The sequence below is a fragment of the Anabaena sp. WFMT genome (assembly GCF_051781005.1).
Taxonomy (GTDB): domain Bacteria; phylum Cyanobacteriota; class Cyanobacteriia; order Cyanobacteriales; family Nostocaceae; genus Anabaena.
In genome coordinates this window covers 57,672-107,459 of sequence record NZ_JBPWOA010000031.1, presented here as the reverse complement: position 1 = coordinate 107,459, position 49,788 = coordinate 57,672, and the positions used below count along the sequence as shown (strand labels likewise).

The following is a 49,788-nucleotide window of genomic DNA, read 5'->3' as shown; positions in this document are numbered from 1 at the left end:
CCAGTTGTGTATTGGGTATTCCCAGTTGTATTGATGAATAATTGCTGTTCTCAATTACAGTGATTGGAAATTAATTTAAAATTATGGAAAAGTCACCTATACTGTAGGTGGCTTTTTCGCTACTATCCAAACAGTAATATTTCGAGGTTAAATGTGTGGAAAACTGGCAAGCTATCTTCAGTGTAATCATATTTATTACCGTCATTGTTTTAATAATGATGGAATGGGTACATCTTACTATTGCTGCTTTATTGGGAGCATTATTACTCGTTTTTAGTAACATCATGACTTTGCCAGAAGCTGTTGCTTATATTGGTAAAAGTCATGGAACATTAGGTTTATTTTTCGGTGTAATGGTCTTAGTAAGAGCATTTGAACCGACTAATATTTTTAGTTATATAGCTACACAAATAGTCATTCTTGCTCAAGGAAGTGGCAAGAAATTACTATTAGGTATAGTGGCATTAGTAACACCAATTTGTGCAGTTTTACCTAATGCCACTACAGTGATGTTATTAGCGCCTTTAATTCCGCCAATGGCACAAGAAATAGGAGTCAATTTTGTGCCTTTATTAATTTTGATGGTGTTTGTTGCTAATAGTGCAGGGTTATTAACCTTAGTTGGAGATCCTGCTACTTTTATTGTTGGTGATGCTGTAAATATTAGCTTTCTAGATTATTTATGGAACTTGAGCTTAGGAGGTGTGATTGCTGTTGTCACTGTGATTTGCACACTACCATTTTTATTTAGAAAAATTTGGAATACAAGACTAGATGATTTAGCTGAACTACCACATCCTCAAATCAATCATCCGAGAATTTTAATGGTGGGTGGAGTGATTGTAGGTTTTGTATTGCTATTTTTTGTAATTGGTGAATCTTTACCAATACCTATTTCACCTGCGGCTGTAGCTTTGTTAGGTGCTGCTTTAGCTTTATTGTTATCTCACCATAGTCGCATTGATACTGTTAACAACATATTGCGAGATGTAGATTGGAGTACCTTAATCTTTTTTATGAGTACTTTTGTGCTAATTGGGGGGCTCGATAAAACAGGTGTTCTCAAAGGTTTATCAGGAATATTGGCGATAGTCTTGGGGAAAAATATTCTCCTCGGTTCGCTAGTGTTGTTATTTTTGGTGGGGGTATTATCTAGCGTTATTCCTAATATTCCTCTAGTTGTGGCGATGGTTCCTTTGCTGAAACAATATATCGTCAATGTGGGATTAGCACCAGCAGAAATTTTAGCCTCAGACTATCAAGGACAGTTTCCTCCAGAAGTTTTACCACTATTTTATGCCATGATGTTTGGTGCAACTTTGGGAGGTAATGGTACTCTTGTTGGTGCATCTTCTAATATTGTTGCTGCTGGGATTTCTGAACAGCATGGTAGAAGAATTTCCTTTAAGACTTTTCTGCATTACGGTATTCCTGTGATGTTGCTGCAACTTGTGACTTCAGCGTTGTATATATTGGTGCGTTTTTTACTTTGAGTTGTGCAAATTATAAAATGTCCCAGGGTATGCTCAACTAAATTTGGTATAATGTGGACTTGACAAATGAAATGACAACTAGAATCTAGATAAATTATTAAACAGAAAACGTGGATAAAAAAAGTACAAAACTTGATTAATCCACGTTTATAACTATCTATTTCTCAGTTAGTAATTACCTGCCTAAAAACCGACTAGCTAACTTCATAGCATCAGCAATATCAACGTCTCCATCACCGTCAGCATCTAGGAATTTATTCAGTAATGGATTTCCGCCAGATTGCAAGAAACTCAGCACTAAAGGCACTAATGTAGGTAGTAATTGTTGAATCATTCCCGCATCTAAACCTGTGCGCTGGGCTGCAATCTCTGCAACTTGTTGTTGAATAGTTGGAGAAAATAGCGTATTGACGGCTTGGGAATCTGGAGAAGTACCTGCAAATTGATTCACCAAGTTTTGGACAGCTTCGGTTCCCTCTGTGGCTTGCTTTTCTTGCAAAGAGGAATGCACCTGTTTACCGACTACTGTTAAAATTGATTGGATGCTGGAAGTATCTGCACCAGTAGTATTACTCACCTGCTGAATAGTACTAGCAATTTTTACTAATTGGCCTAAACCACCTTGTTGATTGGAATTAGTAACTGAGCCTAGAATTTGATCAAAAAGTCCCATTCAGTTTTTTCTCCACTTGTGATATTTTACAGATTTCATACTTACATAAAGCAAATTTAGTGGTAATTAAGGTTGATTAAGTGGTAAAGCGATGACAAACTCTGTACCTTGATCTACCTCAGAATTACAACTAATTTTACCTCTATGTTTTTCTACCACAATTTGATAAGTAATTGCTAAACCTAAACCTGTACCAATACCTCGCGGTTTGGTGGTAAAAAAAGTTTCAAATATCTTCTGTTTATTTTCTGGCGTAATTCCTCGACCATTATCTGCAATTCTGACCATTACCCAATCATTATGCAGGCATTCTGTAATAATGGTGATTTCAGGTGAAAATTGTGGGTTGCTATGAGATTTTTCTTCTAACGCATCAATAGCATTACTCAAAAGATTCATAAATACTTGATAGAGTAAACCCATATACCCAGGAATTTGGGGAATCTCTCCATAGGAGCGAATAACGCTAATACTATGTTTGAGACGATTATTTAAAATCAATAATGTACTATCAATACAAGGGTGTAAATCTACTAAGTTAATTGCATCTTCATCTAAACGAGAGAAGTTTTTTAAGCTGCGGACAATTTCTCGCGTGCGTTCAGTTCCAAGTGTCATGGAGTTAAACACTTTCGGCAAATCAGTTTCTAGAAACTCAAAATCAATCTCTTCAGCTACGGCTTGCACTTGAATAGGTGGATTAGGAATTGTATCTTTGTAGGTTTTCAGTAGTACTAATAAATCCTCAATATACCTTTGTGCGTAGACTAAATTACCAGAAATAAAATTGACTGGATTATTGATTTCATGGGCAACACCTGCTAACATTCGCCCTAAACTTGACATTTTTTCACTTTGAATAAGTTTTGTTTGTGCTTCTGATTTTTGGATTTCTAAAAGGTGTTGTACTTGTTGAATGAGTAAGTTTAAGGCGTTAGCTAAAGTGCCAATTTCATCTTTTGTGGTTACAGGTGCTTGTAATTCAAAATCAGCTTCTTGGGTAACTCTGCGAGCGACATCTGTGACTGCATTAATGGGACTAGCAATGATTTTACTAGTATATACAGCGAAGGTAATAGCGATCGCAACTGATAGCGCCATACTCACAATAATAATCTGAGCTTGCAGTCTGGTAGCTTCTCTATAGGCTAAATCAGCTTCTTTTTGGCGATTTTGAACCGTTTCGGCAAATTCTGCTAATTCATGGGCATATTTATAAAATTTCTGTGTAGCCTGACTTTGATTAAATTGCCAGATTAATTGCTGTGCTTTTGATAAATCCTCTGGATTGGAACTCAGCAGGGTAACTTGCTCAATTAACTGTTTGAGGTTTTGAAAATATGCTTTGATGTCGCCATCATACTTTCTGAGCAAATTCTGCAAATCATCTTGGGAGTTGGGTTGACTAAATTTCTCTAACTGGGAAAATAAAATTTCGGCTTCCTGAAGATGAGTCTTTAATTCAGAATTTTTTGAGCGTGAAGCTTGCGGCTGACTTAAAACAGGGATTATTTCCTGCTGATCAATCTGAATTTCCAAAAGTTTTCCTTGCAAACTACTTAACAAGCTTCCTTCCTGATTGGCCAAGAGCATCTTGTCTCCGGCGGCTTGGAAGTAGAGAGCGCCCATCACTAACCCGGCGGTTGTCCCTAAGACTGCAATTCCCAGGGAAAGGGTATATCCACTGACAATTTTTTGTCTAATACTGAGTCGATTAAAGAATTGTCGCAGCCAGTTACAGGAACTTAATTCAGAGATAGACTTCATGGTATAGCCGTTGAACTTTTCGATCAGGTAGATTTTGAGGAAAAATGAAGAATTCAGCAGCCAATCAGAAAATTTTGAATTTTAGATTTTGGGTTGACTCCACGGATAAATCCGGGGGCTTGTACCATCAAGGAATCATTGGTCACGGTGTTAAAGGAACATTTGATACAAACTGGATCTTAGTTTAGCAAAATTTGCTTCTTTGGACTCTGGAGAAAAACACTCAACCTATTAAGATCAGAAGCATCTGTCTATTCAATACCCTTTCATTTTTGCTATTCATGCCTCTGTCGCGCATAGTCACACTCATTGTTGGTCTGATTATCATTTTGGGTTTAGCCCTATGGTTAATTGATTCGCTTACACGGCTATACTGGCAGTTATCCTATTCTCCCCTATTAGGGAATCTGCTGCTGTTGCTGCTGATTCTGCTTCTGGGCGGGTTAGTTGCTGCTTTTGTCTATTATGTACTGGTGCTGCAATCTGGTGAACAGAAATCGCGCCGTAATCGTCAACGAGTTACTCCTAGTCAAATTCCGGCTGCTAAATCTGATGCGGCTTCCACTACTCTTCAAGCTGTGCGTCAACAGGTAGCCCAAATTCAAGATGAGGTGACTCGTCAAGCTTTATTGAGTCGCACTAAGGAAATTGAAACGAATTTAGCACGGGGGGAAATTCAAGTTGTGGTATTTGGGACTGGGAGTGCTGGTAAAACTTCCCTGGTGAATGCGATTATGGGGCGGATAGTAGGTCAAGTCAATGCACCGATGGGGACAACCCAAGTGGGGGAAACCTATTGTTTGCGGTTAAAGGGATTAGAACGGAAAATTTTAATTACTGACACACCGGGAATTTTAGAAGCGGGTGTAGCAGGAACGGAACGGGAACAACTTGCTAGGGCTTTGGCGACGGAAGCGGATTTGTTGTTATTTGTGGTAGATAATGATTTGAGGCGTTCTGAATATGAGCCGCTGAAAGGGTTGGCAGAGATTGGTAAGCGATCGCTCTTGGTTCTCAATAAAACTGATTTATATACAGATGACGATACAGAAGCTATCTTGACAAAGTTGCGCCAGCGGGTACGAGATTTTATTGCTAGTAATGATGTCGTAGCGATCGCAGCTAATCCCCAATCCGCACAATTAGAAACCGGCGAAACCTTCCAGCCAGAAGCAGATATTATCCCCCTATTACGACGCATGGCCGCTGTCTTACGTGCTGAAGGTGAGGATTTAGTGGCAGATAATATTCTCCTCCAATCTCTACGTTTAGGAGAAGAAGCCCGCAAACTGATTGATTCTCAACGCCGTCGTCAAGCTGATAAAATTGTGGAGCGTTTTCAATGGATTGGGGCTGGTGTGGTTTCTGTCACCCCTTTACCAGTTGTAGATTTACTGGCCACAGCCGCAGTTAACGCCCAAATGGTGGTAGAAATTGGCAGAGTTTACGGTTGTGAATTAAATATGGAACGAGGGCGAGAGTTAGCCCTATCTCTGGGAAAAACCATTGCTGGTTTAGGCATCGTCAAGGGCGCAATTGAATTACTCTCGACAGCCCTACAACTCAATGTTGCCACTTTTATGATTGGTAGAGCCATCCAAGGGGTGACAGCAGCTTATCTAACGCGCATTGCAGGTAAAAGCTTTATTGAATATTTTCGCCATGATCAAGATTGGGGTGATGGGGGAATGACGGAAGTTGTACAGCAACAGTTTCAGATCAATCGCCGCGATGAGTTTATCAAAGTTTTTATCCAAGAAGCGATCGCTAAAGTAGTCAAACCCTTAAAAGAAAGCTTTGAAGATCAAGAAGAGAATAGTAGCGAATCTCGTTAATAATAATGTAATTTCTCTGAAACCTATACAAAAAAGCTGAGGAAAAAATCTTCCCTCCGGCCTACTGTCTTCCGCCTTTTTAAGTGAATCTCTATCTTTTGAGATATACCCATCGACAATATTTCGGTTTCAATACAAATACTGTTGGTTAATTTCCTCAACCTATAAATTAGGTTGCAGCGCTTTGCTAGGGATTTAGGACACTTAATCCACTCAACGTTACCCATCACAATGTTTTTTCTCAATGTTAAGAAATATTTCGCCAATAGAGTCAACGACATCGAGAGTCATCGTTTTCAGCCTTTAGATTTACTTATAGAAACAATAGAAAACTATTAATAAAATTCCCAAATGGCTTGACACCTTGATGTATCCAATTAAGTCGGTGGATAAATAGCGATCGCAAACCGCAACCTAAAAATCACACGAGTAATTTACCACTTCTTTATTTTTTGTGAAAACGTAGCCAAACCAACCTTTTTATCCCTCTACAATCTCATTCCTTAAACTCCTAAATCCCTAATACCCCAGACCCCTGATACCCCAGACCCCTGATACCTCAGACCCCCTAAAAACAAAAAATAGTATTTTAAGCTTCATTATCATTACGTAAAAATACTAAATAAAGGAATTGGGTGTCTATGACATTAACGTGAATTTGATGTATTTTATTTCACCTCTGTTCAAACGACCCCAGAAAACAGCAAAAAGCTGTAAAAGCCTATGATGACGTTGTTAATTCATATCTGTCAAGGGTGATATACGTTTATAAACATGGATTTAATCTACTCACCTTAATTTAAAGCTACAAATAATTATTTCTCAGTATTCCGGAAACAGTTAGGAAATTCAGAAGAGGTAGGTAACAACTTATGTAAGGCTCTCTCAGTAAGGAACTTATGAGCAACCAAACCGTCAAGCAACTTCTACAAGGACGTTATCAAATTGTTCAAAGCCTTGGTTCGGGCGTATTTGGACAAACATACATCGCTGAAGATGTAGACTATCCAGAAAGGCCTAGATGCGTAGTTAAGCAGTTGAAAGTCAACGACTACCAATCTAGTGCTTACTTTGACTACCTGAGACTACGTTTTCTCACCGAAACTGAAACCCTCAAGCATTTGGGAAAACATAACCAAATTCCGCAACTTATCACCTTCTTTGAAGAAAATGAGCAGTTTTACTTAGTACAAGAATATATTGCTGGACAGCCTTTGTCTGTGGAATTAAGTCTCAATCAACAGCAGGAAATTAAATGGACTGCAATCGAAGTCATGACATTTCTTGAAGATGCTTTGGGAATTCTCGAATTTGTTCATTCTCAAGGTTTTATTCACTGTGATGTTAAACCAGAAAACTTAATCCGACGCGCTGGTGATCATAAATTAGTGCTAATTGATTTTGGCTCAATTCAGCCAATTGACTTTAGCACTGATGCAGAATTACCCATTTCCCAGATTCCTGTCACTTCATTGGGTTACATACCACCAGAGCAATTTCTGGGTCAAACACAACCCAATAGTGACATTTATGCTTTGGGTATGATTGCTCTCCAAGCTTTAACAGGATTAACACCTCTACAACTAAAAATTGACTCTACTAATAACGACATTCCCTGGCGTTGCGAAGGCACTGAAATTAATGAATATTTAGCTGTTTTTATCAGCCAAATGATTCGCTATAATTACCAAGAACGCTTTCAGTCTGCCAGCGAAGCGCTGTGGATATTGAATCACATAACATGGAAACACCAACCGCAAATAATTGCTCCCACCCAACCTCCAACTTCTTTAAAAAAACCTGTTCAAAAGAAAAAGAGCAAATCAGAACCATTATTAGCAGGAATGCGACTGGGACTAGCACTTAACTCTTTGGTAGTTGGATTAGGCGTATCGGCTCTAGTAAATAATTCACTAGTTTATTCAGAAACAGGAACTTTATCCAAAGCAATAGCAGAATATCAATCAGGGGATTTAGAAAAGGCAATTAATATTGCTAAATCAATTCCTCCCTATAGCAACGTATATCCAGAAGCTCAAGATACAATTGCCGAATGGCAAAAACAATGGCACAGTGAGACAGAAAATTATCTAGCAGCGGAACAAGCTTTAAATGATGGTAAATTATCAGATGCAATACTTAATGTTTCGCAAATTCCATATACTTCATATTGGCGTTCTAAACGAGAAAAACTAGTTGAGCAAACACAAGCTAACCTGGAAGAACAAGCACGCAACTTATTAAACCAAGCTTACGCAAAAGCTGAGAATAGAGAATTTTCCGCTGCTTTAGAATATTTGCGTCAAATTCCTCCCGAAACTTCTGCTGGTACTATAGTTCAACAAAAATTGGCTGAATATAAACAAAAGCAGCAGATAAGAGCAGGCTATTTTTTGCATACAGCTTACAAAAAAGCCTTAATAAATGACTTTGCTAGTGCGATAAAATTACTCGAAAAAGTTCCCCAAGATACTCAAGCTTATCCTCAAGCTCAAATCAAATTACAGGAGTATAATCAAAAGCTAGAAATACGGAAAGAAATTCAAAAAACCCTCAGAACTAACAGAGTTTCTGTCATCAATCAACCTACTATAATTGGACAGATAAACTCAGATACTAAAATTGCATCTTTTCTATCACCAGATGAACCACGAGAAGTCAATATTAGTACTTAATCAATATCAATAATACTTTGCTAACAATTATATGGTTTAAGAATCAACTAGATTTGAGATGATTTATTTATAAATTTGAATTAGGTAGCCGCAGAATCGGTACTATTATAGAGCGAGATTTTTCGGGTTGCAATTGAGTTTGCGCCTGTTTTCTAGCATCTATTGCTTGTTGGTAATCAGGCTTGTATTTAATAGCTTGTTCATAGGATGCGATCGCTTCTTGATATTGTTTTAAATTCAATAATGTATTCCCTCTACTATACCAACTTTCATGATGATTTTTCTGATAACGAACTGCCTTATTATATGATGCTAAGGCATCTGCATATTTTTGTAAATTATATTGTGAATTACCTAAATTGTACCATACCTTATAGTCATTTGATTTCAAGGAAATTGCTTTATTGTAAGACTCAATAGCTTCTGCATAACGTTGACTTTGATGCAATGACCATCCTAAACTATACCATGCTTGATAGTTACGAGGATTGTATTTAATGACTTCTTTAAAAGAATCAATTGCTTCAGAATATCGCCGTAAAGTAATCAAGATATTACCTCTAGAAAACCAAGCTTGATAATAACTGGGCTTGTACTGCACTAATTGACTATATGCTTTTAAAGCATCTTCATAGCGGTTTAGATTGACTAGAGAATTGCCCCAATTATATAAAGCTGCTTCATAGTCTGGTTTTAACTCTACTGCTTTTATATATGCTGTGATTGCATCATCATATTTTTTTAAACCCTGTAGCAAAAATCCTTTTTTATACCAAATCTCATAATTGTCTGGTTGCAATTCAATTGCTTGATCATAAGACTTAATTGCATTATCATATTGTTTTAAATTATTGAAAGCATCACCTTTAGCATTCCAGACGGCTGGGTAGTCTTCTTTGATTTGCAATGCTTTATCAAAAGCAAAAATTGCTTCTGAATAACGCTGTAAATTCGCCAACACAAAACCTCTACCAGTCCAAGCTTCTAAATAATTTGGCTGAAGTTGAATAGTTTTATCATAAGCTATTAGTGATTCTTGATATTTTTGTAATTCAAATAATGCCTTACCTTGACCATACCATGCTTGAAAATAATTTGGTTTAATATTTGCTGCTTTTTCATAAACTGCCAGAGCATCTTCATATCTTTGTAATTGTAAAAGTGTATTACCTTGTTTATATAATTCTGTAGCATTATTAGTATTGATTTTATTTAAAACATATATTGATGCCGTTCCTGCCAAACCCATTAATAATACGCCTAATGTCAATTTGATCAATATACCTTTTTGAAATTTTCGAGGTTTGATATGTTTGATATTATTAAGTGGAGCAGCAGGACTTAAGGCAAGTGTTCCGGAGGATGGTTTAGTTAAACCTTGCAGTGCATTTAATGCTACCGTTGCAGAAGCATAACGTTGACGAAAATCATAACAAACCATTTTATCTAAAAAGTCTGCAAATTCTGATGTGACGGTGGCATGATTTCGCCAAATAATTTCATTACTATCATCATCTTTTTCTAATTGATCCGGTGATAATCCCGTCATAGCTTGAATGGCAATAATTCCCAAAGCATAGATGTCACTACTCAATTTTGGTGTTCCTTGTGCTTGTTCTCCAGGCATATAACCGGGTGTACCAATAGCGACGGTAGATTTTGTTTTACCTGCGGGAATAATTACTTGGGTGGTAATTTCTTTAACCGCACCAAAATCAATTAAAATTAATTTGTGATCTTGTTCTCGTCTCAGGATATTGCGTGGATTAACATCACGGTGAATTACCTTTTGTTGATGCACAAAGTCTAAAATTTCTAAAATCTCTTGTAATAGCGAAATTACTTCATCTTGATTTAGGGTTTTTCCTGGTGCTAACTCTTGACTTAGGTCATGACTAACGATAAATTCCTGAACGAGATAGAATTCTGCATCTTCTTCAAAGTACGCTAGAAGTTGGGGAATGCGATCGTGAGTACCTAATTTGTACAAAACCTGTGCTTCAGTATCAAATAGTCGTCTAGCTATTTCCAGAGTGGCTGCATTAGTTGACTGGGGCTTGAGTTTTTTGACAACACACTGCGGTGAACCCGGCAAATGAGTGTCATAAGCGACATAAGTTTCGCCAAATCCTCCTCCTCCCAGGTGGCTGATAATTTGGTATCTTCCTACAAGTGTGTTTCCTAGCATCTCGGTTGCTGAGTTGAATGCAATATTACCTAATTACATCTTGCCACAGGAGGCTGGGTACTGGGGAAATGGGGAAGAACAATTAAAATTACTAATTACCAATTACCAATTACGAATTATATGATTCCCATTAGTGATAATATCTATAGTTGGAAGAAACCAATTATTACTTATTGGTTAATTGGTATTAATCTGTTTATATTTTGCTGGGAACTGAGTCTAGATATTAATGATAAATTAGGTTATTTTGTCAATAGCTGGGGGATAATTCCAGAGCAAACCCATACAGCATTTACAAATGCAATTTTTTACAATTCAGCAGCTTGGATAGTTGTATTTTGGCGATTGTTTTCTCTACCTTTCTCGCTGTTTTTGCATAGTAGTTTTAGTCAATTGTTGGGAAATCTACTTTTTTTATGGGTGTTTGGTAAAACCTTAGAAAGGATTTTGGGACAACAGAGATATTTATTGCTTTACTTAGTTGCCGGCATTTTTGCTGGGATGATCCAAATTTTCATGGAACCAAAATTAACAGTTCCAGTGATTGGTGCTAATGGTGCGATCGCATCTATTTTAGGAGCTTATATTATGAAGTTTCCTAAAACAAAAATAGATTCAATCTTACCTTTAATTATTGTGTTTATTCCTGTTGAAATACCTGCATTTTTCTATTTATTTTGGTGGTTTGTACAACAGTTATTTTACGGAATTGGTAGTTTAAATATTCCTGGGGGTGTAAATAATCTTGGTTATTGGGGACAATTTGCAGGATTAGTAACGGGTGCGGCTTTTATGCGAATGGTGGAACGACGCTGAAATAATTATCGGTGCAAAATGAATGAAATATTCATTCTGATGCCAATACAGTATAGTAGGTAAAAATCCGAAAAATCAAAGGGGTAATTAAATGAATAAAGGCGATCGCATTGGCATGATCAAAACCCTTAAAAAAAGGACGTTGATTTTTATTTATATAACCGCCCTCATTTCTTTTCCTACCCTTGGACTTTGGATTTTAGGTTTTCCAGGTATGAAAAATGAATATGCCAGAGGTTGGTCTTTAGGATTGAAAACCCTTTATCATTACCTGGTAGGCTGTGGTATCATCTTAGCTATCTATGTTGTCATTGCCAGAGGTTCCCAAAAATTTCATGTTTTGGAGCGCTTCAACATAATTGTTTTGGGTATTTTTTGGATATTCTTTAGTTATTCTGTATTTAACATTTACAGAGCGTTGCAAATAATGGGTATAGTTCCGTAAGTATTCGGTCGTCAGCTTTCACTACTGAAATACAACTTTCTGAGAACTAGATTAAAAGGATATGACTATACTCAAGTAGGAGCTTATTTTGTCACTATTTGTACTGACTCTGTTTCTACACGCCAAATTAATCGGATTAATCAGATTAAAGGAAATGTGATTTGGCAACGTAATTATCATGAACATATTATTCGTAATGAGGAAGCATTAAATAATATTCGTCAATACATTGTCAAAAATCCAATAAATTGGACAGAAGACAAGAAAAACCCCGTAAATGCTTATTAGCGATCGCTTTATTTATTGAATTTTTAATTAAAAAAACCTCCCAGATGGGAGGTACAAAAGTAGAGGAGACAATTTATAACCTACAAACGCACTACAGCACTTGCACCTCCAAAAGCTGCTGCGATACCTGAAACAACCGCTGTGGCAAATAACCACCAAGCAGCATTAGCTGCCGCTTTGCGCGTTTCCTCGGCTTGGCGCTGTGCTTGGTGTTTCACCTGTTCTAGGCGATGTTGGGCTTCGTGCTGTAGGCGTTCGGCTCGTTGTAATACATTATTCCGGGTGCGTTCAACTTGGTCAATAATTCTGTTAACATCTGCCTCTGAGATATCCTCGCGGGAACTCAAAATTGCCACTAAGGTATCCCGGTTGAAAGATGAAAGGCGATCGCGCAAAGCATCAAATCCAGCTTGAGGATCATCAAACAATTGGCGGATATCATGCTTAATTCCATCATAATTAAGCTCCGGGCGATCTAGAGAATTGAGATAATTACGAATAGTGGCAAAAACGCCCTCAATCACATCTTGGATACGTCTTTGAACTCCCCGTACCTGTTCTACAAATTGGTCGCGCACGAGGACGATATTATCGGCAATTCTGGCTGCTTCTTGATCAGTCATGTCTTCCCGAATTTTCAGCAAAGCAATAATGGTTTCCCTGTCGAAATGTGAAAGGCGATCGCTCAAACTTTCCATTCCCACTCGTGGATCATGCAACAATAAATGCAGATCCCGCTTGATCCCTTCCGGGTTCAATTCTTCCTTCCCAGTCAGCCGTAAATAGTCTTGCAGATAAGCTTGGAAAGTGTGTACTCGTTGCTGTGTCCTGATTGCAAGACGACGCGGCGCACGAACAATATTACTAATTGATGTCTGCATAGCATCAATCACCTGATTAACTTGTTCCTCACTCAAGTCTTGACGTTGACTCAACAATTGCACCAAAGTATCTCTGTCAATATGTGATAAACGACGACGCAGGGCAACCACACCCTCCCTAGGATGTTCAAACAATCTCGTCAAATCTTGCTGAATTCCTTCAGGATTCAATTCATCCTTACCAGTATTTCGCAAGTAATCTGCAATAGTGGTGGTAACAGTGTCATATTGTTCCTTCGCTTTGTGTGCCACAATTTGCGGTGTATGACGGATGCTATGCCATGATTCCTCAACTGCATTAATAGTTTGCGTAACTTGTTCCTCAGTTAAATCTTGGCGCTGACTTAACAATTGCACCAAAGTATCTCTATCAAAGCGAGATAACCGAGAACCAATTGCCGCAATTCCTGCTTGGGGGTCGTCTAACAGTCTTTTGAGGTCGGTGCGGATAGCATCAGGATTTAATTGCTCCTTACCTGTATTACGCAGATATGACTCGACATTTAGCCAGAGAGTTTCTGCTTCATGTTTTGCTTGTTCCAGCAGTCCTAAAGATTCTACCAAAACGCGATCGCGCTGCATTTCCAATTCATCCAAAATCGGATCTAATTCCCGTTCTTGAATATCATTGCGTGCTAAAAGAATTTCCCCCATTTGTTCCCGTTGCACTTGTGCCAGTCGTCGGGATAAAGTTTCATAATCTACCTCTGAATCTACAAACAGCGGTTTAAATTTTTCCTCAATCCTTTCTGGTGTCAACTCTGCTTTCGGAGTCACCAACAGATAACTTTCTACCCGTCGTTGCAAATCTTGGACAATTTCTCTTTCTTCCTGGGCTGTTACTGTTACTAGCACATTATCCCGCACAGCTACCAATTGGTCAGCAATGTGACTAATTTGTGTTTGCGTCAACAGTCCCCGCTGTTGGAGAATATTCACAAAATCCTGGCGAGATATTTTCTCTAATTCCCTACGTATCGAACCAGCGTCAGCAACTGGGTCATAGATCACATCCCGAAATTCTTGAGCAATTCTTTCCTGACTTAATTGCCAAGCATAGGTGTTACTTAAGTAGTTTTCAATATCAGCACGAATTGGACTGTAAGGTTGTTCTGTAACTTGTTTTATGACTTTTTGTTTAGCAGTACCAAAGGAGAGCAAAATTTTCTCCACATCCAAATCTGATAAATCTGCCCTCCCCAAAACTACCCCAGTCAATGCTGATATTGCCTGTTGCACCATTCCTGGCTTTTGTTCTGCTGCTTTGGAGGTATGAATTTCGGCAATTAGCTGGTCAACTTTGGTATTGAGTTCATCTGTTTTGGCTTGTCCAGGGGGAAGGGATTTGAGATAGTCCACCAACTCACCTAAGCGATCTGTGCTTGGTGCTTGCTTACTGACCACTTGCTGCCAAATTTTGTATAAAGAGTCAGCAAGGCGGTTAACCTCCCGTTTAGATAAATCAGTCCGACTGCTAACCAAATCAACAAACTGCTGACGGTCAATGTTGCGGAGGTCTGGACTATGAGCGATCGCTTTAAACTGCGGTTCGTTGAGTAATCTTTCAAATTCACCCCGAATCTTAGATATATCAATTTCTGGGGGACGTAGCCTTTCTATGTAATCTTCTATATTCTCACGAATACTGCCTGGATCGAAACCAGAGGCAGGCAATGCGATCGCACTCTCAAATTCACGACGCACAGCAGATGCAGCCGCTCCAGCCGTTGCTACCACTTGCTGATTCACAGCTTTAGCCCCCAGCGCCGCCGTAGCCGTTCCCATAATCGCCTGAAATCCAGAGGTAGCAGTATTCACCACTGAGCCAATTAAAGAACCGACAGTAGTAGTACTCACCCATACTAGTAATAAAAAGTATGCCCCCCAAATAACTAATCCTAAAATTGCTCCTAAACTCGGATCTAAAATCAACAAACTCAATTTCACAGCCAAGAAACAAGCAATTAATAAAGCTAGTGTAACTGTAACTAATGTCCAAATCCCCAAGCCCGTACCGATTTTACGAATTGTGCCACCAAAACTTTCAATTTCTTCTGATTCTGATGGATGCCCCAAATAGGAAATACCAGCAGCAACCGAAAGATTTGTGAAAACTAATTGGAAAGCAAACGCCAAAATCACCCCAGAGATTAAAGCCACAAAAAAGCGCGGTCCAGAAGTGAGAACCGATGCCTGTGCTGGGGAGACGTTAGCGGGGTTTACAGGTATTTGTGCCATCCACCATAAATGTTTGTACAGTTCCTGCATGATTTGTATTTCCTGCCTATAATTCAACTTGAAAAATTCAATATTTCGTTAGTATTTGTGTCTAAACACAACTCCTCTAGCTTTCAGAATCCGGGAAAATAGGCTATCTTGGCATCCATCTAAGGGTTGAAAACCTGATACAACTTTAGAGATAATTTGAGTCTTTTTTTATTGTAAATTTATGTTGAAAATATGGTTTTCATGAATAGAAAACTTGCTATTTTTAGTCATAGATTTTGAACTTTTGCTGAACATAAATTATGGTTTAATTACCTTGCTTTACGTTTATTTATAATTAATAGTTTTGTCAACCTCTCAAGGTGGATTTGTTTGCCTTACCAGGTTTATAATTATCTTCCACAAGTAGTGCCTCTAGTTTGTATCTATAGGCATAAAGAAACTTTGTGTGTCAAAGCTACATTAAAGTAAAGCAACCAAATTGTTTTGGATAAAAGATTCAAAACCTCAAATTCGCTTAATTTTGGAGATTTCAAATGGAAACTCGCTCTTCTACCGATATACCACCTGTTGCTAAAGCCTATAACGGTGTAGACCGTAACGCTTTTATTTTCGGCTGGAATCCCCAAGCTGAATTGTGGAATGGACGCTTGGCCATGATTGGATTTCTGGCCTACCTAGTTTGGGATTTAGTCGGCTATAGCGTTCTTCGTGACGTGCTGCACATCATGAGATATTAACCCAATTTGCTAATCATGTAGTCGAGGTTAGCAATGGTTAATTAGCAATTGGCATAATTCCTGATTAAACTCATCATCTTCCTGTTACCTGCAACCTTTAGCAAAATCCCCTTTTCCAATCAAGAACAGGAAAAGGGGGGATTTTTTATTTATGCTTGATACAAGGGATGAGACGAATCTCATGTAGAGTCAAGAAAACAAGAAATGAGAACCCGAAATTTATGGTATAAAATCTGCATTTAGAACGTCACCCAAAGAGAAAGGTGACTCTTCGGGAAATAATTCACCAGGAAGTTGATATTTTCTGATAGTATCATTTCTAGCATCTGTATAACAGTCTAGAAATACCTCATTTAAAACAGACAATCAATAAATATCAGCGATCGCTCCTCCACATTCCAAACAGCGAACTGACAAAAGCCCTCCGGGCATCCAAGAAACAGCGCTGGCGCTATCGCTCCTGACTCTACGTCAAAAATGCCTTAGCGTTCGCGAAGCGTGTGTCTTGCACTGAGCGCACCGTTCGCACAGCGTGCCGTAGGCCTAGATATCGCTGTTTACTCAACATCAGAAATGTACTTTGTTTAAAAAGTAGTTTAATATTGATAGTTAGAAATATACAGAATTATTATGGATGCATTAATTGCAGAACATCGCATCTTACTCATCCCCAAAAGCAATTTTCAGTAGTGAAACCGGCAGGCGAGAATTCTGATTTTATCGTCTAGGACTTCATAAACCAGACGATGTTCTTGATCGATCCGCCGTGACCAGCAGCCAGAGAGATCGTGTTTTAGTGCTTCAGGTTGTCCTGTGCCTTCAAATGGATTACGTTGTACTTCACGAATTAGTTTGATGATTTTTAACGCTTTTTTACGATCACTTTCGATCCACCAAGCTAAGTCCTCAAAAGCATCTGCATCAAATTCCAAGTTTCTCACAGGCTGCTTCCAAAGAAATTCCATCTTGACGTTTTCTAGCCGTAAGTAATCTCGCTTTCATGGCTGGACTGCTCAACAAATAAGCAGTTTCTCTCTCAGCCATTATTTCTTGCCAAAGGGCAATAGGAACAACTACGGAAACTGTTTGCCCTTCTGAATCACAGATGTATTGTAATGAGTTAGTCATAGTAGCCAATATAACTTACTAGATTGCTAATAATTATAACCGCAAAAGTTTTTATGAGCTATTTGCGATCGCACATCCCCAAACAGCGATCGCTCTCTATCATCCCCAAAATAGCGAACTGACAAGTCAGCGCTTGCGCTATCACACACCCTCATTTCCACCAAATGCGATCGCTCTCCCATGATCCCAAAAAGCGATCGCATTCCCACATCCTAAAAGGCGATCGCATCCTAATTATCCCCTTGTTCTCAAACAAGCGATCGCTCTCCCCACATCCCCAAAAAATTGTACTTCCATATCCATACCTTAGCCAAAATATAGCGTTTCCCAATCTAATGAAGTACAAAATCATCTGTGTTTATCTGCGTCCATCTGCGGTTAATTCTTTCTTCATGTACCTCACTTGAATGGGAATTGCTATAAGAGCCTTGATGATTTTTGGCTAAGGTATTGATCCACCTGAAGTAGTACCTACTCGCAGATTGTAAGTTAAGCCATTTTGTGGAGTTTGAGAGTCAGTGGATTTATTCCAAGAGAGAATTACAGAATTACCATTTACGGAAGCATTGAGATTTATAAGTGTCGTGAGAGATGTATTTCAAGTTGTAGTATTATTTCGGTAGATTTTTGTGACCGCAGAAGCACCACTACCGGCACCTGTAGTTAGAATATCAATATCACCGTCATTGTCATAATCACCCCATGCAGCAACACCATAATAGCCTCCAAGAGATGCTCCAATATCAGTAAAGCTACCACTATCATTCCGATAGACCTTAGTAACACCACCTAATGAAAAGTTATAACCACTCAAAAGAATATCAAGATCGCCATCATTGTCATAATCACCCCATTCTATAGAGCCTCCGTTGACACCAATGATGTTTGAGTTAATGTCGCTAAAATTACCTCCTCCATTGTTGCGATAAACTTTAGTAATCAAAGTGCTATTAGCATTTCTTCCTGATATAGCGATGTCCAGATCGCCGTCATTATCGTAGTCTCCCCAAGCCGCATCACTACGTTCAAGGTTCATTAAATAGGCATTGATATCACTAAAACCACTTATACCATTATTACGATAAATTTTTGTTATTGGAGAGAAACCACCAGTTAAAAGAATATCAAGATCGCCATCGTTATCAAAATCTCCCCATTTAGCAGTTCCTAAGTCAGCACCTTGTATAGATGCGCTTGTATCGGTAAAACTACCATTTCCATCATTACGATAAATTTTAGAAATACTACCAGAACCAGCAGTTGCTCCCATCAGCAAAATATCTAAATCCCCGTCATTATCATAGTCTCCCCATTCGCCTGAAGAACCAAACCAAACGCCTGTTAATTGTATATTAGTATCAACAAACTGATTGTTGCCATTGTTCCGATATATCTTTGCAATGATTATATTGTCAGAGGTTTTTCCGGTTAGGAGAATATCAATATCTCCATCATTATCATAGTCTCCCCATTTAGTAGAACCGCTCGTTACACCCAGTAAAGGTGATGCAATATCGGTGAAAATACCATTTCCATCATTACGGTAAATTTTAGAAATATTAGTATAGCTAGAGTCGCCAGTCCAACCTGTCAAAACAATATCAAGATCGCCATCATTGTCATAATCCCCCCAATCTACTGAACTACTAAAAACCCCTGATAAGGCAATCCCAGTATCTGTAAAAGGTGTTGTTGCTGTGTCATTATCAGCAATAGTAACTGTACTACTGTTAGCAGAACCAATTGTGTAGTTAGAACTAGAAGCTAAGGTTAAAACAAGGGTTTCATTACCTTCAACTAACGAATCATCAATAGGGTTAATATTAACTGTAGCTGTGGAAAAATTAGCCGCAAAGGTAACACTGTTGGTAATATTGTTGTAGTCAGTATCGTTGGTTGCTGTACCAGAAATTGTGTAATTAACTGTTAAAGCTGAGGATAAATTACCTGTACGAGTCAAAGTAAATTGACCAGGATTTGCAGTTTGTCCACTTGTAGTTTCTGCTGCATTTGCATCTGTAGCACTAATGGTAATAGTTGGTTTACCCAAGAGAATATTTAAAGCACTACTACCATAGTAATTTTTGATAGTAATCGAGCCATTACTTCCCAACTCTAAAATTAAGTCGCTTCCGTTCTGTGTTTGAGTTACAGAAGTGTAAGCCGATAAATCTAAGGTATCTTGACTACTTGCATTGTAAATAACATCATTACCTGTGTAGCGTTGAGGATTATATCCAGTAAATGTGTTAGCTAAATTGTTAGCATAAATCGTGTCATTACTGGTAGAGTTAACTAAATTTTCAATGCCAACATTAAAAGCGATCGCACTACCATAGGTTGTCGTATAATATTGATTGCCATTAGCAGTATATGAAGTTGCATTATAAGCACTATTTGTAGTTATAATACCTCCTTCATTCATATCAAAACGATAACCTGAAGTATTAGTCACTAAGTTAGTAAAGTCTAAAGTATCAACTCCACCGCTATCCCAAATAGTTTGTTTAGTTAAAAATGCGGTGTTAAGAGATGTTTGACCATTGACAGAAAAATTATCTATTCCACTGCTAAACTGATAGATTGTATTACTTGTATTATAACTTTTTACTCCATATAAATATTGTAATGCCTTAATATCGTAAGGCATAAAAGTTCCTGCGGAATTGCCAGTGAAGTTATAAGTCATCACTGTATTAGTTGTATTATCTTGATTAGCAGGTAAAGTAGGACTATTTTCAAAAGGATGTTCTAATCCTAATGCGTGTCCAATTTCATGAATTAATGCCATATAACCATGATTACCCCCAGGATTTTGGAATCCATTAGGATCACTACCTACAAAATCATATTGTGGGTTTAAATGTACATCACCAGCTACACTAGATAAATTATCTGTAAAAGGATAGTAAGCATAAGCATAGTTAGGGTTATTTGATAACATGAAACGTAAGCGACCGTAATTTGTAGATGTTTCTGTTACCTCTTGGAAATTAACATTAATAATGTTAGACATCCAATTTAAAATATCGCGTACATTACTTTTTGTGCCTTCACTAACTTCTTTTACTCCTGTTTCTTGTCCATAATAAATACCATTAAAAACGGAATCTTCATAAAAACTATAAGTGATGGTATTATTACCCCATGTAAAACCCCACTTGGAACTAGAAAGAATTCCATCAATTTGAGGATCACCAGATAAAGAAACACCAATTGCATTAGCACCTGTAGGATTATTACTGGAAGGAGACTCATCAAATGAAATATAATCATTATCAACAATCTTGACAGTAGCAGTTTTCGCAGTTCCCAGATTATAATTTGTACTACTGCTGAGATTAACTATAACTGTTTCATCACCTTCAACCGCAGTATCATCAATCGGAGCAACATTAATTATGGCAGTAGAAGAACCCGCCGCAAATGTAACCGTTCCACTCAAGTTATTGTAATCTGCGCCATTACTTGCAGTACCCGCCACAGAGTAATTAACCGTTAAAGATGAAGCAGTACTGCCTGTACGAGTGAGGGTAAATCTACCAGAGTTTGCAGTTTGTCCAGCTAACGTTTCAGCCGCATTTGCATCACTAGCATTAATAGAAATTGTCGGCTTCTCATTGCTTGCAATATCATTATCAGCAATGGTTACTGTGGCAGTTGTTTCAGTTCCTAGAGTGTAATTTATATTATTTGCCAAAGTGACGATAACTGTTTCATTACCCTCATATACAGCATCATCTTTGACATTTACATCAATTATCGCTGTAGCTGAACCAGTCGCAAAAGTTACACTCTTCGTTAATGTGTTGTAATCTGTACCATTAGTTGCCGTACCCGCCACTGTATAATTAACAGTTAAAGCAGCAGTTTTATTTCCTGTGCGCGTCAGAGTAAATTTACCAGGATTTGCAGTTTGTCCAATTATTGTTTCAGCCGCATTTGCATCACTAGCAATGATAGTAATTGTTGGTTTATCGTTATCTATTAAGTTAACTGTGGCAGTTTTATCAGTTCCTAACCAATAATTGGCGTTATTTGCCAAAGTGACGATAACTGTTTCATTACCCTCGTATACAGCATCATCAATGGGAGTGACATCAATTAACGCCGTAGCTGAACCAGCGGCAAAAGTCACATTTTTAGTTAATGTGTTGTAATCTATACCATTAGCTGCTGTACCTGCAACTGCATAATTGACAGTTAAAGCAGCAGTTTTATTCCCTGTGCGTGTCAGAGTAAATTTACCAGGATTTGCAGTTTGTCCAGCTACTGTTTCTGCTGCATTTGCATCACTGGCTTTAATAGTAATTGTCGGTTTATCGTTATCTATTAGGTTAACAGTAGCAGTTTTCGCTGTTCCTAAAGTGTAATTTATATTATTTGCCAAAGTGACGATAACTGTTTCATTACCCTCGTATACAGCATCATCAATGGGAGTAACATCAATTATCGCTGTAGCTGAACCAGCTTCAAAAGTCACACTCTTGGTTAATGTATCGTAATCTATATTATTGGTTGCAGTACCCGTAACGGTATAATTAACCGTGGGAGATGAACTTAAATCTCCTGTGCGTGTGAGAGTAAATCTACCAGGATTTGTGGTTTGTCCTGTTACAGTTTCTGCCGCACTTGCATCAGTAGCTTTGATAGTAATTGTTGGTTTGTCGTTATCTACTAGGTTAACTGTAGCGGTTGTTGCTGCTCCTAAAGTGTAATTAGGACTACTGCTTAATGTAACTACGACTGTTTCTTGGGCTTCCAAAAGAGGATCATTAATTACAGTTACATCAATCATGGCTGTAGATGAACCAGATGCAAAGGTGGCAGTACCATTCAATTGATTATAATCCGTCCCATTAGTTGCAGTACCTGTAACGGTATAATTAACTGTAGGAGATGAACTTAAATCCCCTGTGCGTGTAAGAGTAAATTTACCAGGATTTGCGGTTTGTCCAGTTACAGTTTCTGCCGCACTTGCATCAGTAGCTTTGATAGTAATTGTCGGTTTGTCGTTATCAGCAATGTTAACTGTAGCTATTGTGGCTGTTCCTAGTAGATAATTTGCATTACTAGCTAATGTAACTATTACTGTTTCTTGTGCTTCCAAGACAGCATCATTAATCACAGCCAAGTCAATTGTGGTTGTAGATAAACCAGCCCCAAAGGTAACAATACCAGTCAATTGATTGTAGTCTGTACCATTAGTTGCAGTTCCATTAACAGTATAATTAACTGCTAAAACTGGAGTGATATCCCCTGTGCGTTTGAGGGTAAATTTACCAGGGTTTGCAGTTTGTCCCGCTACCGTTTCAGCCGCAGTTACATCACTAGCGGTAATTGTAATTGTAGGTAGAGTTGCTTGCTCAACTGTTAAAAGTTGACCATCAACAAAAATGGTGCTTGAATCGTCTTCAGTTTTAATCTCTGCAATCTGATCTGCGTTAAGCTGTTTACCTGTAACGACTGCTGCAAATAATTGTCCCTCATCACCGGGGGTGTCTGCTACGTTTATTTGTTTGTCTAGGAAATGTCCAACTTCTTCTATGACTATATCTTTAATTAGTTCAATGCTACCACTGCTAAGTAATTTTTCGGAAAGATAAATTTTATTGGTTTCTCCAGCAAAAGCGCCTAATGTCTTTGTGGGAAATACAGATGCGTCTAGCACTTCTATCTGTGGCAATAGACTAAAGTTACCCACTAACCAATCAGAAGTAATTTCATTTAATTTCCCAGCATTGAGATTATCTCCAAAAATCGAGTGCATCTGTGACTGAAAATCAGGAGACTGTGCAAACTGCTGTAGGGTGGGGTAGATATCTTGTTGCAGGATGTTAGTAGTAGAACTTTGCCAGCCAAAAATATGATCCCATAATAGCGTTTCAGGTACTATGTTAGACCAGTCTTGTACTGCCTCAATTGTGGTTGATAGCAATGGATTAAGACTAAGGTGAGTTACCTCAAGGGGATTGGCAACTTTACCAATACCATCCAAAAAAGCGGTTTTTGCCAGTCCAGAAACAGGATGGGAGACATCCTGATTGCCTTGTAGTATTAGCTCATCCATTGCGATTTATACCTTGTAACTATTGAGCAGTCTATTTGCTATCTTCTAGGTTTTGTATAATTAAGTCTATGGTATTATTACTTAATTTGACACAAAGTTTTAATGAAGCATAGGTATTGTCTTAATGGTGTTAAATCACTATGCGATGCAAATGAAAATGGTTTAATTGAAAAATGGTAGTAACGTAAGTTGCTAGTTAGGGAAACTGTCAGATATGGCTAACGCCAAGCTACGCTAACAGGATTTCCAGGATTTAAGGATGAACAGGATGAAGTCTGGGATTTGATCACCAATTACCAATGACCCATTACCAGCCTTAATTTAGATAACTAGCAACTTGGGTTAGTAACAAATTCATTATGGTTTCAATGGAATGCAGCCTCGCATAGCAATCTTATTTGATTCGTGAAAATTTTCTAGGGACTGTCACAATAATGAAGGTAAAAGCTTGGAATCATTACCCGTGAACCCTCCTACCAGCACCTCAGCACAAACGCAAAATCGCAAAGCAGATCACATCCGCATCTGTCTAGAGGAAGATGTACAATGTCAACAAGTCACTACTGGACTAGAACGCTATCGCTTTACTCATTGTTGTCTACCGGAATGCGATCGCACTGACATTGATATCAGCACCAATTTTTTAGGAAAAAGCCTGAACGCACCTTTATTAATCTCCTCCATGACTGGGGGAACAGATCGAGCCGGCATCATTAACCGTCGTTTGGCAGAAATCGCCCAACAATATAAACTAGCAATGGGTGTGGGTTCCCAGCGTGTAGCATTGGAAAAACCCCAAGTTGCTGATACCTTCGCTATTCGCAAATATGCTCCTGATGTGCTGCTGTTTGCTAACTTGGGTGCAGTGCAGCTTAATTATCAATGTGGTGTTGATGAATGTCTGCGAATTATTGATATTTTAGAAGCAGATGCTTTGATTTTACACATTAACCCTTTGCAAGAGTTCATTCAACCCAGAGGTGATACCAATTTTCGGGGTTTGTTTGACAAAATAGCTAACTTATGCAGCAAATTGCCAGTACCTGTAATTGCCAAAGAAGTAGGAAATGGCATTTCTGCGACAATGGCAGAAAAACTGATATCTGTGGGAGTACAAGCCATTGATGTAGCTGGTGCAGGTGGTACATCTTGGGCGTTGGTAGAAAGCGAAAGAGCAGAAACGTCATTGCAGCGGCGCTTGGGGAGGACTTTTGCTGATTGGGGGATACCGACAGCAGAGTGTATTACCAGCATTCGCGCTCAGTTTCCGCAAATCCCCTTAATTGCTTCTGGGGGTTTACGTCATGGCTTAGATGTTGCCAAAGCGATCGCTCTCGGTGCAGATATCGCTGGTTTAGCAATGCCCTTCCTACAAGCAGCAGATGTATCAGAAACAGCACTGCAAGACTTAGCAGAAGTATTAATTGCCGAAATCACCACCGTATTATTCTGTACTGGTAATAGAACTTTGTATCAGTTAAAGCAATCCAACAGTTTGCACAGCATACAATAAAGTAAACAGGTTGTCTTTCCTTAGTCATTGGTTTTTTTTACTAATGACTAAAGACCAATAACTCATGACTAATAACTAATGACTAACTTTCTTAAACAAACTTTTGCTAGTTTAATTGGTAGCTTACTGGGGCTGACTATTTTCTCTGGTATCAGTACTCTAGGCTTATTATTCCTGATTATCGTTGCTACTAGCTCCAAAGATACGGGGCCAGAAGTCAAAGATAAATCCATGCTGGTTTTGGACTTATCTATGAAAATCACTGACAGTCAACCTAGTTCCAGTGACTTACTGCAAACAACCTTAACAGGAGTAGACGAAGATAGAATTACACTCCGCAAAGTTATAGAAACTTTAGAAAAAGCACAAAAAGATCCGCGCATTGTTGGTATTTATATAGATGCGACAAAATCTGGTGCAGCTAGTGGACTCGGCTATGCTTCCCTCAAAGAAATCCGTCAAGCTTTAGATAAATTCCGTGGATCTGGCAAAAAAATTGTCGCCTATGGCACAGACTGGAATGAACGGGAATATTATTTAAGTTCGGTAGCCAATAATATCGTTCTGAATCCCGTAGGACTAATAGAAATCAACGGTTTGAGTTCACAGCCGATGTTTTTGACAGGAGCATTGCAGAAATACGGTATAGGTGTTCAAGTAGTTCGAGTGGGGAAATTTAAGGGAGCAGTAGAACCGTTTATACTAGACAAACTGAGTCCAGAAAATCGAGAACAAACGCAGAAATTATTAGATGACGTGTGGGGAGAATGGCGAACATCTGTGGGGACAAGCCGGAAAATTCAACCACAGAAATTGCAAGCGATCGCAGATAACCAAGCTATTCTAGAAGCTAACACCGCCAAAACCAATGGTTTGATAGATCAGGTAGCCTACCTAGATCAAGTAGTCACTGACCTCAAAAAGTTAACCGCTAGTGATAAAGACGATAAAAGTTTCCGGCAAATTAACATCAGTGATTACGCTGAAGTTTCTGGCAAATCAATGGGTGTAGAACGTAACTCAGAAAATAAAATTGCCATCATTTATGCTGAAGGTGAAATAGTCGATGGAAAAGGGGAGACTGGAGAAATAGGAGGCGATCGCTTTGCTCAAATCTTCAATCAACTGCGGCAAGATCAAGATGTCAAATCTGTCGTTTTACGCATTAACAGCCCTGGTGGTAGCGCCACCGCCTCCGAAATAATACAACGAGAAATCAAATTAACTCGGCAAGTCAAACCAGTCATCGTTTCAATGGGTGATATTGCCGCCTCTGGTGGTTATTGGATAGCCAGCGACTCCAACCGCATTTTTGCCGAACCCAACACCATCACAGGCTCTATAGGTGTCTTTGGCGTACTATTTAACGGTGAAAAACTAGCAAATAACAACGGCATCACCTGGGATACAGTCAAAACTGCAAAATATGCCGATAACCAAACCGTTTCTCGTCCAAAATCACCCCAAGAATTAGCACTATATCAGCGCAGTGTTAACCGCATTTATAATATGTTTATCAATAAAGTTGCCCAAGGTCGAAAGCTACCCCAACAAAAAGTAGCAGAAATTGCCCAAGGGCGAGTTTGGTCAGGTGCAGCAGCCAAGCAAATCGGTTTAGTTGATGAAATTGGTGGTCTTAATGTCGCCATTGAATATGCTGCCAAAGAAGCAAAGTTAGGGAATGATTGGGAATTACAAGAATATCCGCGAGCGACAACCTTACAAGAACGTTTTTTTGGGCGTAAAGTGCAAGAAGCACAAGCAAAATTAGGGATTGAAAAAACTCCAATCAAATCAGCTAATCCGCTTTTAGCAGAATTTGAGAAATTACAACAGGAAATTTCAATTTTAAACAAAATGAACGATCCTCAAGGAATTTATGCCCGCTTACCTTTCAACTTGAAGATTGACTAACCTAATTCAGATATTTAGTAGTCATAATCAGGATTTACAGGATTTGAGGATTCGTAGGATTTAATCAGCAAGCCCTATGTATTTCTTCATCCTGTTCATCCTTTAATCTTGGGCATCCTGATTCAGACAAATTATGTATCTTTTCATCCTGTTCATCCTTTAATCCTGGGTATCCTGATTCAGACAAATTATGTATTTCTTCGTATCTTATTTAGGCTGGTAATTGGTAATTGGTAATTGGGGAGATGAGGAAGTAAGTACTTATGCTCCCTGCCTCATGTCACCTGTTGCTAAATTACAAAAAGAGTGTAAAGTAGTTGAGAACAAAACCTCACTCTTCTATTTTACACATCCATCTATGGATAGAAAAAGTAAGCGCCTGTTACTCCTCGTTGTTTCCTGTAGTATATCTGGTGTCATCTTAGGCGGAACTTCTGCTTGGGCAGAAAGCAAAATGTGCTTGAGTGCTGATTCAATCAGCAGCGAATGTTTGACTAAAAACCCAGTAGAAAAAACTATTCAAGGTATGAGTACTGGGTTATTAGCCGGGGCTGGGGCTGCTTTTGGTGCAGCCTGGAATTTACACCACCAAGACTAAAAGCTATAATTGCGATCGCCTATCCACATACTCGTAGGTACAGCATTACCTTGAGGATCTACTTTCACTCTTACCACTATCGGCGATCTCCGCCCATTTCTGCTTTCCTGTGTTTCTAACAGATCATTATTAATCTGCTGTCTTTGTTCTTCAGAAATGTAATAGTTTTCCAAACCGTAATTAATCAAACCATCTTGATAATTACCCTTTAAAGCTACCTGATTATTGCGTAAGTTCTGAGGCCGACTACTACTGACCCGCACCGGCCTCCAAGCCCTGGGAATACCAACATCACGATTAAAAGATTGTTGTTCCTGCAAAGTCAAATATAAGACACTACCCTGAGTTACTTGTGAGTTTCTCAGGGAATTTTGTCTTACCCAATCTCTCCAACCAGGTAATCTTCTCAAAGTTTCGCTGCGGGATATATTATAGTCAAGCGTTAAAGCAGACCCCCGCAGCAAATTATTAGAAGATACAGGTAGAGTTTGCAAAACCACAGATTTACCCGCTACATCTGTATACATCGCTTGAGTTGGAACCGCCAAAATTAGGCCAATTTGTACCATTAAAGGTGCTATTAACCGCCAAATTGGTAGCGGCTCATTAGCTTTTTGCTCAGTAGCTATCAAGTAATCCCGAAAAGTCAACTTTTCAGAAAACTCTTTCTCTGGGCTTAAGGTTTTCTTCGATTCAGGTGATTTATTGGATTCAGGTGGTTTATTCGATTCAGGTGATTTATTTGTCATGATAATTAATTGCTTAGAATTTGTTTAGTTGTCACTTGTTAATGACCAATGACCAATAACCAATGACCAATGACTAATAACTAATAGGATTTTTAACGCAGAGATTTAGTATATCTGTTAATTCTAGCTAAACAGCTTCTCTACTGTTTCTTAGTAGCAGTACGTTCATGGAAACGACGTTCAAACCAAAGACCCCCAGAAATCAGACCAGAACCGCACAATACAAACACCAATGATCTAAACAATAAATCGGTATCGTACTCTAACACGCGGCTGATAATTTGCAAGACAAACAATAGCATACCGCACCAAAAAGAAAATCTGTTATTTAACTTCATTCCTTCTTGGATCAGTCCCCAAACTAATGTTGTCAACAGGACATTGAAAACAAAAATGCCCAATTCAGGAATGCGACTAATAGCTTGATGCCAAAAAGGTACTATGACAATAAAGCTGAGAAAAATGATAATGACAGTGATCGTAAAAAATACTTCCTTGCGGGTGGGATTATTACGATGACGAAACAGAAATAACCACTGCAAAACTGCCAAGCCGCTGATAATTCCCAAATCAATTATTGGCAGAGACTGGAAAACATTCAAGGAATTTGTTGCCGAATTACCAAAACCAAAAGATTGCCATTGCCAACGGAAAGATAACAAATAAAAGACGACGCTGAAACACACCAAGGCTAAATTACGGGCTAGGGGTTGAAATAACCTGTAATGAACCGTGGGGAAAAGCAAGTCATCATAACTCCAGAGTAATGACGGTGGGAGTGCTAAAGCAAAGGATGCCACCCAAGGAACTACATTAGAAGAAAAAGTCGCCAGTGGTAATGGGTTGAGGTTATATTGCAAAGAAACAGTAAAGGCTACAGCAGCTAACCCAAAAATCCACCGTGAACGGCAGACATAGGCTAAGGGAACAAACGCCAACCATGAAAGCAGAGGCATATGTCGCACTGCTAACCGCGCCCAACTCAACTCATTAGGAGAGGATAAAAACTCTCTCAGTCCTATCCAATAACCAATTTGGATGAGGACAATAGCTAAAATACCTAAAGAATTGAGCGACAGACTATAGGCCATCACTAAAACACCGAACCCCCAAGCCAAAAATAACTCAGCAGCAGAACCGCTAACATTGAATATTTGCGCCATTAGCAGTAAAGTTGCCCCTAAAATGAAGGCGCTGAGAATTAGCAACCCCTCTCCTAGTAGACGTTTACCGCGTTGTGGCTTTTTATTTTCAGATTTCTTGAGTGTTGGTTCTCTCCAAGTATAAAAACCAGTGATAGCAGTAGACAGAAACCAACTCATTAACAAAATAAACTTGACTTCTCTTGACCATGTTTGCCAATTTGCTGCTACAAAGATAATTATGCCTAATCCTAAAAGTAAGCCACCTGCGGCAACGGCAATTAATCCAGAACTTTCTCGTGCAGCCGCTTCTATTTTATTAAATTGATAACGGTCTGCTAGTTGCTGGTGTTGAGAAGAACTAATAAGTCCTTCATCTCGCCAAAGTTTTGCTTCTTGGCGTAATTTTTTCGGAAAATTATCTGGGATCATGACCTCTCCGGTGCAATGGGTTAGTTTAGCAAGTGTCAAAACACGGTTAGCTTCTAGCCAAAGGCCAGAAGCCGCGCCGGACGCGCTTCGCAAACGCAATCTAAATGGTGGTCATTATATTTTCAGTATGCAGCTAAATACCTTGATGGCATTGTTCCGGTGTAACAGTTTCAATATTGTTCTAATTAGCTAAAGTTCCCAAATATTTGACTCAAAAACTTCAAGATGGAAAAGCCTTCAAATTTATTACTTAAAGTTTCCCGCCGTTTATTTGATAATGCTGATGAACAAGCAAAGTTTATAGATGCTTTAGTTAATCCTAAGCCTTTTTTACCTTGTATTCTTTGGTGTAAAAATAAGCCCGAAGATTCTCCTTTTATAGTAGAGAATTCAACACCTTGGCAACCCCAATTTGTAGACCGTTTACAGTTAGGGCAAAAACCCGGTCAACATCCCCTACATCAACAAGGATATTTCTATTGTTTGGATTTTTCTTCTGTATTTGCTGCTTCTATTTTGTTAACTATCAATCAAACAGTACCTTTAGTGTTGGATATGTGCGCTGCACCAGGAGGTAAGAGTGTTTTTGCTTGGCAAGCATTACAACCTGATTTACTGATCAGTAATGAAGTGATTGGTAAGCGTTTGGGTATGCTAATTTCTAACTTGAAACGCTGCCAGATTAAACCTAGTGGTGTAGTAAATAGAGATTCTAGTATTTTTGCAGAAATGTTTCCTTTGTCTAGTAATTTAGTCCTAGTAGATGCTCCTTGTACTGGGCAATCTTTATTAGCTAAGGGTGAAAAATCACCTGGATGTTTTCACTCTACATCAATTAATAAAAGTGCCAATCGCCAAAAACGTATTATTGCTAACTCAGGGCAAGTTGTAGCTCCTCAAGGTTATTTAGCTTATATGACTTGCACCTATTCTCCTGAGGAAAATGAGCAAGTATGTGAATGGTTTTTAGAAAAATTTCCCCAATTTGAAGCTGTGGAAGTTCCTCATTTATTAAAGTATCAATCACATTTAACTACTATTCCTTGTTATCGGATGTTTCCCCAAGATGGTTTAGGTGCTGGTGCGTTTACTGTGTTGTTTAAAAATACAGATGAAGGTGAAAGAAAGGAGATAGATTTAGATGCTATTTCCTCAATGTATATTTACAAAAATATGGAAATAACAAATTTAGGACTTACGCATTGACAGAATAACAAAATAGTGGATTGATAAATTGGGATTTATTGGTTTACACATTAAAACGGTATTTTGTCATCAGATAAAAAAAAATCAATCTCTGTTAGAATAGCTAAAATTAAATGAAATCAAAAAAATTACCGAATACTAAATTGGGGAGAATATTAAAATGGGAGATAAATTTGGTTCTATTGTTTTTTATAGTTTTTATATTTTTGAAAGAAACTATCATGAGTTGAAATCAACTATTCAAGGTTATAAAAACCTCATAGCTAGTGATGATTTTATATCTGATAGGCAAAAGTACATGGAATTACACATATACGGTGGTAGAGAACTTAGTCGCTTAATCCATAATTACGCTACTGCATGGTCTTCTTTGAGAGATAGTACTCGTGCTATTCAAAGAAAACTGGAAAAAAGTGAAGAAGAGGAAATTAGAAAATTTGTAATTGAGTATGAAGATAAATTAAATGAATCTCTCAAAGATAGCTTTGAGAACTTATTTGTGAGAGATTTACGCAACTACGTTCAACATAAGGCTGTACCAGTTCCAAATTTACATTGGACAATGATAAGAAACCTTTCTAGTTCTGATACTCCCCTCATGGATACGGATTGCTCTTTTGAATTTAGCACTAGAGAAATACAAGATTTTAATCGGTGGTGTGACTCTTCAAAAGAGTATATGAAGAACAATGAATCAATACCGGTGGAGAAAATAATTGATAGACATTTTGATATGATGAAAGAATTTTATTTGTGGATAAATTTTCGTGATGATCAATTAAATCCTTATGCCTCAAGTGAAATGAAGCAATTTACATTTGAACAATGGAAACAAAAACAAAATTCTATGTAATGTTTAGTATCTTATCACGTACAAATTAGATCGCATTTTCATGATAAATGAAGACAGACACCATATTTTACACCCTTCTACAAAATCTCCCCAGCGTCTTATTTGAACTGCTGGAAAAATCACCCGAACTAGCTGCACACTATGAATTTTCATCAGTAGAAATCAAAGAACTAGCACGACGCATAGATGGTGTATTTCTACCGAAAGTCGAGTACCCAGAAGATCCGATTTATTTTGTTGAAGTCCAATTTCAAAATGATGATGATTTATACTGGCGGTTGATTACCGAAGTATTTCTGTATTTAAACCAGTATAAACCTGATAAAAAATGGCAAGCTGTAGTACTGTGGGCTAAACGGAGTCTTGATCCTGGTATTCCCTTTGCATATCAAACTTCACTAGCTGCTGGACAAATTCATGTAGTTTATTTAGATGAATTAACTGATACATCAACTTCAATTGGTTTAGGAATTATTCAATTAGTAGTTGCGCCTGAAGATGAAGCAGTACAAACAGCAAGAAGTTTAATTAATTTAGTACAACAAGCAGATGCGGACAACAGTCGTTATCTTTTAGAATTAGTAGAAAGAATGCTAATTTACAAGTTTTCCACCTATAGCCGTTAGGAGTTAGAAGCAATGTTTGGATTAACAGAATGGCGAAAAACTCGATTTTATCAAGAAGTTCAGGAAGAAACTCAGCTAAAAACTAAGTTAGAAGCAATTCCTCGTCTTTTGAAAATGGGTTTAAGTGTAGAACAAATTGCCGAAGCACTAGAATTAAAAATCGAAGTGGTACGACAAGCCCTTAAAAAGCAGGATAGACAGGACTAAGGCATCTAAGATGACAATAAATCTGCGGTAAACAAGTATAAGATGATGTTACTACCATAAAAACCCTAAAAATACTCACAATTTATCACCGATGTTATCTGTAATTGAGTCTTTAAACCCCTGGATAGTTGGCGTTGTCTTAAATACAATTTTGTTGGCAATAGTGGCAATTATTCCTAAAAAATTGCTCACCCCGGCTGGTATATTTCATGCTTGGTTATTGGGAATTATCATTTGGGGGACATTAGGCTGGCAAGGATATCTAGTGGTAGTATTTTATTTTATTGTCGGTTCTGGGGTGACACGTATTGGCATGGCACAAAAGGAAGCAGCAGGAATTGCAGAAAAGCGTTCTGGTGCTAGAGGACCGGAAAACGTTTGGGGTTCGGCGTTAGTTGGGGCTTTGTGCGCTGTGGGAGTGTTGCTTGTACCCAGTTTCCAGTCTTTGCTAGTTTTGGGTTATGTGGCGAGTTTCAGCACTAAGCTATCTGACACGACTGCGAGTGAAGTTGGTAAAGCTTATGGAAAAAGTACCTTTTTGATTACGACGCTGCAACCTGTGGCTAGGGGAACAGAAGGGGCGGTAAGCTTGGAGGGGACTTTAGCGGGTGTAATAGGATCGATTGCGATCGCACTTGTGGCTTGGGGAGTAAATCTAATTGATCCCCTAGGAATTGTTTGGTGTGCGATCGCAGCATTTATTGCTACAAATTTAGAAAGTGTCATTGGTGCCACTTTGCAATCTAAATATACTTGGCTCACCAATGAAGTTGTAAATATTGTCAATACACTGATTGGGGCAGTTGCAGCTATTGTCATTGCCTTGATTTGGAAGAGCATATTTGTTTAAAATTTTACCAAAATCTGGATATAACCAGGCAGCGAATTTGCTGTCTTTTTTAATAGATATTGCATTATAAAATACTGATTTTTAAGTGATTTGTTGTATTTACTAATTTGAATAACTTAAGTATTTTCGGTAAATTTTATAATTATTTATTTTTAATCTATTTAATTTACAGAATCTTTATCATTATGAACCGTAATTTCCTACGGTTTTATCTATTATTTAATGGAAAAGTTGTATATATTTTTAGTGGCTTCATCATATTTATTTCATGGAATCTTCATCATTTTTGACTGTCAACGACGAGCAAATTGACCTTTCTCAAGTAGTCAAGTATTTACAAGTCTCTGGTAAACTGAATCAGTTTATTAGTGATATCCTGCGTCAACATATAATAGAAAGCGAACTAGAAATACGAGATGACATAGATATCAGTACAGGACTAATTGAACAAACAATTATTGATTATCGACTCAAAAATCAACTTACTGATCCCCAAATTTTCCAAGAATGGTTAAAAAATAATGGTACTGACTATGCCACATTTCTGGCATCAGTTACTTTTAGCTTCAAATTAGAAAAACTAAAGTCTTTAATCGCCGAACCAAAATTATCAGAATACTTTATTGAACGGAAGATTTACTTAGATCGAGTGGTACTTTCTCGAATTATGGTTGATAATCGAGAACTGGCTGAAGAACTACACACTCAAATTGAAGAAGGAAGTAGTTTTGAGCAACTAGCAAAAGAGTATTCACTGGCAGATGAACGAGTTTTTAATGGCATGATGGGACCACTTAGTCGGGGTAGTTTACCAGATATGCTGAGGGCGGCGGTGGATGCGGTAAATCTCGGTCAATTAATAGGCCCAATCGAATTAGAAGGGCGGTTTAGTTTGTTTAGATTAGAAAACATTCTGCCAGCATCTTTAGAAAATATTCAACTTAAACAATCACTACAAAATGAGTTATTTGAACGATGGATAGGGGAGAAAATTCAAAATCTGACAGTCAAATTACAAGTGAGCTAAAAATTCTGGATAATCAATCTCTACAACTAAATGTCTTAGCTGCTATGCCTTGGGATCAACCGCCATTATGCTGGTTGACTCCTGAACAAAAAAACCAATTAAAAAATTATTCCGAAGTTCGGCAATACAAACTTGGGGAAAGAATTTGGTCACAAGCAGCAGGAGATAATCAGTTTTTTATTATTACGGGTAAAGTCCGCTTACGAGATGATGTCAGTAAATCTTTAGCTACTCTACAAGAGGGAAATTGGTTTGGTGATTGTCAAAAATTATTCATTGATTGTAAAGCTGTAGCTGCTAGTAAGGAAGTGGTAGTTGTGTGTTGGAGTTCAGCACTATGGGCAAAGTTTTCCACTCCTCAAATTGATGAATTTTGGAATTTGACAGGTGAAGAAGGTGACAGTGAACAGATACTACGTCACGATGACAGAGGGAATAGAGGAGAAATAGGTGACAGGGAACAGGTGCTACGCCACGGTGACAGAGGGAATAGGGGAGAGGAAGCATCTTATTCATCTTCAACTTCTTCACCTTCTTATCCTTTTGTAGTGAGTGGGAATACTGGCGCTGCTTGTTTAACTATGGTGGCGCAATATTTAAATAATGCTGTGCAACTGGAATGGGTGCAACGGCAAATGCGAGGACAACGCCCCAAAAATTTGGTAGAAGCTGGAGAAAAGTTAGGGTTACTTCTGCGAAGGTTGCGGGTAAGTTGGGGTGAATTAAGACAGTTGTCATTTCCCGCTTTGTTGCTGTGGAAATCTGAAGAAATCAAAACTCCTTCTTGGGTGGTGGCTTATGGTGTGAAAGGCAATAGTTTAATTATTGCCAATCCCCTCAATTTTGAATGTGAATATTTAACTCAGTCGGTAGTAGAAGCTGCTTGGGATGGACAAATTTGGCAAGCTGAACTAGTTTCCAAACAAGAAAAATTCAACCTTTCTTGGTTCACTCCTGCTGTTTGGAAGTATCGGGTGCTGTTGGGTGAGGTATTGCTGGCTTCCTTTACTTTGCAGTTGTTGGGGTTAACCACACCGCTGATTACCCAAGTCATAATTGACAAGGTGATGGTACAGGAGAGTTTAGCCACTCTTGACGTAATGGCGATCGCTCTTTTGTTAGTCGCTATATTTGAATCTATCCTGGGAATCCTGCGCCTATTCATCTTTACTCACACCGCACGGCGTTTAGATTTGAGTTTATCTGCTCAACTTTTTCGCCATTTGATGCGTTTACCTTTGGCTTATTTTGAGTCGCGGAGAGTGGGAGACACAATAGCCAGGGTACAGGAACTAGAACAAATTCGCCAATTCCTGACAGGTACGGCTTTAACAGTGATCCTGGATAGCATTTTTGCGGTGGTGTATTTGGGGTTGATGTTTTATTACAACATTCCCCTCACCTTTGTCGCTTTAGCCGTATTACCCTTATTTGCGACTTTGACAATTGTCGCCACACCGATTTTGCGAAATTGGTTGAATGAAACCTTTAACCGTAGTGCGGATAGTCAATCTTTTCTTGTAGAGACAATTACTGGTATACATTCTGTCAAAGCCCACGCAGCAGAACCAGTAGCACGCGATCGCTGGGAAGGTTTATTTGCTCGCTTTATTCGCACCAGTTTTAAAGCTTCCACAACTTCTAATATTAGCAGTAATATTGGTGACTTTCTCACCAACTTCTCTACACTGCTCATACTTTGGTTTGGGGCAAAATTAGTAATTGATCATCAACTCACAGTAGGTCAATTAATCGCCTTTCAAATGTTATCGGGGAGAGTAACTGGACCCTTATTGCGCCTAGTGCAGTTGTGGCAAAATCTCCAACAGGTTTTACTATCTGTAGACCGAATTGGTGATATTCTCAACGCCGCACCAGAAACCGAAGCTGGAACAGGTTTAGTCTTACCACCGCTTAAAGGTGAAGTTAGCTTTGATCAAGTTTTCTTCCGCTACAATGCCAATACCGAACCCGTATTAAAAGGAATTTCTTTTAATGTCGAACCAGGACAATTTGTAGGAATTGTCGGACGTAGTGGTTCTGGAAAAAGTACCCTTTCCAAAATTTTGCAACGTCTTTATCAAATTGAATCAGGACGCATTCTTATTGATGGTTTTGACATCAAAAGTGCTGATTTAGCATCTTTACGACAACAAATCGCCGTAGTTCTCCAAGAAGACTTTCTATTTAACGGTTCTATCTTGGAAAATATCTCTTTAGGAAATCCAGATATTACCGCAGAAGAAGTTGTTGAAGCTGCAAGATTAGCCGTAGCCCATGATTTTATCAGTCAATTACCTTATGGTTACGAAAATAATGTTGGTGAAAGAGGTACAGCTTTATCTGGTGGACAAAGACAACGTATAGCCTTAGCGCGATTATTTCTTTCTACTGCGCCAATTTTGATTTTAGATGAAGCTACCAGCGCCTTAGATAGTGAAACAGAACAACAAGTATTACAAAACTTGCAAAAAGTTTCTGCTAACCGCACCGTGTTTCTAATTGCCCACCGTTTCGCACCTCTCAAACGTGCTGATTTAATATTAGTGATGGAAAAAGGTGTGATTGCTGAACGAGGTACACACACAGAGTTATTACAACAAAAGGGTTTGTACTGGTCACTTTATCAACGACAGCAGGCGAATATTTAAGAGGATTAAGACTGATGCGGGAGTCAAGAAATAGCGTGAGCAGTAAGCATATAACCGTGGATGCTGAAGACAGGAGGTTACTAAAAATACTGCTCCGTTAAAAATATTGGCGTTGCTGAATTGAAATATGAACTTGAAAAATCAAAGATTTAAAACTCTTATCCTCTGAGACTTTGTGCCTCTGCGTGAGATAAAATCATAATCTTAATCAGCAACGTCAAAAAACTTTTTTCCTTAACTTAAGAACTATCACAGATGATAACGACGACGTGTAGAACTAGTCTAATTCCTCCTCACCCAGCATATTTTTTGAGTTAATCTCAGATTCTGCCCATGTAATCAATGAATTATAGAACTTATAAGAAGGAGATCCTACACTGAGTTGTTCTACGATAGCAGATGCTTGTTCTTTAAGCGAAACGTCTTCTGGAAAAGGTTGTCCTAAAAGACCACTCCGAAAACCATAGGTCGCTGATTGACGCAAGTAATCACTCACTTGTTCATAACATTTATCACCGAGATCATACGCTTGTTCAATAATATTTTTAACAAAAGTTGAATGAGTAAATACAAATTGTTTAGGTGCATTAGATAGTAAGCAACTAGCTGTTTTAATCTTGTCTGCTTCTTTCGAGTTAATCCATTCTTCAAGAACTTTTAAGCCAGTCTGATTAAACCCCAAGGAAACTTCCTTAAACAATTTTGGAAACCAAAATCTTGTAGAGTATGTCATATTAAGGGATTGCTGAAGAATATCCCGAAGTATTACCTCATATTCATTACTTTTAGTTAAACCATTCAAATTGTGATGAAATCCACTATAAGGAAGTGGCTTATAATTTCTATCAGATTCTTGTTGATATCGTTCAATTCTCCGCAAAAATAGCTGAATTATAGAACGTGGCAATCTTCTAGATGTATAAGCAAGAAATTTGCTAATCTCCTCTGTATCAATATTTTCAACTTTTTCCAGCTTTGCTAAAATTTTCGCTAATTCTTTATCTTTCAAAGTAGCTGGTAAAATACCATACATAATATCAAAAATATTGCATAAATTGTTGGCAAGTTCTGTACTGCTACCAACTTCAATATCAAGAGCCAGTTTTCTAACTAGATAAGGATGTTGATTGCTTATCATCTTCAGTGAACTTAAAACTCTATTTTGAATATTGATGTTGTTATGATTAAGTAGGCTTTTAATTATAAAAACATCATCTGGCTGTAAATTATGACTCCAAAACCAGCAGCGTTCTGCCAAGGAAATATTGATATTATATGAGTTAGTATCTAAAGCACATTTAGCGATATCAAGAGCTTTATTTATATTCAGTTGTCTTACTTTATTAAGAAAATATCCAAAAGAATTTGCAAGAGGTTCTTGTGGTGCTTGAATAATAGCTTCACACATTTTAAAGATGAAGTCTTGCTCAACTAGTTCAGTTAGATTATCTATAAATGACAAAGGATAAAAATTTGTATTTATCTCTTGAATAGCGTTTAATTTTTCATTGAGTATTTGAACTACTTCGTCTGCTTCTGTATGTCGCTTTATAAATTCTTCTGCAATAGCAAAATAGATTTCTGTTTGTCGTTTATCGCTATTATTATCAAGCTTAAATTCAAGTAAATCAATTTTTCCTTTGTTATTTATCAGCCAATCTAAATTTTGCGTATAACCTAAAACTACTATTACTCTAAATTCATAGGTATTCGGGATTAAGTTAATAACTTCCAAACCTTTATTTATAACTTGTTGTGAATAAGCATGATAAATATGCCACTCTAATACTTTAATAATTTCTAAATGCAACAGTGGCTCACTCCTCTCTTGAACAAGCTGGGTAAGAAAATATAGTATATGTAACTGCTCAGGTATCCACTGCTCTTTATGTTCAGCAGCTTAACGGGTGACAAGACAGTTGAAGACGAGATGTGGCAATAATTTGAGAAAATAAGGGAGGTAAAAAAATAGGGACAAGGAAGTCTCCAAAACAAAAAATGTTGCCACAATTATATCAAACAATCTTCCGAAAGCATTTGAGTGAACAGCAGTATTTGACACTGGAGATATTGTTGTTATTAATACAAGCTCATCGCCAGGTGAAACTGTCAAAATTAGCCAGCTTGTTTCCCCAACCAATTAAATATGACAGCAGGAAACGCAATCTACAAAGATTTTTAGGAATAGGTAAAATCTGCGTAAAATTATTATGGTTTCCATTGATAAAATATTGGATTAGACAATCATTAATACCAAAACAATTAAATCGAGAACAGCGGCGTTATTTTCAGAAAAAACAATATCAAAAATATAGTTATTGGATGGTGGCATTGGATCGAACACAGTGGAAAGGACGGAATATATTTATGGTGACATTGGTATGGGGTACTCATGCCCTACCACTGTATTGGGAAACATTAAATCATGTCGGAAATAGTAACTTACAAATACAAAAAAGATTGATAAGGACGGCAATAAAGTTGTTAAAAAAATGAGGATACTAAAGTGAATGAAAATCGTTTTTTAGCTTTAGTTTTATTGATTGTGATTGCTTATAGTTTGGCTACTATGCACGGTCAACGGATGAAAAAATTAGGTATAGAGACTTATGCCGAACGTATTCAAGAACATCAGGATAAGTACCCACGCCAGAGTGATTTTAGCTTTGCTCTCTACGGACAACTATGGATTTATGGTATGGAATTATGGGCAGATTTAGCTCTGAACTTAATCAATCTCAAGCCTCATAAACGCCTCTTTTTTCAACGTGGCTTTCAGGCTCTATCCCTTATGAAACAAGCTGTTTAACCACCTTGTCACCCGTTAAGCAGCAGTAATTTCTATCTTGAAATAAGGTTCTGGGTTTCTTAGTGCTGTTTCGAGAATATTGATTGCTTTTATTGCAGATTTAAGAGGATGATTTTTAGCACAATCTTCAACTACATTTAGTACATTATCGCGGATTATTTGTACTCCTGGTCTATTTACAACAAAAGGACGAGATACAATTCTATTCACTTCAACATAAGTCGTTTCACCGCTTTTTTTCAATAGAGGTTCAAGAATATCTAATGGAGAATAAAGATGATTATGTACATCAGATGCTTTTAACCATCGAGATACGGATTTCACTAAATTTTGATAAAATTCAATTGGTTTTTCAGGTTCATATTCAGCCAAGTCCTTAAGAACTCGTATGGCGTGTTGAGCGTTTGGATTTAAGTCGCGGTTATCATTTCTTCCAAGTTCCCACAATAAGTCACAGCAGCGAGGTAGATAATCTATTGTATAGCTAATTTTTTGGAGTAAATCTGGTAGTTTGTATCTAACCCAACTATCATTATAAAAGTCTGCTAATTGCTCATTTTCTTGTATTGTCGCAGGATTACGCATTGCAAATTCTACTAACTCAAGAGTTTTCCCTGGTTGGTAATAAGCTACGTTATTAAAATTATCTAGCAGTTTTCCCCTATCATAATTTGATGCTTTCTGAAATTCTAAGCGAATGTATTCCCAAATATCAGCAAGCAAGTCTGTTTCTTTTCCTTCAGCTTGACGAATACGCCAGTCAAGTTCAGCTAAATTTTGAAGTACCTCAGTTAGACAAATAGATTGAAAATTTTCAAAAGTTTTTTGTGCATATCCTGTTGGTATTCCCCTATCTGTTATGCAAGCTTTATGTAGTATATGGTCAGCAAGTACATCAGGAGTGATACGTAAGCTAGAACCGCGTCTGATAACTATTCCCTTATCTTCTAATATCCCTATGTACTCAATCAATATAAATTCTTCAATACCAATAAATTCTGCTGATGCTTTCTTGAGAAGAGAATTTTCTGTGTTAAATGGTGCTACAGCAGAAATCAGCCTTAAAAGAGATTTAAAATGTTCTGGATTAAGTTCATCAATAATTTTTTCACCAACTAATTCATCTTGAAACTTTGTAAGTACAAAATCCCGAAACTCTTGATCACGTTCTAATAAAGGAGGGCCTACTTTTCTTTCTGCTAATAGCCTTCCAGCAACTACAGTAATAAGTGGACAATCTTTAGTTATGTCTGCCAGTTTATGAGCATAATGAGCGTATTCCTGACCAAGTGCTTCACCGGCTAATTCTTTTACTTCTTCATAGGTTAATTCCTTAATTTCACTTAACACCATAACTTCACTTGGGTTAAAGTGAGCGCGGGTGAGAAGTGGTTTTAGGTAATCAACACCTTGAGGTCTAGAAGATAAAATCAGTTTTATTTGCGAATTTTGTTGAGCAAAAGCAAATAAGGTGGATAAGTCTTCACGGCGATGAGCATCATCAAGAATTACTAAACATTGTTTTGTAGGTAATTCATCTAAAGTTTCATTATTAATCAGTGTTCCTTCTATCAAAAATCTCAGTTTAAAATTTTGATGCCTTTGCTTAAACTCCTGTGAAAAAGCATGGAGAATTTTAGTTTTACCAATACCACCACGACCAGTAAAAATCAATACTCGCTCTTTTGAATCTATAAAATCATTAAGTTCTTGAATAAATTTTGTTCTACCAATTAGCGTGATTAAATGATTAGATGGCAGTTCGGGCTTTAGTAAAGGACGGAAGAATACCTCTGATGATACGAAGGAAAATAGTTTTTTAGAGTTAGTGGGCGTTGTTTGTGCCAAACCAGTTTTATCAGGCAGATATTGGACTAAAGTAATTGTTCTTCCTCCCCCTATATAAATCGGTTCTTGTCCGCTGTCCTTGAGTTGGCGTTGAACGAAACTGATCAAATCATTAGCATTTATTTCCCCAGTCGCAGCATCAGCTTGATTTGGAGCAAGTCCTTTCAGCACTGCTTCAGTAAAAATGCCTCCTTCCGTATTTTCTCGCGCTCTTTCAAAGGAACGGGAGGCAGTAATAAGGCAGTAGTCTTGTTTACTGTTGAATATAGAAAAACTTGACTGGAACAAGCTTCTCTCTAGTAAAGACCCAGCATAACAGCAGTCCAGAATTACCACTAGACTGCTAAGTTGGGATTTACTGATTAAAGCATTAAAATCATCAAAGGAAATGGCATTCTGTCCATCTTTATTACAATCAGATGTAGCCAAATATCCTTTTGGTTCACCAGTGAGACTAGATGCTTCAAATCCATGTCCGGCAAAATAAATTAGTGCTTCTGCACCTTTGGCCTTGTCTAGCAAAAATGTTCGCAGTTCTTGACCTAGTTCTTTACCAATTAACTTTTTATCCGGCGTAACTTCCCAACTATTTCCACTCTCGATGAGCTTTTTTGGTAACGGATGAACATCAAATCTACCATGTTGACTGAGTAACTGCCCTATTTTTTCAGCATCTTTGACAGCTTTTGGCAGGTTTGTGAAATTGTCATACTTAGCAATGCCAATTACCAAAGCATATCTAGCCATTTTAGAAAACCTATTATTTGTTACATTCTAATAATACAATAAACATCAGTATACTAGCTGAGGCTAAATAATGTCAGAAATAGAACGGCTGATCATCAAAGATGATGATCAAGAATATGAAATCTATGTAGAATCAAAGACATCTGCTGAGGTTCCAGAAGCAGAAGAACCGGGATACCGTGATGCTTTACCTACTATCAACATTCAGGATTTCCAAAACAAGATTCATGGTTATGCCAAATTAGCTATGGGGGCGTTCAAAAATTTACCTGAAGCTGAGGAAGTCACAGTTAAATTTGGTATTAAGCTTGGTGGTAAAGCGGGTATTCCTTTTTTAACTGAAGGTTCAGCAGAAAGTAATTTTGAAATAGAAGTTAAATGTAAGTTTCCTGACAAGAATAAAAATACCAGTCCCTAACTTTTCTACAGGGTAGGCATCTTGTCTACCTTCTCTGACTTGAGAAAAATCACACATCGCGCTACTCTTCATTAGCGTCAACTCGTGAAACTCAAAATTTCGTAAAAAGGAAGTTAGCCTCTACTTAACTTAACTGACTGCGAAACTTGTTAACACTAATAGTTAATAAAACAATAGCAAAAGCAAGTAATGCTAAAACATTCAACCACAGCACATCTAAACCAACTCCTTGTCGCAACGCTTTCCAGAATTAGCAAAACTATATACTCAAACCGTGATTCAGCGCGGAAGGAAATTGCTCAGTCAGTATTTTGCATCTCACCCAGAATTAGGCATTAATGACCCAGACGCAACGGCGCAAATCTTTTTTGGATCACTGGTATCCTATGTGATGGTGCAGGAAATGCTATATGGTAAAGAAATGATGTCATTGTCACGCGATCGCATTTTAGATAGTTTAATGAGTTTGGTACTCGTCCACACAACTAAATGAGGCAAATATCTCTTGACCAGAAAAATTTTAACTGGCTTAAACTCAAAAACCTATGAACACCCCTTTGATCGGCAAGCTTTAGGTTCTTTACAAAAAATGCCGGGGATATCCCCCATACTCAAAAAAATTAACGAATATAGTATTGATCGCTTGCTGAGATTGCAAAGTCTTGGTAGTGAAATTAGAGTTACAAATCGTAATTTTCCTAAATTATATCAAGCATTGGCAGAAACTTGCCAAATTCTTGATGTTTCTCCCCTGCCTGAATTATATTTTTTTCGAGGTACAGGTTATATTCAAACATATGTTGTGGGGGTGGAAAAACCTTTAATTGGTGTTAATTTAGAAGCAATGGAATGGCTAAATCCAGATGAATTGGTTTATGTTTTAGGATCTGAAGTTGCTCGTATTAAGAGTCAACATATGATATATCATCAAATGGCAATTGTGATGCCGGCTTTAAAAAATTTATTGAGTAGTACTACATTAGGTATTGGTGGTTTAGTTGCAAGTGGTATTGAACTAGCTTTATATAATTGGGTAATGATGGCTAAATTAACTGCTGATCGTGCTGGTTTATTAGCGTGTCAAGATATTAATATAGCCACAACTGCACTGATGAAACTTGCGGGTTTACCCGATGAATACTTAAATAATGATGTCATTGAAGATTTTCTAATTCAGTCTCGTGAGTTTGCAGCCAATAGCTTTGATAATTTAGATCAGGTGACAAAAATATTAAGCTATACAGAATATAGACTTTCTTGGATAGTAATGCGAACTGGAGAATTATTAAAATGGGTTGATTCAGGTGATTATGATGATTTAATTCGAGAAGATGCAAATTTAAATACGCCAGAAGATAACAATCCAGAAGCAGAGGGAAAAGAGGGTTGGAATTTTATGTCTTCCTGGTAATAATATCCCCGATTTTTTACAGAAGTCGGGGATCTGAAAGATGTATACTAAGAACGGGTTAAAAGTGTCATTCTGAACGAAGTGAAGAATCTCCGAGATACTTCTCTACGAGACGCTCCGCGAACGCTGCACTACGTTACGCTCAGTATGACATAAGTCCAGCTTTTACCCGTTTGCAGTATACGTGGCATAAGCCGTACATGGGTGATTTGGAAAAATCAAATAAAACTGCTTGCTATATAGTCATCAAAATGCAGGATTATGTTGATAATCCCAACATTTATCATCTTGCCAAACTCTACCCGTTTTCTCACATTTTTCTTGGTCTTCAATACCAGGAATTGAGGTAGGGTGAATAGTGTTTAAGCTGGATGTAACATAAGAGATCATGAAAGAACCTGTATAAAAACCACCAAGGATTAAAGTTCCAAAAAAAAACGTAAAGCTGACACATTTAACAGTAAATAAAACAGAAAAATTGCGTTGTTTACTATATGGGGAAAAGCGCATATATTTCCTCAGTGTGATGTTTATGGCAGATAACACCCTGGGAATGTTTACACGCTGATCAATTTGACTTGCAGAATTTATTTATGGCAGAAAAATACAGATATTTCTGTTATCAGTTAACAGTTATAGTCGGGAATAGGGAACAAAGTTGAAATTATTTTGGTGTGTGAGTTTATAATCACTGTATGTTCTTGCCTACGTGGTAACTACTATAGCAATTTCTATTCAAGTGACGTACAAGCAGTAATAATTAAACGCAGATGATTTTGTACTTCATTAAACTAGGAAATGCTATATGTTATTTATGGCTGCTTGAAAATATAAATTAGCCAATTTAATTTTTCACTATTCACGTATAAATTACTGTTAGCGATAGTGTTGAAGGTAGAAAAGGCAGAAGATTAAGTTTTTGTTTAATAAGGTTTATAAGGCGGAATTTAGGTTAAATATCTCTAAAATTTGTCTGCAAATTTCTTTAAGCTTGTCCCCAACTAAAGGGGAAGGTGTAGACTCACCAACAAAATTCCATTGTTCTACTGTTGACAGTCGCCAAACTTGCCCACGATGGTCAAATCCAGATGCTTCAACACCAATTGCACGTTTGGATTGATTGATAGGATCTTGATAAAAACGGATTTGAATTAAAATACTGCGACTGCGCCAAGATTTGCTAATTCCCGGAAAGTGAAAACCGATATCTATGGAATCTGGATCTACTAATTCCCTAGTTTCTGGGTCATTTTTCCAAGGTTTAAGATCGGATTTGGCATCAGGAAACTCTAATTTGAACAAATTAACTACCGTAGCAATCTTGCTGGTGAGTTCAAAGTTTGTTGTCTGTTCAGCTGCGTTCACGACAAAATACTCCTAATCTTGCATCGGCCTATGGGGATGTGAAAACAGAAAAACGCTGAGGAAGTTTATCTCATTGGTGTTTTAGCTTATCAAGAAGATTGGAAATTTAGCAACTGTGAATTATGATTTCCTCACATTTCTTTGAGTAATTATACTAAAAAAACCTTCCCTAGCACTAACAACTCTGCCTTTTGATTGGGTTGGTAACAAGTTCTAGTCAGGCTGGAGTATTTTCTGTAAAAACCTTTGTTGACTAGAACGATAAATAACAGTAGCGATCTAAAATGACACTATAAAGCCGCAAACAAATAGTAAATTAATTTCCGTTTATGGTGCGTCAACGCTCTATTTTATCACTGATTCTCGTACTAGTGACTACATTCCTGATCAGCTGTGGCGGTCCTAGTGTTGCTACTGCACCTCCAACTTACACACCAGATCAACTGGCGAAAATTCAGGTATATGTTCCTGATATTGAGGTGGTGCGCGATCGCTCAGAAGAACTCAAAACCCTGATTAAAAGCGGGGAATGGATTGATGTCGGCAATTTTATCCATGGCCCAATTACAGAAGCTAGGTTAAATATGACTTACGTCATCCCCAACTTGTTACCCCAAGACCAACCTAAAGCCAGACAGATCAGCAAGGATTTTTTAAGCCACTTGGTAAAAATCGACCAAGCTGCTAAGGTCGGTAACACTAGTTTGGCCTTGAGTAGCTACAAAGATGCTTTTGTCGATATTGACAAGTTCCTACAACTGATTCCAGAAGAAGTTAACAGTTGACGGGTGACGGGTGACAGGCTTCCGCCGTGAGCGTCAGCCGAACGGTGACAGTTGACAGAAGGGGAAATTTATCTTTCTTCTGTTCCCTGTTACCCATTACCCATTACCAATCCTTTGCTTCCTACTATGAGTCCTGAGTCACAAAACGCTAGGGTAATGGGGTGATAGGGTAAAGAGGGTAAATCTTTATTCTTCACCCCCGCACTTCATAAAAAACGTCATGAATATAGTAATTATTGGATGTGGCGTAGTTGGGGCGACTATCGCCTATCAACTCAGTCAAATTAAAGGTCTAAATATCACTGTTTTCGACCAAAATCAACCAGCACAAGCTTCAACAGGTGCGGCTCTCGGTGTTTTAATGGGTGTCATTAGCCACAAAATCAAGGGCAAAGCTTGGCAAATGCGCCAAGAAAGCATTAAACGTTATGAAACTTTGATTCCTGAACTAGAAGGGATTACGGGGCGCAAAATTCCTTGTAACCGTCAGGGAATCGTGATGCTGTTGTCAGAAGACGCAGAACGCCCTTTGGAAAGTGGGGTTGAAGTGATGTCAGAATGGGAACGATTACGGGAAGTTCGCCAATCTCAAGGTTGGCAGTTAGCTGTTTGGGACAAAGAAAAACTGCAAAAATTCTGTCCACAAATTAATCATCCCACTATTATTGGTGCGGTCTACTCTCCCCAAGACCGTCAACTCAATCCTACAGCTTTAACCTTAGCTTTGGTAGATGCGGCTCAACGTAATGGCGTTAAATTTAAATTTGGTGTAGCTGTCAAAAATAACCAAGTTCCATCTTCTCTATTAGTACAGACATCACCGACAATTAACGAGCATCTGAAATCTATGGAAACTTCAGAGGGTACTGTTACCGCAGATTGGTTTATAGTCTCTGCTGGTTTGGGTTCAACATCACTAACTGCACAATTAAATCAAAAGGTGCATATCCGTCCGGTTTTGGGGCAAGCTTTATACCTAAGTTTAGGACGATTTTTAGGAAATTCTGAATTTCAACCAGTGATTACTGGGAATGATATCCATCTTGTGCCTATGGGTAATGGTGATTATTGGGTAGGTGCAACGGTAGAATTTCCCAATGATACTGATGAGATATCTGCAAAGCAAGAATTACTAGAATCTTTAAAACAACAAGCGATCGCATTTTGTCCAGATTTAGCTTCAGCAAAAGTTGTCCGCACTTGGTCCGGTTTACGTCCCCGTCCCGAAAATCGTCCAGCACCTGTTATCGATAAACTCCCTGGTTTTAATAATGTCTTATTGGCTACTGGTCATTATCGCAACGGCGTTTTACTCGCACCTGCAACAGCTTCAGCAATTCAGGAAATGATTATTCCTAAGAATTCTTAATCAAAAACCTACTCAAATCAATAGTTACAATAATCGCAAATACTCAAAAACCGCTTTGTTGGCGGTTTAACGTTTCTTTGAAAAATATTTTATCGTAATTCTTCCTTATCAAAACAGAGTATACCAGGTTTTAAGATGGAAGTCAACAGCTTAACCTCTTAATATGTGAGATTCTTTTCTAGAAATCCTATTACCTATTTGTAGGATGATAAAAGAGAATTCAGTATTAAAGCATCTGTGCGGTGCTGTTGCATTCTCAGGATAGGAAAATAGAGTGTCAATACAAGAACATAAGATAACAGTAGATTCGTTAGAGTGGTATTATCGGGAAGCTGAACCGATTGGTAGAAGTGATTTATTGCCAGTGGTATTGCTACATGGCATAGTTGCCCAAAGTTATAGCTGGAGAAACATTCTACCAGCATTGGCAGCACAAGGAACAAGAGCGATCGCACCCGATTGGATAGGTTACGGCTTTTCTGGTAAACCTGAAAAACGCGATTTCGCTTACACTCCCGACGCATTCATCACAGCATTAGCAGCATTTATTCAAGCTTTAGAATTAGAAAGATTTTCCCTAGTTGTGCAAGGCTATTTAGGTTCCGTTGGGTTACAATATGCCTTGCGTAATTCTGAAAAAATAGCCAACATTGCAATTTTAAACACACCCATTTCCACATCTGCCAAATTACCTTGGAAAATTAAACAAATGGGTTTACCTCTAGCAGGTGAAGTCATGACACAAGATCCTCTTTTAGTTGATAGAACTTTAGAAGCTGGTAGTCGTTACCGTATTGAAGATAACGATTTAGATATTTATCGCAAACCGTATTTAAAGAGTTCTTCATCTGGTCGGGGACTGCTTTCCACAATTAGAAATTTGCAACTAGACCAAGCCATGACAGAAATAGAAACTGGTTTTAAACAATGGCAGAAACCAATTCTAGTTCAATGGGGAATGATTGATCCTTGGCTATCTGTAGATATAGCTGAAAGCTTTGTCAAATCTGTACCAGATGCCGAAATCATCAAACTCAATAACGTGGGACATTATCCCCAAGAACATTATCACGAAACGATTTTACAAGACCTCTTGCCCTTTGTGCGTCGTTCAGAGTCAAATTAAATAGTTGAGAACATGAATATGATGTGTCATTCTGACCGGAGGGAAGAATCTCAATTTTTCATTTCAGAAGATGTTGAAAAACTAGAACATGAATGTGATATGTCATTCTGACCGGAGGGAAGAATCTCCATTTTTCATCATTAGTCAAATTCATGAGATACTAGAACCAACAACTTAGAGACGTTTCATGAAACGTCTCTAATAAAGAATTTTTTGCACACCATACCTTGTAACCAATTTAAAAATCTGAATAAATAAACCTAGTATTTTCAAGAATATGAATCAATATTATGTCTACATAATGAGCAATAAATCAAAAACATTATACACAGGTGTGACTAATGATTTACAACGCAGAATATATGAACACAAACAAAAACTTCTACCAGGGTTTACGCAAAAATATAATATCACTAAGCTCGTATACTATGAAGAAACTTCAGATATTAAAGTAGCTATCGAACGTGAGAAGCAGATAAAAGGATGGTTAAGAGCTAAAAAAATATTACTAATTGAATCTATAAATCCTAATTGGCAAGACTTGAGTATTGAATGGTATGCAGAGTAAATTCCTGTACAATAGATTTGTCATGCTGAGGTACGAAGCATCTCGAAGATTCTTCACTCAGTTCAGAATGACAAAGTAGTTATTGCCATTATGACAAAGAGATGATTGTCATCTCGCTTTACGTAAGCGGTAATTGTCATGCTTCGTACCTCAGCATCTCGAAGATTCTTCACTCCATTCAGAATGACAAAGTGATTATTGCTATCATGATAAAGAGATGATTGTCATCTCGCTTTACGTAAGTGATGACTGTCATGCTGAGGTACGAAGCATCTCGAAGATTCTTCACTCAGTTCAGAATGACAAAGTAGTTATTGCCATTATGACAAAGAGATGATTGGGGAGCATA

Annotated in this window: 38 protein-coding genes and 2 pseudogenes; 25 read left to right on the top strand and 15 right to left on the bottom strand. The window is 37.9% G+C overall.

Annotated elements, in window-relative coordinates; all coding sequences use genetic code 11:
- Positions 1-155: 155 nt before the first annotated feature.
- Entirely contained in the window at positions 156-1,493 is a 1,338-nt protein-coding gene (locus ACSQ6I_RS20145) for an SLC13 family permease (RefSeq protein WP_438892067.1), read from the top strand.
- Positions 1,494-1,668: 175 nt separating this feature from the next.
- On the opposite strand, the gene ACSQ6I_RS20140 is transcribed toward ACSQ6I_RS20145, so the two are convergent.
- Both ACSQ6I_RS20140 and ACSQ6I_RS20135 read right to left on the bottom strand, forming a co-directional pair.
- Positions 1,669-2,166 carry a DUF937 domain-containing protein gene (locus ACSQ6I_RS20140; RefSeq protein WP_438892066.1) on the bottom strand — a complete coding sequence of 166 codons (498 nt, stop codon included), beginning with the start codon at positions 2,164-2,166 and terminating at the stop codon, positions 1,669-1,671.
- A gap of 66 nt (positions 2,167-2,232) precedes the next feature.
- Positions 2,233-3,933, bottom strand: a complete 1,701-nt coding sequence (locus ACSQ6I_RS20135) for an ATP-binding protein (protein ID WP_438892065.1) — start codon at positions 3,931-3,933, stop codon at positions 2,233-2,235.
- A 281-nt stretch (positions 3,934-4,214) separates the two neighbouring features.
- Here ACSQ6I_RS20135 and ACSQ6I_RS20130 point away from each other — a divergent pair, with 281 nt between their 5' ends.
- Together ACSQ6I_RS20130 and ACSQ6I_RS20125 are read left to right on the top strand one after the other, a co-directional pair.
- Positions 4,215-5,768 (top strand): YcjF family protein, encoded by a 1,554-nt coding sequence (locus tag ACSQ6I_RS20130; protein WP_438892064.1) that lies wholly within the window; start codon positions 4,215-4,217, stop codon positions 5,766-5,768.
- Between the two features lie 899 nt (positions 5,769-6,667).
- Positions 6,668-8,443: a serine/threonine protein kinase gene (locus ACSQ6I_RS20125; RefSeq protein ID WP_438892063.1), complete on the top strand. Its 1,776-nt coding sequence runs from the start codon at positions 6,668-6,670 to the stop codon at positions 8,441-8,443.
- A 67-nt stretch (positions 8,444-8,510) separates the two neighbouring features.
- On the opposite strand, the gene ACSQ6I_RS20120 is transcribed toward ACSQ6I_RS20125, so the two are convergent.
- The gene (locus ACSQ6I_RS20120) at positions 8,511-10,631 is read right to left on the bottom strand and encodes a tetratricopeptide repeat protein (protein ID WP_438892062.1); all 2,121 of its coding nucleotides are present in this window, start codon (positions 10,629-10,631) and stop codon (positions 8,511-8,513) included.
- 120 nt (positions 10,632-10,751) lie between these two features.
- Between ACSQ6I_RS20120 and ACSQ6I_RS20115 the strand changes: the two genes are divergently transcribed.
- The 3 genes from ACSQ6I_RS20115 (at position 10,752) to ACSQ6I_RS20105 (ending at position 12,180) form a co-directional block, all read left to right on the top strand.
- Positions 10,752-11,447 carry a rhomboid family intramembrane serine protease gene (locus tag ACSQ6I_RS20115; RefSeq protein WP_438892061.1) on the top strand — a complete coding sequence of 232 codons (696 nt, stop codon included), beginning with the start codon at positions 10,752-10,754 and terminating at the stop codon, positions 11,445-11,447.
- Positions 11,448-11,538: 91 nt separating this feature from the next.
- On the top strand, positions 11,539-11,892 hold the full coding sequence (locus ACSQ6I_RS20110) for a hypothetical protein (RefSeq protein WP_438892060.1): 354 nt from the start codon (positions 11,539-11,541) through the stop codon (positions 11,890-11,892).
- A 156-nt stretch (positions 11,893-12,048) separates the two neighbouring features.
- Positions 12,049-12,180, top strand: coding sequence for a hypothetical protein (locus tag ACSQ6I_RS20105; RefSeq protein WP_438892059.1), 132 nt, complete (start codon positions 12,049-12,051; stop codon positions 12,178-12,180).
- Positions 12,181-12,260: 80 nt separating this feature from the next.
- Here ACSQ6I_RS20105 and ACSQ6I_RS20100 read toward each other — a convergent pair whose 3' ends face one another.
- Positions 12,261-15,329: an MFS transporter gene (locus tag ACSQ6I_RS20100; protein WP_438892058.1), complete on the bottom strand. Its 3,069-nt coding sequence runs from the start codon at positions 15,327-15,329 to the stop codon at positions 12,261-12,263.
- Between the two features lie 494 nt (positions 15,330-15,823).
- On the opposite strand from ACSQ6I_RS20100, the gene ACSQ6I_RS20095 reads away from it, so the two are divergent.
- Complete coding sequence (locus ACSQ6I_RS20095; protein ID WP_438892057.1) at positions 15,824-16,027, top strand: chlorophyll a/b-binding protein; 204 nt, start codon at positions 15,824-15,826, stop codon at positions 16,025-16,027.
- Between the two features lie 219 nt (positions 16,028-16,246).
- Here ACSQ6I_RS20095 and ACSQ6I_RS20090 read toward each other — a convergent pair whose 3' ends face one another.
- From ACSQ6I_RS20090 to ACSQ6I_RS20070, 5 genes are all read right to left on the bottom strand, one after another.
- Positions 16,247-16,393 carry a DUF29 family protein gene (locus ACSQ6I_RS20090; RefSeq protein WP_438892056.1) on the bottom strand — a complete coding sequence of 49 codons (147 nt, stop codon included), beginning with the start codon at positions 16,391-16,393 and terminating at the stop codon, positions 16,247-16,249.
- 317 nt (positions 16,394-16,710) lie between these two features.
- Entirely contained in the window at positions 16,711-16,968 is a 258-nt protein-coding gene (locus ACSQ6I_RS20085; protein WP_353931056.1) for a Txe/YoeB family addiction module toxin, read from the bottom strand.
- The gene (locus ACSQ6I_RS20080; protein WP_438892055.1) at positions 16,949-17,155 is read right to left on the bottom strand and encodes a prevent-host-death protein; all 207 of its coding nucleotides are present in this window, start codon (positions 17,153-17,155) and stop codon (positions 16,949-16,951) included. The genes ACSQ6I_RS20085 and ACSQ6I_RS20080 overlap by 20 nt, the downstream gene beginning before the upstream one ends.
- 26 nt (positions 17,156-17,181) lie before the next feature.
- The gene (locus tag ACSQ6I_RS20075) at positions 17,182-17,358 is read right to left on the bottom strand and encodes a hypothetical protein (protein WP_438892054.1); all 177 of its coding nucleotides are present in this window, start codon (positions 17,356-17,358) and stop codon (positions 17,182-17,184) included.
- 395 nt (positions 17,359-17,753) lie between these two features.
- A complete protein-coding gene (locus ACSQ6I_RS20070; protein WP_438892053.1) occupies positions 17,754-23,225 on the bottom strand; it encodes a Calx-beta domain-containing protein in 5,472 nt (1,823 codons plus the stop codon).
- A 463-nt stretch (positions 23,226-23,688) separates the two neighbouring features.
- On the opposite strand from ACSQ6I_RS20070, the gene fni reads away from it, so the two are divergent.
- The 3 genes from fni (at position 23,689) to ACSQ6I_RS20055 (ending at position 27,250) form a co-directional block, all read left to right on the top strand.
- Positions 23,689-24,738, top strand: coding sequence for a type 2 isopentenyl-diphosphate Delta-isomerase (gene fni / locus ACSQ6I_RS20065; protein WP_438892070.1), 1,050 nt, complete (start codon positions 23,689-23,691; stop codon positions 24,736-24,738).
- Between the two features lie 78 nt (positions 24,739-24,816).
- Positions 24,817-26,652, top strand: a complete 1,836-nt coding sequence (gene sppA / locus ACSQ6I_RS20060) for a signal peptide peptidase SppA (protein ID WP_438892052.1) — start codon at positions 24,817-24,819, stop codon at positions 26,650-26,652.
- A gap of 358 nt (positions 26,653-27,010) precedes the next feature.
- The gene (locus tag ACSQ6I_RS20055; RefSeq protein WP_438892051.1) at positions 27,011-27,250 is read left to right on the top strand and encodes a hypothetical protein; all 240 of its coding nucleotides are present in this window, start codon (positions 27,011-27,013) and stop codon (positions 27,248-27,250) included.
- Here the strand turns inward: ACSQ6I_RS20055 and ACSQ6I_RS20050 are convergent.
- The gene (locus ACSQ6I_RS20050) at positions 27,247-27,999 is read right to left on the bottom strand and encodes a GDYXXLXY domain-containing protein (protein ID WP_438892050.1); all 753 of its coding nucleotides are present in this window, start codon (positions 27,997-27,999) and stop codon (positions 27,247-27,249) included. The genes ACSQ6I_RS20055 and ACSQ6I_RS20050 overlap by 4 nt on opposite strands.
- 140 nt (positions 28,000-28,139) lie before the next feature.
- Positions 28,140-29,573, bottom strand: a complete 1,434-nt coding sequence (locus ACSQ6I_RS20045; RefSeq protein ID WP_438892049.1) for a DUF2157 domain-containing protein — start codon at positions 29,571-29,573, stop codon at positions 28,140-28,142.
- Here ACSQ6I_RS20045 and ACSQ6I_RS20040 point away from each other — a divergent pair.
- The 7 genes and pseudogenes from ACSQ6I_RS20040 (at position 29,572) to ACSQ6I_RS20010 (ending at position 36,993) form a co-directional block, all read left to right on the top strand.
- Positions 29,572-29,766, top strand: coding sequence for a hypothetical protein (locus ACSQ6I_RS20040; protein ID WP_438892048.1), 195 nt, complete (start codon positions 29,572-29,574; stop codon positions 29,764-29,766). The two genes, ACSQ6I_RS20045 and ACSQ6I_RS20040, sit on opposite strands and share 2 nt — an antisense overlap.
- Positions 29,767-29,798: 32 nt before the next feature.
- The gene (locus ACSQ6I_RS20035) at positions 29,799-30,779 is read left to right on the top strand and encodes an RsmB/NOP family class I SAM-dependent RNA methyltransferase (protein WP_438892047.1); all 981 of its coding nucleotides are present in this window, start codon (positions 29,799-29,801) and stop codon (positions 30,777-30,779) included.
- 160 nt (positions 30,780-30,939) lie between these two features.
- A complete protein-coding gene (locus ACSQ6I_RS20030) occupies positions 30,940-31,632 on the top strand; it encodes a hypothetical protein (protein ID WP_438892046.1) in 693 nt (230 codons plus the stop codon).
- 47 nt (positions 31,633-31,679) lie between these two features.
- Positions 31,680-32,465: pseudogene (locus ACSQ6I_RS20025) on the top strand (Rpn family recombination-promoting nuclease/putative transposase).
- A 91-nt stretch (positions 32,466-32,556) separates the two neighbouring features.
- Positions 32,557-33,315 carry a TIGR00297 family protein gene (locus ACSQ6I_RS20020; protein WP_438892045.1) on the top strand — a complete coding sequence of 253 codons (759 nt, stop codon included), beginning with the start codon at positions 32,557-32,559 and terminating at the stop codon, positions 33,313-33,315.
- A 268-nt stretch (positions 33,316-33,583) separates the two neighbouring features.
- Positions 33,584-34,342, top strand: coding sequence for a foldase protein PrsA (locus tag ACSQ6I_RS20015; protein WP_438892044.1), 759 nt, complete (start codon positions 33,584-33,586; stop codon positions 34,340-34,342).
- The gene (locus ACSQ6I_RS20010) at positions 34,291-36,993 is read left to right on the top strand and encodes a type I secretion system permease/ATPase (RefSeq protein WP_438892043.1); all 2,703 of its coding nucleotides are present in this window, start codon (positions 34,291-34,293) and stop codon (positions 36,991-36,993) included. The genes ACSQ6I_RS20015 and ACSQ6I_RS20010 overlap by 52 nt, the downstream gene beginning before the upstream one ends.
- Positions 36,994-37,270: 277 nt before the next feature.
- On the opposite strand, the gene ACSQ6I_RS20005 is transcribed toward ACSQ6I_RS20010, so the two are convergent.
- A complete protein-coding gene (locus ACSQ6I_RS20005) occupies positions 37,271-38,803 on the bottom strand; it encodes a hypothetical protein (protein ID WP_438892042.1) in 1,533 nt (510 codons plus the stop codon).
- A 188-nt stretch (positions 38,804-38,991) separates the two neighbouring features.
- Between ACSQ6I_RS20005 and ACSQ6I_RS20000 the strand changes: the two are divergent.
- A pseudogene (locus tag ACSQ6I_RS20000) lies at positions 38,992-39,802 on the top strand (hypothetical protein).
- Positions 39,803-39,817: 15 nt separating this feature from the next.
- On the opposite strand, the gene ACSQ6I_RS19995 reads toward ACSQ6I_RS20000, so the two are convergent.
- A complete protein-coding gene (locus ACSQ6I_RS19995; RefSeq protein ID WP_438892041.1) occupies positions 39,818-42,397 on the bottom strand; it encodes a caspase family protein in 2,580 nt (859 codons plus the stop codon).
- A 70-nt stretch (positions 42,398-42,467) separates the two neighbouring features.
- Between ACSQ6I_RS19995 and ACSQ6I_RS19990 the strand changes: the two genes are divergently transcribed.
- The 3 genes from ACSQ6I_RS19990 to ACSQ6I_RS19980 all read left to right on the top strand — a co-directional run bounded on the left by ACSQ6I_RS19990 (position 42,468) and on the right by ACSQ6I_RS19980 (position 44,226).
- Positions 42,468-42,815: a CU044_2847 family protein gene (locus ACSQ6I_RS19990; RefSeq protein ID WP_438892040.1), complete on the top strand. Its 348-nt coding sequence runs from the start codon at positions 42,468-42,470 to the stop codon at positions 42,813-42,815.
- A 229-nt stretch (positions 42,816-43,044) separates the two neighbouring features.
- Positions 43,045-43,308, top strand: coding sequence for a TetR/AcrR family transcriptional regulator C-terminal domain-containing protein (locus tag ACSQ6I_RS19985; RefSeq protein WP_438892039.1), 264 nt, complete (start codon positions 43,045-43,047; stop codon positions 43,306-43,308).
- A 12-nt stretch (positions 43,309-43,320) separates the two neighbouring features.
- Positions 43,321-44,226, top strand: coding sequence for a M48 family metallopeptidase (locus ACSQ6I_RS19980; RefSeq protein WP_438892038.1), 906 nt, complete (start codon positions 43,321-43,323; stop codon positions 44,224-44,226).
- Positions 44,227-44,472: 246 nt separating this feature from the next.
- Here the strand turns inward: ACSQ6I_RS19980 and ACSQ6I_RS19975 are convergent, their stop codons facing one another.
- Positions 44,473-44,736 carry a hypothetical protein gene (locus ACSQ6I_RS19975; protein WP_438892037.1) on the bottom strand — a complete coding sequence of 88 codons (264 nt, stop codon included), beginning with the start codon at positions 44,734-44,736 and terminating at the stop codon, positions 44,473-44,475.
- 423 nt (positions 44,737-45,159) lie between these two features.
- Complete coding sequence (locus ACSQ6I_RS19970; RefSeq protein WP_323311695.1) at positions 45,160-45,591, bottom strand: hypothetical protein; 432 nt, start codon at positions 45,589-45,591, stop codon at positions 45,160-45,162.
- 329 nt (positions 45,592-45,920) lie between these two features.
- On the opposite strand from ACSQ6I_RS19970, the gene psbQ reads away from it, so the two are divergent.
- The 4 genes from psbQ to ACSQ6I_RS19950 all read left to right on the top strand — a co-directional run bounded on the left by psbQ (position 45,921) and on the right by ACSQ6I_RS19950 (position 49,439).
- Positions 45,921-46,376 carry a photosystem II protein PsbQ gene (gene psbQ, locus ACSQ6I_RS19965; RefSeq protein WP_438892036.1) on the top strand — a complete coding sequence of 152 codons (456 nt, stop codon included), beginning with the start codon at positions 45,921-45,923 and terminating at the stop codon, positions 46,374-46,376.
- A gap of 220 nt (positions 46,377-46,596) precedes the next feature.
- Positions 46,597-47,745 carry an NAD(P)/FAD-dependent oxidoreductase gene (locus ACSQ6I_RS19960; RefSeq protein WP_438892035.1) on the top strand — a complete coding sequence of 383 codons (1,149 nt, stop codon included), beginning with the start codon at positions 46,597-46,599 and terminating at the stop codon, positions 47,743-47,745.
- 274 nt (positions 47,746-48,019) lie between these two features.
- Complete coding sequence (locus ACSQ6I_RS19955; RefSeq protein ID WP_438892034.1) at positions 48,020-48,871, top strand: alpha/beta fold hydrolase; 852 nt, start codon at positions 48,020-48,022, stop codon at positions 48,869-48,871.
- Between the two features lie 277 nt (positions 48,872-49,148).
- Positions 49,149-49,439 carry a GIY-YIG nuclease family protein gene (locus tag ACSQ6I_RS19950; protein WP_438892033.1) on the top strand — a complete coding sequence of 97 codons (291 nt, stop codon included), beginning with the start codon at positions 49,149-49,151 and terminating at the stop codon, positions 49,437-49,439.
- Positions 49,440-49,788: the final 349 nt, after the last annotated feature.

What these genes read in the sequence shown, in the direction of transcription:
- ACSQ6I_RS20140 (WP_438892066.1), bottom strand. Translation starts at nt 2,166, where the DNA reads ATGGGACTTTTTGATCAAATTCTAGGCTCAGTTACTAATTCCAATCAA.
- ACSQ6I_RS20135 (WP_438892065.1), bottom strand. Translation starts at nt 3,933, where the DNA reads ATGAAGTCTATCTCTGAATTAAGTTCCTGTAACTGGCTGCGACAATTC.
- ACSQ6I_RS20130 (WP_438892064.1), top strand. Translation starts at nt 4,215, where the DNA reads ATGCCTCTGTCGCGCATAGTCACACTCATTGTTGGTCTGATTATCATT.
- ACSQ6I_RS20125 (WP_438892063.1), top strand. Translation starts at nt 6,668, where the DNA reads ATGAGCAACCAAACCGTCAAGCAACTTCTACAAGGACGTTATCAAATT.
- ACSQ6I_RS20120 (WP_438892062.1), bottom strand. Translation starts at nt 10,631, where the DNA reads ATGCTAGGAAACACACTTGTAGGAAGATACCAAATTATCAGCCACCTG.
- ACSQ6I_RS20115 (WP_438892061.1), top strand. Translation starts at nt 10,752, where the DNA reads ATGATTCCCATTAGTGATAATATCTATAGTTGGAAGAAACCAATTATT.
- ACSQ6I_RS20110 (WP_438892060.1), top strand. Translation starts at nt 11,539, where the DNA reads ATGAATAAAGGCGATCGCATTGGCATGATCAAAACCCTTAAAAAAAGG.
- ACSQ6I_RS20100 (WP_438892058.1), bottom strand. Translation starts at nt 15,329, where the DNA reads ATGCAGGAACTGTACAAACATTTATGGTGGATGGCACAAATACCTGTA.
- ACSQ6I_RS20095 (WP_438892057.1), top strand. Translation starts at nt 15,824, where the DNA reads ATGGAAACTCGCTCTTCTACCGATATACCACCTGTTGCTAAAGCCTAT.
- ACSQ6I_RS20080 (WP_438892055.1), bottom strand. Translation starts at nt 17,155, where the DNA reads ATGACTAACTCATTACAATACATCTGTGATTCAGAAGGGCAAACAGTT.
- ACSQ6I_RS20075 (WP_438892054.1), bottom strand. Translation starts at nt 17,358, where the DNA reads ATGCGATCGCTTTTTGGGATCATGGGAGAGCGATCGCATTTGGTGGAA.
- ACSQ6I_RS20070 (WP_438892053.1), bottom strand. Translation starts at nt 23,225, where the DNA reads ATGGATGAGCTAATACTACAAGGCAATCAGGATGTCTCCCATCCTGTT.
- sppA (WP_438892052.1), top strand. Translation starts at nt 24,817, where the DNA reads ATGACTAACTTTCTTAAACAAACTTTTGCTAGTTTAATTGGTAGCTTA.
- ACSQ6I_RS20055 (WP_438892051.1), top strand. Translation starts at nt 27,011, where the DNA reads ATGGATAGAAAAAGTAAGCGCCTGTTACTCCTCGTTGTTTCCTGTAGT.
- ACSQ6I_RS20050 (WP_438892050.1), bottom strand. Translation starts at nt 27,999, where the DNA reads ATGACAAATAAATCACCTGAATCGAATAAACCACCTGAATCCAATAAA.
- ACSQ6I_RS20040 (WP_438892048.1), top strand. Translation starts at nt 29,572, where the DNA reads ATGACCTCTCCGGTGCAATGGGTTAGTTTAGCAAGTGTCAAAACACGG.
- ACSQ6I_RS20045 (WP_438892049.1), bottom strand. Translation starts at nt 29,573, where the DNA reads ATGATCCCAGATAATTTTCCGAAAAAATTACGCCAAGAAGCAAAACTT.
- ACSQ6I_RS20035 (WP_438892047.1), top strand. Translation starts at nt 29,799, where the DNA reads ATGGAAAAGCCTTCAAATTTATTACTTAAAGTTTCCCGCCGTTTATTT.
- ACSQ6I_RS20030 (WP_438892046.1), top strand. Translation starts at nt 30,940, where the DNA reads ATGGGAGATAAATTTGGTTCTATTGTTTTTTATAGTTTTTATATTTTT.
- ACSQ6I_RS20020 (WP_438892045.1), top strand. Translation starts at nt 32,557, where the DNA reads ATGTTATCTGTAATTGAGTCTTTAAACCCCTGGATAGTTGGCGTTGTC.
- ACSQ6I_RS20015 (WP_438892044.1), top strand. Translation starts at nt 33,584, where the DNA reads ATGGAATCTTCATCATTTTTGACTGTCAACGACGAGCAAATTGACCTT.
- ACSQ6I_RS20010 (WP_438892043.1), top strand. Translation starts at nt 34,291, where the DNA reads ATGGATAGGGGAGAAAATTCAAAATCTGACAGTCAAATTACAAGTGAG.
- ACSQ6I_RS19995 (WP_438892041.1), bottom strand. Translation starts at nt 42,397, where the DNA reads ATGGCTAGATATGCTTTGGTAATTGGCATTGCTAAGTATGACAATTTC.
- ACSQ6I_RS19990 (WP_438892040.1), top strand. Translation starts at nt 42,468, where the DNA reads ATGTCAGAAATAGAACGGCTGATCATCAAAGATGATGATCAAGAATAT.
- ACSQ6I_RS19975 (WP_438892037.1), bottom strand. Translation starts at nt 44,736, where the DNA reads ATGCGCTTTTCCCCATATAGTAAACAACGCAATTTTTCTGTTTTATTT.
- psbQ (WP_438892036.1), top strand. Translation starts at nt 45,921, where the DNA reads ATGGTGCGTCAACGCTCTATTTTATCACTGATTCTCGTACTAGTGACT.
- ACSQ6I_RS19960 (WP_438892035.1), top strand. Translation starts at nt 46,597, where the DNA reads ATGAATATAGTAATTATTGGATGTGGCGTAGTTGGGGCGACTATCGCC.
- ACSQ6I_RS19950 (WP_438892033.1), top strand. Translation starts at nt 49,149, where the DNA reads ATGAATCAATATTATGTCTACATAATGAGCAATAAATCAAAAACATTA.